Source organism: Pseudomonas sp. HY7a-MNA-CIBAN-0227, assembly GCF_040310325.1.
Taxonomy (GTDB): domain Bacteria; phylum Pseudomonadota; class Gammaproteobacteria; order Pseudomonadales; family Pseudomonadaceae; genus Aquipseudomonas.
The window spans coordinates 510383-565683 of the sequence record NZ_JBEOPT010000001.1 but is presented as its reverse complement, the minus strand read 5'-3'; the positions used below and the strand labels follow the sequence as shown (position 1 = coordinate 565683).

Genomic DNA, 55301 nt, shown 5'->3' with positions numbered 1-55301 from the left:
GCTGCGCTCACGCCGTGCCTGGACCTGACCATCGACGAGCTGGACCCGGTTGAACTGTGCGTACTGCGCCTGTCCACCTGGGAACTGCTCAAGCGCGTCGACGTACCGTACCGCGTGGTGATCAACGAAGGGATCGAACTGGCGAAAGTCTACGGTTCCACCGACGGCCACAAGTTCGTCAACGGCGTGCTCGACAAGCTGGCTCCGCGCCTGCGTGAAGCCGAAGTGAAGGCGTTCAAGCGCTAATCAGCGCTTGCTTGCGCCATGGGCGAGTTCGAACTGATCCGTAAGTTCTTTGCCGCCGCGCCCTGTGCGCAAGGCGGTGAGGGCATTGCCCTGGGGATCGGCGACGACTGCGCCTTGCTGGCGGTTCCCCCAGGGGAACAGCTGGCGATTTCCACCGATACCCTGGTGGCCGGCGTGCATTTTGCCGACCCCTGCGATCCGTTCCTGCTCGGCCAGCGCTCGCTGGCCGTGGCGGTAAGCGATCTGGCGGCCATGGGCGCCAACCCCCTTGCGTTTACCCTTGCCCTGACTACCCCGACGGTGGATGCCGATTGGTTGCAACGCTATGCCCAGGGTTTGAACGTCATGGCTCAACGCTGTGGCGTGGGCCTGGTGGGCGGTGATACCACCCGTGGCCCGTTGAGCCTGACCCTGACCGTCTTTGGTCGGGTGCCGGCAGGCCTGGCCTTGACCCGCAGCGGTGCACAACCCGGTGATTTGTTGTGTGTGGGAGGAGCGCTGGGCAATGCTGCCGGTGCCTTGCCGCTGGTGTTGGGCCAACGCACTGCGCCTGCGGCCATCGCTGAACCGCTGCTGGCCCATTACTGGTCGCCTCAGCCCCAGTTGGTGCTGGGCCTGGCCTTGCGGGGCAAGGCTACGTCCGCCATGGATATTTCCGACGGCCTTTTAGCCGATTGTGGGCATATCGCCAAGGCTTCAGCTGTCAGTTTGTTGATCGAGCGGCAAACGCTGCCGTTGTCGGAGGCCCTGCTGGCGTTTCTCGGCGACGATGAGGCCCGATCCGCCGCTTTGAGCGGTGGCGACGACTATGTATTGGCGTTCACTTTGCCGTCTGTCGAGCTGGCGCCATTGCTGGCCGCCGGCTGGCCGATCCATGTGATTGGTCGGGTGGCGCAGGGGCAGGGCGTGGTTCTGCTGGACGCCACGGGGCAGGACATCACTCCGGTGATCCGGGGCTATCAACACTTTCGGGATGCTCCGTGACAGATCACCCCTGACAGCTCCCGGCTGAGTTTGTGCCGCCATCGGTGGGGTGCAATCCCTGGCGTTTCCTCGCGTTCGGCTTTGGTTTTGGCGCGTTGCCCAAGGCGTCGAGATCCTGGGGCTCGCTGGTTGCGCTACCCTTTACCCCGTTGTGGCAGATTTTGCCAGGCTGAGGCTATCGGCGGGCGTATTTGCCTGGCTGGCGATGCAGGGGGTGGTGTGGTGTTTGACGTGAGCTGATTTTATTAGAGGTCGTCACTATGGATGGTCGCCGCAGGCTCTTGGTACTGCTGTGTGCATTAGTGTTTTCGGTACGGGCGGATGATATTCCGACGGTTCCCGATCAGATTAACCTCGCCAGTGAAGCCTGGAAAAGCTACACCAACGAAGACGGCAGTGGCCTGGCCTGGGACGTGTTGCGACAGGTTTTCGAGCCGGTTGGGGTCAAGGTCAAAACCCGCAGCGTGCCTTACACCCGCTCGGTTGGCCTGGCCCAGCGCGGCGAGGTCGATGCCTATGTCGGCGCCTACCGTGATGAAACCGAGAGCGTGCGGTACGCGCGCTGGCACTACGACTCCGATCATATCTATGCACTGGGGCTGGCAAGCACAGCGGCGCCGACCCTGGCCACGCTGGGCAACTACCGCCTGGCCTGGGTGCGTGGCTACAAGTACGACACCTACTTGCCCAATATCCACACCTTCAATCAGATTGAGCGCCGCGACGGCATCCTGCCTATGCTGCTGCACAAGCGCGCCGACCTCTACATCGACGCCCTGACCGAGGCACGCTACACCCTGGATCAAGCGCCGGACCCTTTGCTATTCAAGCTCACCCATCTTGTCGAACTGCCGCTGTTCCTGGGCTTTACCGACAACGAGCGGGGTCGGGCACTGATGGCGCTGTTTGATCAGCGCATGGACGTTTTGGTGAAAAACGGTGAGCTGAAGCCAATTTTCGAGCGCTGGCACCAGCCGTATCCTTTTTGACCGGCTCCTACAGTAGAGGTGGCCCATAGAACCAAGGCAAAGGCCAATCGAACCGATTGATCTTTATCAGCGATAATTCAGCTTAAGCGTCTGTAGGAACGTGCTGTTACAATGCCGCCTCGTGTAATTTGAAATCAGGAGCACACGGTGCCCGTCGTTTTCGTCGCTGCTTCCAAGCTGCCTACCACTTTTGCCCAATTCACCATGCATGGCTTTCTTGAGCAAGCCAGTGGGCGCGAACATGTCGTGCTTAGCCTGGGTGATGTGGCTGACGGCGCGCCGGTTCTCGGCCGCTTGCACTCCGAATGCCTGACCGGCGACGCCCTGTTCAGCCAGCGTTGCGACTGCGGTTCGCAACTGGAAGCCGCGATGCAGGCCATCGCTCGCGAAGGCCGCGGCGTGTTGTTGTACTTGCGCCAGGAAGGTCGTGGCATTGGCCTGCTGAACAAGATCCGTGCCTACGAACTGCAAGACGGCGGCGCCGATACCGTGGAAGCCAATGAGCGCCTGGGTTTCGCTGCCGACCAGCGTGACTACGCCATGTGCCTGCCGATGCTGGAGCACTTGGGCATCAAGTCCCTGCGTCTGATGACCAACAATCCGCGCAAGGTCAAGGCCTTGGTCGACATGGGCATCACCGTCGCCGAGCGCGTGCCGCTGCACACCGGCCACAACCCGCACAACAAGCTTTATCTGGCCACCAAGGCCAGCAAGCTCGACCACATGATGGGCAACGAGCATCAGAGCGAGGCTGACCGGGCGTGACCCGTGGTCAGGTCAAGCGGCGACTGTCGTTCAACTGGTGGCAATACCTGGCCCTGGCGCTGCTGCCGTTGTTCGTGATCAATCTGGTGTTTGGCAAGGCCGAGCCGCTGTTGCCGGTGTTGGCCATGCCGTTTTTTATCGCTGGCACCGCCTCGATGTTTGCCAGCCTGCGTTACTTCCATGGCTACAAACACGCCCTGATCGCCACCGGCAAAGCCCTCGATACCCCTGAAGAATCCGCTGCCTGGATCACCCTTGCGGCCCGGCGGCGCCTGGCGCTGCTGGCGGCTTCCTTGCCAGCCTGGATCGGCGCACTGGCGGTGTTTGTCGGCCTGGAAGCGGTGCCGCTGTTTCTGCTGGCGTTGTCGACGATGGTGCTGTTCTACCTCTACCGTATTCCGCGTCAACTGGGCTGATGCGCGCCTGGTTGGCGGTTTTGCTGCTGCTCGCCAGTGTCCAGGCGATGGCGATGGCGGTAGAGCGGGTGGTCAGCCTCGCACCCTCCTTATCTGAAATCGTCGTTGAGCTGGGCGCTGTCGATTTGCTGGTGGGCGTGCTCGACGGCGGTGAGCGGCCAGTGCCATTGGCGAACGTGGCGTCGGTGGGGCGTTACGGCCAGTTGGACATGGAGCAATTGCTCAGCCTCAAACCGGATTTGATATTGCTGTGGCCCGGCAGCATCGGCCCGGCCCAGCGCGAACAGCTCAAACGCCTGAATATCCCGACCTACGTGGCCGAACCCCATAGCCTTGAACAACTGACCAGTCAGGTCGAAGCCATTGCCCTGCAATTGGATCGGCCCGAGCGTGGCCGCCAGTTGGCCATGCAGCTGCGTCAGCGCTTGACCGAGTTGCGCCAGCGCTATCACCGGGCCGAGCCGTTGCGGGTGTTTTATCAGGTGTGGAATCAACCGTTGTACACCGTGGGCGGCGGGCAGATCATCAGTGATGCGCTGACTGTGTGCGGGGCGCGTAATGTGTTCGATGACCTGAAACTGCCGGCGCCCCAAGTCAGTGTCGAGTCGGTGCTGCAGCGCAATCCCGAGGTGATTCTGGCGGGTGACCAAACCCAGCTGGATACCTGGAAGGCCTGGCCCCAGGTGGCGGCGGTGGCCCAGGGGCGCTTGCTGGTGGTGCCGGACAAAGGCCTGGAGCGGCCCAGTGGGCAGATGTTGGAGGCGGTGGCGCGGTTATGTCAGGTGGTTGCAGCCAGCACCCACTAGATCTCTGGCGTCCACGTCACTCCAACCATCCAGGTCCGACCTTCTTCCCGATAGTCATGGTTGTTCTCGAAGTGCGGCTCTTCATAGCTGTAGCGCGCCCGGGCGTAAGTCTTGTCCAGCAGATTGTCGAGCTTCACTGACAGCAACACTTCCCGGTTCAGTGCCCAGCTGCTGCGCAGTCCGAGCAGCGCATAACCGCCGAGACGGTTTTTGTTCTTTTCATCGTCATAACTGCCACTGACCGCTTGCCAACTGGCGCCGACGCCCAAGCGGTCGAATTGCCGATCCAGGTCCAGGCTCAAGGTCCGGCGGGCGCGACGGGCCAGGGTGTGGCCGCTGTCGCGATCCCGTGGATCAATAATCGCCAGCCCCAGATTGGCCTGCCAGCCGAACAGCTCTTGCTTCAGGGCGGCTTCGAAGCCGTTGATGCGTGCCGAGGCGACGTTGTATGGCACGTAGTAACTTTCTTGGCGGGCGACAATCGCGTCCTTGAGGTCGGTGCGGTACAGCGAGGTTTCCAGTCGTGTGCTGTCAGTCAGCTGGCTGCGCCATTGCACCTCGTAGCTTTTCGAGTGTTCGGGCTTGAGGTCCGGGTTGCTGCTGCCGGGGTAATACAGGTCGTTGAAGGTCGGCGCTCGGAAGCCTTCGCTATAGGACAGCAGTATCACGTTATCGGGGTTGAGCGGCAGGGTGAAGGTGCCGCTCCAAGTGTTCTGACTGCCGTATTGCTGGTTGTCGTCGTGGCGCAGACCCAGTTCGGTGGAGAAAGCATCCGACTGGAAGCGATGCTGAATAAAGGCTGCGCGATTCCAGCGACTGGTTTCATCCAGGCCGCGACGCTGGGAGAAGTAATCAAAGTCGCTGCGAACCCTGTCTTCGGACCAATCGCCGCCGAGGATCAGGCTGTTCTGGTCGTTGAGAGTCAGGTCGTTCTGCCAGTTGATCGAGTCGCGGTAGGTGTTGAACACAGTGAAGTCATCACTGAGCTTGTCGCGTTTGGTGTCGCGGTTCTCGCTGTGGCCCAGTTCTACGCGGCTTTGCCAGCGGTCGTTGAGCCTGGCGTCGATGTAGCTACTGACGCTGCTCACTGTGTAATCGGTGTAGGGCTGCTGGCCGACGCTTTTCAACAGGCTATCGTCCCAACGTCCGTCCGGGTTGTCGTACTCTGACTTGCCCCGACCATCCAACAGGTTGAAGCCCACCTCAACGTCGTCGGTCAGCGCGTGGCTGAGATTCAGGCTCAAGGATTTGTTGCGGTAGGCATCGTGATCGTTATCGGCGGCAAGTGACTCACGCGTCGAGTTGATCCCTTGAGTCTCATCCAGGCTGGCACCGAGATTAAAGCGGGTGCGCTCATCACCTCCGGACAGCCCAAGGCTGCGCTCCCAGGTCTTGTTGCTGCCAAACCCCATATGCAAGCGTGGATGCACACCGGGTTGCGCATTACGCCGAGTGAATATCTGAATCACCCCGCCAATGGCATCGCTGCCATAAATCACTGAACGCGAACCGCGCAGCACTTCCACCCGCTCTATCTGGTCGATGCTCAGGTATTGCAGACCGCTGTCGCCGGAGGTGGCGTTGGCGATGCGCTGGCCGTCCACCAACACCAGACTTTGCGCAGCCTTGGTACCGCGAATAAAAATTCCCGGCAGGCTGCCACGGCCACCCGTTTGCGCCACTTGCACCCCAGGCACGCGGCTGAGCAGGTCGGTCACGCTGGAGGGCTGCAGGCGGTCGATGTCGTCGCGGGTGAATACGGTGTTGGCCGCGCTGCTGTCGTTGCGGGCCTGGACCTGGCGGTTGGCGCTGATGACCACGTCAGGAAGTTTCAGGGCCTGGTCGCGCTCAAAGCTGTCGGCGAGCAGGTCGGTGGCGGGCAATAACAGCAGGGGCAGAGCGAAACGAAGGCGGTTCATGGGCTGTCCATAGCTCCCAAGGATTACGCAGAGCTAATGTGGGAGCTGGCTTGCCTGCGATAGCGGTGGTTCAGTTGATGATGGGGCAGCTGACTCACTGCTATCGCAGGCAAGCCAGCTTCCACATTTGATCCGGTTTTAACCGGGGAGTTGGGTCAGAGCCCCAGGAGCGTCATGCGCTGACGAACCGAGGCTTCAATCCCCGCCTCATCCAGCCCACACTCGGCCAGCATCTGCGCCGGCTTGGCGTGTTCGACGTACGCATCCGGCAAGCCCAGGTGTAGCACCGACTTGAGGATGTTCTCCCGCGCCAGGAACTCACTGACTGCTGCACCGGCACCGCCCATGATGGCGTTTTCTTCAATGGTCACCAGCAACTCATGGCTGCCGGCCATTTCGCGCACCAGGGCTTCGTCCAGAGGCTTGACGAAACGCATGTCCACCACGGTGGCGTCGATTTTCTCGGCAACCTTCAGGGCTTCGGCCAGTTGCACACCAAATACCAGCAGAGCAACGTTGCTGCCCTGGCGGCGGACGATGCCCTTGCCGATCTCGATAGGCTCAAGGTCTTTCTCGATCACTGCATTGGGGCCATTGCCGCGCGGATAACGCACGGCAGCCGGGCCGTTGTACAGGTGGCCGGTGCTGAGCATTTTGCGCAGTTCGTTCTCGTCGCTCGGGGTCATCACCAGCATGCCGGGGATGCAGCGCAGGTAAGACAAGTCAAAGCTGCCGGCGTGAGTCGGGCCGTCTTCGCCTACCAGGCCAGCACGGTCGATAGCGAACAGCACGTCGAGGTGCTGCACGGCCACATCATGCACAAGCTGGTCGTAACCGCGCTGTAGGAAGGTGGAGTAGATCGCCACCACCGGCTTGGCGCCTTCGCAGGCCATGCCGGCGGCGAAAGTCACCGCGTGTTGCTCAGCGATGGCGACGTCGAAATAGCGCAGCGGGAAGCGTTCGCTGAACGCCACCAGGTCGGAGCCTTCCTTCATTGCGGGAGTAATGCCCACCAGACGCGGGTCGGCGCAGGCCATGTCGCACAGCCACTCACCGAACACACCAGAGTACTTCGGCCCACTGACTTTCTTCGGCGCAGCGGCCGGCGCGTCCACCGGTTCGAGCTTGGTGATGGCGTGATAACCAATCGGGTCGACTTCTGCCGGGGCGAAGCCTTTGCCTTTTTTGGTGACGATATGCAGGAACTGCGGGCCTTTGAGGTCACGCATGTTGCGCAGGGTGGCGATCAGCGTCGGCAGGTCATGGCCGTCGATCGGGCCAATGTAGTTCCATCCCAGCTCTTCGAACAGGGTGCCCGGTACCAGCATGCCCTTGGCGTACTCTTCGGTGCGGCGGGCGATTTCCCACGCACCAGGCAGGCGCGACAGTACTTTCTTGCTGCCTTCACGCATGCTGGCGTAGGTGCGGCTGGAAAGGATTTTCGCCAGGTAGTTGGACAAGCCACCGACATTGCGCGAGATCGACATGTCGTTGTCGTTGAGGATCACCAACATGTTGGCGTTCACTTCCGGCGCATGGTTCAGCGCTTCGAAGGCCATGCCCGCCGTCAGCGCGCCATCACCGATCACGGCAATCGTTTTGCGCTCGCTATTTTGCAGACGGGAGGCAATCGCCATACCCAGCGCAGCGCTGATCGAGGTGCTGGAGTGGCCGACGCCAAAGGTGTCGTACTCGCTCTCGCTGCGGCGCGGGAAGGCGGCAATGCCGTCCTTCTGGCGCAGGGTGCCCATGCGCTCGCGGCGTCCGGTGAGGATTTTGTGCGGATAGGCCTGATGACCCACGTCCCACACCAGACGGTCGTCCGGGGTGTCAAAGACGTAATGCAGCGCGATGGTCAGCTCGATGACGCCCAGGCCGGCACCGAAGTGCCCACCGGTCTGGCCGACCGTGTAGAGCAACTCCTGGCGCAACTCATCGGCCAGGGTTTCCAGCTCGGCTTCACCCAAACGGCGCAGGCCGACCGGCGTGTCAGCACGGTCGAGCAGGGGCGTGGACGGGCGCTTGCGGGGAATCTCTTGGAACGTCGTGGGCATCAGGCGAATCGTTATAGGTATAGAAGAGGCGGCAGTTTACCTCAAGCATCGCAAACTGCCCACGCAGAGCGCCGAACTTGGCCGATATGCGGGGGAAACTGCCGGACTTATCAGTGGCGCCGCTCAACGATATACCGCGCCAGATCACGCAGGGGCTCGGCCGCCGCGTCGAAAGGTCGCAGGGCGTCCAGGGCCTGGTCCCGTAGCTCAAGGGCGTAGGCCTTGGCGGCTTCCAGGCCGAGCAACGACGGATACGTCGGCTTGCCCCGGGCAATATCAGCGCCTTGGCGCTTGCCGAGGGTCGCGGTATCGCTTTCAACGTCGAGAATGTCGTCCTGCACCTGAAACGCCAAGCCGGTGGCCTGCGCATAAGTTTTCAGCGCTGCCAAGTGCGCGGCTTCGGCGCGGCCACTGGCCAGAGCGCCGAGTTGTACGGCCGCTTCAATCAGCGCGCCGGTCTTGTGGCGGTGCATGTATTCGAGGGCTTGCTGATCAAGCTTCAGGCCGACTGAGCCCAGGTCAATCGCCTGGCCGCCGACCATGCCAGCCGGGCCTGCGGCCAATGCCAGGGCGGTGACCATGCGCAAGCGGATCTCGGTGTTCACACTGCTCAGCGTCGGGTCCAGCAAGGCGCTGAACGCCAGGCTTTGCAGGCCATCACCCGCCAGAATCGCACAGGCTTCATCAAAGGCTTTATGGGTGGTGGGCTGGCCGCGACGCAGGTCGTCGTCGTCCATCGCCGGCAAATCGTCGTGGACCAGTGAGTAGGCGTGAATCAACTCCACCGCACAGGCCGCGCCGTTGGCTTGTTCCGCTTGCGCACCCAGAGCCTCACAGGCCGCATAGGCGAGCAACGGGCGCACGCGTTTGCCGCCATTCATCACGCTGTAGCGCATGGCTTCATACAAGCGGTTCAGTTCGGGGCTTGGCGCAACAAACAGGGTGTCCAGCGCAGCATTGACCCGGGCCTGGCTGCTGGCCTGATAGGCGACGATCATTCAGGCTGTTCCGCGTCGAAAGGCTCTTCGGCCAACTCCCCATCACGTTCCAGCAACACCTGGACCTTCTGCTCGGCCTGCGCCAGGGCGCTCTGGCAATCGCGGGTCAGGCCGATGCCTTGCTCAAACGCCGTCAACGAGTCTTCCAGCGACAGCTCGCCGTTCTCCAGACGCTCGACCAGGGTTTGCAGGTCAGCGAGGGATTGTTCGAAATCGAGTGCAACTTTTTTGCGGGCCATGGCGGCTATTCCGGTTGACGGTAAACGGGCGCGACACTAGCAGACATGGGGGGTTGGGGCAAATGAGGGGGGGATTTGTGATGAGGATCAAGGGAGGTGTGCAGGCTTTGTTGGCGCCGCCGCGTTCGCCCCCTCATTGGATTAGTGTTGTCAGGGAGGATGATCCGGACGAACGGGGGGGGCAATTGCGTGAGCCGAATAAAGGGCTTATTCGGCTCAACGTCAGACAGGTCATTCCTCAGTCATAGAGCCAAGGCTTCAACTCTTGCAGGTTCTTCACCACGATCTGCTGGGCCTCTGGTTTGGGGTCGAGGTTCTTTGGATCGATCTGATAACGCTGCAGGACATATTTCACCAGAGCCTGGCGACTGGGGATCACTAACTGGCCGTCGACCATGCCGAAATCCGTCTCGATGATCGCCCGTTGTGCCGCTGTCAGGCGCTGATCCGGGGCAATCACCAGCGCCACTTCGGTTTCCCAGACACTGTCATCGCCTATCACGTTCTCGGATTTGCCCAGCAACTCCGGTTCGCCCCGCAGACGGCTGAGGACAAAGTCACGGTACTTGCGGTTCTTCTCGCAATACGCCCGCACATGCCAACGCATGCCGGTGTACACCAGAGTGTGCGGCGCAATCAGCCGAATTTCCGGCTCGGGGTTGGCCAGGGACACATACTCGGTTTCCAGGCGCAGCCCTTCGCGACAGGCCTTGAGCAGCGGGCGCAAAATCTGTGGTCGAATGGTGCGGTCCGGCACCTCCAGCACCTTGGTATGGGCGTAGGCCAGCGCCAGCCCCTCGATGTGCGGCGCCCGTTCATTGTTCTGATACAGCAGGTGTAAATAGGCGCTGGCGCTGTCGTCGATAAACCTGGGTTTGAACTGCTTGCTCGGGACGTAGCCCTTGAGCTGCTTGTCATATGTCAAGTTTCGGGGCGCATGTTCGGTGATGTAGGTGTTGATGTCCTTCGACGCCTGCTGGCGGCTGATGCCGAAGCTCTGGATCAAGTGGCCCGTGGTCAGGCGCCCCTCCCACCAGGCCACGGTCTCGATCAAACGATAGCGAAGTGCCAGGTCCCAGCGGACGTGCTCAATGGATTGCTTGCGTTTCATGACCCCTCCCATGTGTGCCATTACTTTACCTGTATCTGTCCACAGTATAGACCTGTAATAAAAGACTACATATCGTATGGCTGTCTTCGAGATCACTCGAACTCACCAGAAGGAAGCAGGACATGGGTATGTCGGAGGTTATTTCGACAGGTGCGCTGGTATTGATTGGTGTGATTTTGCTGGTGCTGTTGATGCAGTACCTGCGGTTGCGGGAAATTTGGAAGTTTGTCATCGGCTGCCGCACGGCGACTCGCTGGGCGAAGATTCGTGAGATGGAGAACCGCGAGTTGCGTTCAGCCTTACGCGCCGAGAAAGCACGTATCGCACACCTTCAGCGCACGTTGGTGCAGCTGCAGGAGGCAGGCCCTACGGCCTGACGATGACAATTACCCGAGGCGATGCTTGTTTCGGGTTTCCCCGAATGGAACATAAGGAGGTGGCGTCATGCCGATTAGACCGAAGCCGTATACGTTCGTGTGTGGGGGATGTGGGTGGCATAAAACTGTGGCGCCGCGCAGTGATGCGCTGGGGCGGCAAGATTGGTTTGAGTGTTGCCCCGCATGCGGGAAAGACGGGTTGGAACGCCGGCTTGCCGGCCAGTGGGAGGGCTGGATTGCGCAGCTATTGGCTGGGCGAAGGTGGCACTGACAGGCCCGTGCGCAGAAAGCGAAGTGCGAATGCCAATTGGCTAGGTGCATAAAGGAGCAACTATCCTTTTTCTGCACCCGACACAGACGCCCGATCGCAACATTGTTGAGTGTCCGCTTCCAGACTGGTTTCAAACGCCACCAGCCCGGCATGCACGCTTTGCAAGGCTTCAATTCGGCTCACCAACTCGCGTTTCTTGTCGGCAATGGCCTTGCTCGCTCGCTGCCAGGGCAGCTCATCGCCCTGGTGCCCGTGGAGGATTTTCTGCAACTCCTTGAGCTTGAACCCCAGCTGCTGCGCACACTTGATAAACATCAGCAGCTCAACGCTCTGTGCTGAATAAACCCGGTAGCGACCTTCCCGTTGCGGCGGCGGTAACAGACCGATGTCCTCATAGTGACGAATCGCTTTGATCGTTGTGCCCGACAGTAGCGCGGCTTTGCCGATGTACATGAAACGTCCTTTTTCCGAAGAGGGCACCGGCCTGCTTTAACCACCTGTCCCTTTGCTGCACCGTTGAACCCAGCACCGGCCCGAACATCAACGACTTGATCGGCTTGATGCCGCAAAACTCAAGGGTCGTCCTGCGCATCTGATGCAAACCGGGCATGCGGTAGAACCACCTGTAATACCACGGCGGCGTATCCAGGGTCACCAGTAAGTGTGCGGTTCGCCCCTTCAGCAGCTTGTCCGGGAACGCCTTGCCCTCGCGATATTTAAAGGCAAACCCCGGCAGGAAAACCCGGTCGATAAAACCCTTCATCAACGCCGGGATGCCACCCCACCAGATGGGGAAAACAAACGTCAGATGCTCGGCCCAGAGAATGTCGGATTGAGCCTTCAGCAAATCAGGTTCGAGGGTTTGGATCTGGGTGTAGCCGTTGTGCAGGATGGGGTCGAAGGCCAGCTCGGCCAGGTGCAGGAGGCGTACGTCATGGCCGGCGGATTTGGCGGATGCGATGTAGGTATTGGTGAGGGCAGAGCAGAAACTGGTGCGGGAGGGGTGGCCGAGGATGACCAGGATTCGTTGGTTCATGGAGGTAGATCCTGAAAAATAAGCCTCAGGGTGAGGTGTGACCTTAGGGGGAGAGTCAAGCAGAAGCGCCGGCCCAGAAGCGTCGACCATTGCGTCTCTGGGCGGCAGAGGGTGTCCTGATGCTCATGAATGCGAGCAGATATATCCACTTCTGTTCATTTAAAGGCTTTCCAGGCACCGGGATTCGATGAGGGTAACTCCTCTCATACTCAAAGACTGGTCATGCTGCGACAAGGCCAGGTAGGGTCATGTCGGCTCAGCATCCACCATCAGCTCATCCTTCACGACGATTGGCTCGTTACCCATATCACGATCAGTTGTGAACCAGCCCAAAGCAGTATTTCCGACGTATTTCGTTAGTGCATAGTTGGCTGTGGAGCCAATCACTACGCCAATGCCGAATGGAATTGCCTTTTCCAATGCTTTTCGAGTGAAGGTGATGCCTATGCGTTTGAACATTTCCTTGATTGCCTGCAATGCTGCTCCCTTCAGATACTGGCGTACCATGTTTACGCCAGCCTTAGAGGCGAATGCGGTACCAACTTCCACGCCAAACTTCTCCAGCGACCCTCCTGCTGCAATCATAAATGCCAGTTGCCGCGCATCCTCACTTGTGAGATCCCAGCCAAAGGCATCAGCCAGGCACATGCACATATCGACTTGAAATTTCATACCGATTGTAGCGTCGGTTAGTCCGCCACCGACCATCGCGACGGCAGTGCCCAGGCCCGGTATGACGCCGGCCAAAGCCGTAACTCCACCGCTAGTGGCTGACATTTTTGAGTAACGACTGATGATTTTCTTCGCGACCAGTGCCTGAACTTCATGTTCTGAAGCATTAGGTTTAGATGCCTTCACTTGAATTCTGTATTGCGAGACTAATGCCCGGGCATCCTTTGGACTGATGGCGATCGACTCTACAGCCTTGAGCAGGCGTGACTCGTTTTCTGGCTTCGTTTCGTCGGTCATACAAAAACTTCCTGTTTGATATTGGCAGCCGTGTCGGTGAATCCACGGGCTAATAGAGAGTCGCTCTGACGCAGCCGCGCAGTGCTTGGGAAGGTTTATCGGCATCGAGCTGGATTCATTGAGTGGGCAATGATGCTGTAGTGCCATTATTGCCTGCATAAGCACCGGAAGACCCGGTACTGCATGGTTAGGACGTGTAAAAAATCCATGCAGAGCAGCGTGTGTTGCCGCTGACCGAAAACTGACCCCGGGTCAGTTCTCAATCAGCGCCCACTTAGAGATATCAACCAGCCCGCACCAAGGTGTCGGGGGATGGACTGAAGTATGGGCTGGCTCGATGCTTGACTGAAAAAGTCTTATTTTACAAAAGGATAGGAAATTAAAAAGCCGGCTTGTGGCCGGCTTCTCGGGGACGGGTTCAGCTTATTTTTGGTAAACCTCACCAGCCTTCAAATCGTTCAGCTAGGCTTTCACCTGGCTGATAGGGGCATCAGCGGGAACTCCTCCGCATCGCCAGGCAGGGCGGCGAGCGTTAAGCCAACCCCCTACCAAATGTGCCGCGCATGATACCCATATTCCCCTCAATTTCCCAGCTTCGCGTCCGTTTTAGAGCCTTCGTAGCTCAGTAAATGATCATCCAGCGGCACCGGTGGCCTTCGATTATTGAGGGTGTACCACCAAAGCACTCTCACAAAAAAGCCCCGATTAATCGGGGCTTTCTGGATTGCCTGGGCAATGAGTCGCGGGTATCAGCCTTTGTAAGCGGCTACCGACTTCATGATCTCGGTACGGGCGGCTTCTGCGTTGCCCCAACCTTCGATCTTCACCCATTTGCCTTTTTCGAGGTCTTTGTAGTTCTCGAAGAAGTGCTTGATCTGTTCCAGCAGCAATGGCGGCAGGTCGGTGTACTCCTTCACGTCGACATACAACTGGGACAGTTTGTCGTGTGGCACTGCGATGACTTTGGCATCGCCGCCGCCGTCGTCGGTCATGTGCAGGATGCCGACCGGGCGGGCGCGGATGACCGAGCCTGGGGTGACCGGGTAAGGGGTCACGACCAGCACGTCGAGGGGGTCACCGTCGTCAGCCAGGGTGTTGGGGATGAAGCCGTAGTTGGCCGGGTAGAACATCGGGGTGGCCATGAAACGGTCAACGAACAGGCAATCGCTGTCTTTGTCGATTTCATATTTGATCGGCGCGTGGTTGGCCGGAATCTCGATGGCGACGTAGATGTCGTTCGGCAGGTCTTTGCCAGCCGGAATCTTGCTGTAGCTCATTGGGCGTTGCCCCCGTAGTTGGCCAAGAAACTTGGCCGGATTGGCCTAAAAGTGGCGGCGATTATAGGCATATTCCGAGGCCGATGCCACGCGCCAGACGTCGTACGGTACTTAGCCTTCAGTCTGATAGCGCGGGTCGCTGGCTTGTAGTTGTGTAAGGCGCGTCAGTGGGTCTTGGCGGTAAAAGTGGCTCAGTTGCTCATAGACCCGTGGGTAACTGCTGATCAGCAAATCCGGGGCGCTGAAAAAATACTCGCTGGTGACAGCAAAAAACTCTGCCGGGTTTTCGGCGGCGTAGGGGTCGATGGCGGTTTCGGCATCGGGGTTGTGGTCGAGTTGGCGGTTGAGGTCGTCGAAGGCGCTTTGCATCACATTCGCCCACTCCTGCACGCGCATGTCGCTGTGCAGCGGCGGCAGGCCGTTGGCGTCGCCATTGAGCATGTCGAGTTTGTGGGCCAGTTCGTGGATCACCAGGTTGTAGCCTTCCCAGTTGCCGCTGGCCAGCACACCGGGCCAGGCGAGGATCACCGGGCCTTGCTGCCAGGCTTCGCCGCTGTGTTCGCCGTCCCACTCGTGCTCGACACCGCTGGCGTCGCGATGGCGTTGCGGGCTGACAAAGTCGTCGGGGTACAGGACGATTTCGTGGAAACCCTGATACCACTCCAAATCACCCAGGTGCATCAATGGCAGTTGCGCCTGGGCGGCGAGCAGCAGGCGTTGTTCCTGGTGCAGTTCCACGCCGGGCAGGGCGGTGAGGTGTTTTTGCGCGAGAAACATCACGCAGGCTTCACGCAGCCACTGGTCTTGCTCGGCGCTGATGCCGTCGAGAAAGGTCAGGTAATGGCGCACCCGCTGCCAGGTGTCATCGGCAACGGGATGCTTGGCCAGGATGCGCCGGCGACGCCAGGCGCTGAGGGACCACATCGCCGGTCAGTGTGGTTTGGCTTCGGACGAGGTGCGGCCAAAGCGGCTGCGGAATACACCAATGATCATCGGCACCAGGGACAGAAGGATGATAAACACCACCAGCAGCGACAGGTTTTTCTTGATGAAAGGTACGTTGCCGAAGTAGTAGCCCAAGGTGACGAGGCCGCCAACCCACAGGATGGTGCCTAAAACACTAAAACCGAAGAAGCGTGGGTACGGCATCTTGGCGATGCCAGCGACGAACGGCGCGAAGGTCCGCAGGATCGGCAGGAAGCGCGCCAGGGTCACGGTTTTGCCACCGTGCTTGTCGTAGAAATCGTGGGTTTTCTGCAGGTAGTCGCGGCGGAAGATTTTCGAGTTGGGGTTGCTGAACAAGCGCTCCCCAGCCGTTCGTCCGATCACGTAGTTGGTGCTGTCGCCGAGGATTGCCGCCAGCATCAACAGGCCGCCCAGCAGGACCGGGTCCATGCCGCCGCCCGCGGCTACAGCGCCGGCGATGAACAGCAGCGAGTCACCCGGCAGGAATGGCATGACCACCAGCCCGGTTTCGCAAAAGATCACTAGAAACAGGATGGCGTAGATCCACGGCCCGTAGTTGGTTACCAGCAGGTCGAGATACACGTCGAGATGCAGGATAAGGTCGAGCGGGTTGAAATCCATGGATGGCACCTGTGTGAATGACCCGACTCAGCGGGGCGTGCGAAGGCTTCGGGTAATAAGGCTACAAGGTTGTGGCGACTTTCTTACGACCCTGAAACGTCGGCATTATACGGACTGAGTGGTGAAAAGCGTGTTGGTTTTGTAGCGGGGGATGTCGCAGAGGGTAGCTGTGCAGGTTATGGGGCTGCTGCGCAGCCCAGCGGGAGCAAAGCTCCCTTGCCATAGGTTTGTGCTGCCTTTAGCGGGGCTATTCGTCACTGATCGGCAACACGTAGTTCTTGAACTCCGTATCTTCACGAAACCCGATCGACTCATAGGTCTTTTGAGCCACTTTATTGTCGCTGCTGGTGGACACTCGCAAGCGTACGGCGTGAGTCTCCTTGGCCATTTTCTTCGCCGTTCGCATCAGGTTATCGGCCACCAACTGGCGCCGGGCATCTTCGGCAACGTAGATATCGTTGAGAATCCACACGCGCTTGAGGGACAGCGACGAAAAGCTCGGATACAGCTGGCAAAAGCCCAGCAGTTTGTCGTCGTCATCCGCCAGGGCCAGGTAGATCACCGATTCCTTGCGCCGCAGACGCTTCTCCAGGAAGGCCCGGGATGAATCAGGAAAGGGCAGCGCGCCATAAAATTCGCGGTATTTGACGAATAACGGGGTCAGCAGGTCCAGGTGTTCCAGGGTCGCTTGAGTAATCCGCATGCTAGGCCTCAACTTCCAAATGGGGGACGACGACGCGAGCGGCCGTGGTTTGATGCTGCCTAAAGTCGGAAAAAATCGCAATCGTGCAGAATCAATGCTCCGGCGGGCTGAGCAGGAAGTTACCCTTCATCATCGCAGGATCGTCTGATTCCAGTGTCTGAACCTGGGCTTCATCCTTGAGGTTGACCCCCGACAATTGCCGGCAACAGGCCTCGCGCATCAAGTACAGCAGGCGGTGAGCCGCCATGCCGTAGCTCAAGCCCTCCAGGCGAACATTGGAAATACAGTTTCGGTAGGCATCGGTCAGGCCGACCTTGGGGTTGTAGGTGAAATACAGCCCGAGGCTGTCCGGTGAACTGAGCCCCGGTCGTTCGCCGATCAGGATCACCACCATTTTTGCGCCCAGCAATTGGCCTATTTCGTCGGCCACCGCCACACGGCCCTGTTCCACCAGAATCACCGGCGACAGCGACCAGCCTTCTGCGTGAGTCTGCTCTTCCATTCGTGTCAGAAACGGCAACGTATGTTTATGCACCGCCAGCGCCGACAGGCCGTCGGCCACCACTACTGCCAGGTCGACGCCGCCTGGGTTGGCCTCGGCGTAGTCCCGCAGGATCTGCGCCGATTCATCGCTCAGGCGCCGCCCCTGATCCGGGCGTTGTAGGTAGCTGTGGCGGTCGATAGCAGCGCTGTGCAGCAATAGGCTGTCGCGGCCGCGCTCGGCCATTTGACTGCTCAACCCCGCGTGATCGAACGGCAAGTGCACCGCATCCCTGGCCTGGGCGTGGGCGAACTGAAAGTCCAGTTGTGCGCCCGTGGGAATGCTGGTGCCGGTGCGGCCCAGGGCAATCCTCGCCGGGGTCAGGCGGCGCAGTTCCAGCCAGGGATTATCCACAGGCTCGGTGCTGATCTCAGGGGTATCGATATGCACTGGAGGCTCCTTCATCCCAATTGCGCCAAGGCTTGGCGGAAGGCTGGTGGCAGGCTGTTGCCAAAACGCACTTTGCCATCGGCTTGCGTGAATATGCCCATTTTCGCCAGCCACTGTTCAAACTCGGGCGCTGGTTTTAAACCCAATGTTTGTCGGGCGTACAGCGCGTCGTGGAACGAGGTGGTCTGGTAGTTGAGCATGATGTCGTCGGAGCCGGGGATGCCCATGATGAAGTTGATCCCGGCCACGCCCAGCAGGGTCAGCAGGGTGTCCATGTCATCCTGGTCGGCTTCGGCGTGGTTGGTGTAGCAGATGTCGCAACCCATCGGCACGCCCAGCAGCTTGCCGCAGAAGTGATCTTCCAGGCCGGCGCGGATGATCTGCTTGCCGTTGTACAGGTACTCCGGGCCGATAAAACCGACCACGGTGTTCACCAGGAACGGCTTGAAGTGCCGCGCCACGGCATAGGCGCGGGTTTCGCAGGTTTGCTGGTCAATACCAAAATGCGCATTGGCCGACAGGGCGCTGCCCTGGCCGGTCTCGAAATACATCAGGTTCTGCCCCAGGGTGCCGCGATTCAGGCTCAAGCCCGCGTCGTAACCTTCCTGCAGCACACTTAGATTGATGCCGAAACTAGCGTTGGCCGCTTCGGTGCCAGCAATCGATTGGAACACCAGGTCCAGCGGCACGCCCCGGCTGATCGCCTCGATGGACGTGGTGACGTGGGTTAACACACAGGCTTGGGTGGGAATGTCATAGCGTTGGATGATCGCGTCGAGCATTTCCAGCATGGCGCAGATCGAGGCGATGCTGTCGGTGGCCGGGTTGATGCCAATCATCGCGTCGCCGTTGCCGTAGAGCAGGCCGTCGAGAATGCTCGCGGCGATGCCCGCCGGTTCATCGGTAGGGTGGTTGGGTTGCAGGCGCGTAGACAGGCGCCCACGCAGGCCCATGGTGCCGCGAAATTGGGTAATGACGCGGATCTTCTGCGCCACCAACACCAGATCCTGCACGCGCATGATCTTCGACACGGCGGCGGCCATTTCCGGTGTCAGCCCCGGCGCCAAGGCTCGTAGGCTGTGTTCGTCGGCCGCGTCGCTGAGCAGCCAGTCCCGCAGGCCGCCGACGGTCAGGTGGCTGACCACGGCAAACGCCTGTTTGTCGTGGGTGTCGATGATCAGTCGGGTGACTTCGTCGCTTTCATAAGGGATCAGCACTTCTTCAAGGAAGTGCTTCAGAGGAATATTGGCCAGGGCCATTTGCGCCGCGACTCGTTCGCCGTCGTTCTGCGCCGCAACACCGGCGAGGAAATCCCCGGAGCGCGCCGGGCTGGCCTTGGCCATCACGTCTTTGAGGCTGTCGAAGCGGTAGGTCAGTGCGCCGACCGAATGGGAAAAGCTTGCCATACAGACTCTCCATGACGACGCGGGTGTTGGCCCGCGCCGTAGTTTACGGCGTTAGTGCAAGGCAGCTTCTGCGGCTTGAATGGCCGCAAACTCTTCTTCCGGCGTGCCTGCTACCAAGTGATGCCGACTGTAGAAAGCAAAGTAAGCAATTAATACTCCATAGATGATCGCGGCGCCAATCACCACCCGCGGATCTACCAGAAAACCCGCCACGACAGCGATGCAGGCGAGTACCAGGGCAAGGCCTGAGGTGAAGATGCCGCCCGGTGTGCGGTACGGGCGGTCCATTTTGGGGCGGCGGATACGCAGAGTGATGTGCGCGGCCATCATCAGTACGTAGGAAATGGTCGCGCCAAACACAGCCACCAGAATCAGCAGGTCACCCTGGCCGGTGAGGGACAGGCCGAAACCGATAATGCCGGGGATCACCAGCGCGAGCACTGGCGCCTTGCTTTTATTGGTCTGGGACAGTTTGCGCGGCAGGTAGCCGGCGCGGGATAGGGCGAAGATCTGCCGCGAGTAGGCGTAGATGATCGAGAAGAAGCTGGCGATCAGCCCGGCCAGACCCACCAGATTGACGAAACTGCCCATCCAGGTCGAGCCGCCGTAGGCCAGGGCCAGGGATTCGACCAGCGGGTTGCCGGATTTGACCAGCGCCAGGGTGCCAGCACCGCCCGGTGCAATCACCAGAATCAGCAGGGCGAAACTGGTGAGCACCACAATGGAGCCAATCAGCCCACGGGGCAGGTCGCGTTTCGGGTTCTTGGTTTCTTCGGCGGCCAGTGGCACGCCTTCGACGGCGAGGAAGAACCAGATCGCGTAAGGAATCGCTGCCCACACGCCGACATAACCAAACGGCAGGAAGCTGCTGGCGCCTTTGGCTTCAGTCACCGGAATGTCCAGCAGGTTGGCGACATTGAAGTGCGGCACCATCGCCACCAGGAACACGCCCAACGCAATGGCGGCGACGGCAGTGATGACGAACATCAACTTCAGCGCCTCACCGACACCAAAAATGTGGATGCCGATAAAGATGATGTAGAACGCCAGATAAATCATCCAGCCGCCAATGCCGAACAACGACTCACAATAGGCGCCGATAAACACTGCGATGGCGGCCGGAGCGATGGCGTACTCGATCAGGATCGCCGTGCCGGTGAGGAATCCGCCCCAGGGGCCAAATGCGCTGCGGGCAAAGCCGTAGCCGCCGCCGGCGGTAGGAATCATGGAGGACAGTTCGGCCAGGGAAAAACACATGCACAAGTACATGGTGGCCATCAGTAATGTGGCGAGGAACATCCCGCCCCAGCCGCCCTGGGCCAGGCCGAAGTTCCAGCCGGCATAGTCGCCGGAGATCACGTAGGCAACGCCGAGGCCGACCAAAAGCACCCAGCCGGCGGCGCCTTTTTTCAGTTCGCGTTGCTGGAAGTATTCGGAGCCGACCTTTTCGAAGTCGACGGAGGAGCCGGATGTGCCGGTAGGTTCGCTAGGCATGATGAAGCACCTTCTATTCTTATTGTTTTGTCCCGGCTTTCTTGAGCCGGATGGGGTAGCAGCTACTTGCGAAGATCAAATGTGGGCTTGCCTGCGATAACGGCAGTTCAGCAAACATCATTTGTTAAATGACTCGCCGCCATCGCGGGCAAGCCCGGCTCCCACATTTGATTGCATTTCAAATATGGGAGTGGGTTGCCCGCACAGGAGTGCTTAGAAGAAGCCCAACGGATTAATGTCGTAGCTCACCAACAGGTTTTTGGTCTGCTGATAGTGATCCAACATCATCTTGTGAGTTTCACGGCCCACACCGGACTTCTTGTAACCGCCAAACGCGGCATGCGCCGGGTAGAGGTGATAGCAGTTGGTCCAGACACGACCAGCCTTGATCGCCCGACCCATGCGGTAAGCGCGGTTGATATCGCGGGTCCACAAACCGGCGCCCAGGCCAAACTCGGTGTCGTTGGCAATCGCCAGCGCTTCGGCTTCATCCTTGAAGGTGGTGATGCTCACCACCGGGCCAAAGATCTCTTCCTGGAACACCCGCATCTTGTTGTTGCCCTTGAGCAGGGTCGGCTGGATGTAATAGCCGGTGGCCAAATCGCCGGTCAACTTCTCAACCTTGCCGCCGGTCAGTAGCTCGGCGCCTTCGGCCTTGGCGATTTCCAGGTAGGAAAGAATCTTGTCGAATTGTTGCTCGGAAGCCTGGGCGCCGACCATGGTATCGGTGTCCAGCGGGTCGCCGCGCTTGATCTGCTCGACCTTTTTCATCACCACTTTCATGAAGTCGTCGTAGATCGACTCTTCCACCAATGCACGGGATGGGCAGGTGCAGACTTCACCCTGGTTGAAGAACGCCAGCACCAGGCCTTCGGCGGCCTTCTCGATGAACTGCGGTTCGGCTTTCATGATGTCGGCGAAGAAGATGTTCGGCGATTTGCCGCCCAGCTCAACGGTGGAGGGAATGATGTTCTCGGCGGCCGCATGCATGATGTGCGAGCCCACTGGCGTTGAGCCGGTAAAGGCGATCTTGGCGATGCGCTTGCTGGTGGCCAGGGCTTCGCCGGCTTCTTTGCCGAAGCCATGCACCACGTTCAGCACGCCCGGCGGCAGCAGGTCGCCGATCAATTCCATCAGCACGTTGATGCCCAGCGGGGTTTGCTCGGCGGGCTTGAGCACCACGCAGTTACCGGCGGCCAGGGCCGGGGCGAGTTTCCAGGCAGCCATCAGCAGTGGGAAGTTCCACGGGATGATCTGCCCGACCACGCCCAGCGGTTCGTAGAAGTGATAGGCGGCGGTGTGTTCGTTGATTTCGGCGCTGCTGCCTTCCTGGGCACGGATGCAACCGGCGAAGTAACGGAAGTGATCAGCGGCCAGGGGGATATCGGCGTTGAGGGTTTCGCGAACCGCTTTGCCGTTGTCCCAGGTTTCGGTGATGGCCAGCAGTTCCAGGTTCTGTTCAATGCGGTCGGCGATTTTCAGCAGCACCAGCGAGCGGTCCTGGGCCGAGGTCTTGCCCCAGGCGTCAGCGGCGGCGTGGGCGGCGTCCAGGGCCTTGTCGATGTCTTCGGCAGTAGAGCGCGGGAATTCGGCGATGGGCTTGCCGTTTACTGGCGAAGTGTTGGTGAAGTAGTTGCCTTTGACCGGCGCAACAAACTCGCCACCGATAAAGTTGCCGTACTTGGCCTTGAACGAAACGATAGCGCCTTCAGTACCGGGGTGTGCGTAACGCATGGTGGGTATCTCCTGGCTTTTATGTTTATTTGGAGGGCAGCACATTGCATGTATAGGCAGCTGCGCTTGTATAAGCGTAGAGCAAAGGTCGGGCCAGTGCCTTGCGGGCCAGGTAAATCAAGGGGTTGCGATTTTTAACAGGCATTCGTTGTGACAGGAGTGATACAGCCTTCGTGACAGTTTGTGCCATAAGCGATACGCCCTGTGACCCACGGGTCGAACCGCGATTGCAATGAGCAAGAGCCTGGAGGATGCTGGGCGTCCCGGTCCGCGGTGTGTCTCACGCAGCAGGAGAACAATAAGAATATGCACAACGATCATTTCAGTCGCCATGCCCAGCAAGTGCTGACCGTAACCCGTGGCCAAGACCCACAGCACGGTCCGGGCAGCGACCCATCTATTGCCCGCTCCTGGCTGCGTTGCCTGGAGGATTATCACCTCGACCCCGCGCTGACCATCGCCCCCACGGTGCTGGAACACGGTCGCCTGCTGGAAAGTCGCGAGCGCCTGCAACAGGTGTTGCACATCGCCGGCAATGAAATGACCAGCCTGCACCAGCAGCTTTCCGGCGCGGGCCACGCGGTGCTGCTGACCGATGCACGAGGAGTGATCCTCAACTGCGTCACTGCCCCCAGCGAGCGCAAGATTTTCGAGCGCGCCGGGCTATGGCTTGGCGCCGATTGGAGCGAGGCCTGCGAAGGCACCAACGGCATCGGTACCTGCCTGGTGGAGCGCCAGGCTCTGACCATTCATCGCGATGAACACTTCCGTGGCCGCCATACCGGCCTGACCTGCTCCGCCAGCCCGGTGTTCGATCCCCATGGCGAGCTGCTGGCGGTGCTCGATGTGTCCTCGGCACGGGAAGCGGTCTCGCGCCAGAGCCAGTTCCACACCATGGCGCTGGTCAACCTCTCGGCGAAGATGATCGAGAGCTGCTATTTCCTGCGTCATTTTGAGAACCACTGGCTGCTGCGTTTCCATCTGCAGGCCGAGTCTGTGGGCCTGTTCAGTGAAGGGTTGCTGGCGTTTGATGGCGAAGGGCGGATTTGTGCCCTCAACCAGAGCGCGCTGAACCTGCTGGGCGAAGCCCGTGGGCGTTTGCTGGGGCTGCCGGTGGAGATGTTTTTCGATTGCTCCCTGGATGAGCTACTCGGTCGCGCCAGCGTCAATGCCAGCGCCAGTTGGCCCCTGCGCACCCGCGATGGGCGCAATGTATTCGCGGTATTACGCGGCCAGCCCCGTAGTGTGCCGAGCCCGGTGGTACAAGCGCTGCCGCAGGTGGATCGGCCGCGCCTGCCGAGTATTTGCCTGGGGGACGCGGCGCTGCAAAGCGATTTTCGCAAGGCTCTGCGAGTGTTCGAGCGTGACGTGCCGCTGCTGATCAACGGCGAAACCGGCTCCGGCAAGGAGGCCTTCGCCAAGGCCGTGCACCACGCCAGTCAACGGGCAGAAAAGTCCTTCGTCGCCCTCAACTGTGCGGCGATCCCGGAAAGTCTGATCGAAAGTGAACTGTTCGGCTATCGCGGCGGCAGTTTTACCGGCTCGCGCAAGGAAGGCATGCGCGGCAAGCTGCAACAGGCCGACGGCGGAACCTTGTTCCTCGACGAAATCGGCGACATGCCCCTGGCCTTGCAGACCCGTCTATTAAGGGTGCTGGAGGATCGACTGGTGGTGCCTATCGGTGGCGAACCACAAGCGGTGAACGTGCGAATCATCAGCGCCACCCACCGCAATCTGCTGGAGCGGGTGCAGGACGGCAGCTTTCGCGAGGACCTGTACTACCGGCTCAACGGCCTGGAAATCGCCTTGCCGCCGTTGCGTGAGCGTAGCGACAAGTCGCAATTGCTGGACTTCCTGCTGGCGCAAGAGGCGGGCGATCAGCCGGTGCTGCTTGATAGTGCGGCGCGCCAGGCGCTGCTGGCGTTTGCTTGGCCAGGCAATGTGCGGCAGCTGCGCACCGTGTTGCGCACGTTGGCGGCGCTGTGTGACGAAGGGCGGGTCGGTTTTGAGGACTTGCCGGCGATAATTCGCCAGGCTCGAACGCAGCCGGTCGCAGTGGATGAGCCTACGGACTCACCCCTAGACGATGCCGAGCGCCTGGCGTTGCTCAACGCCCTGGAGCAACAGCGCTGGCACATGACCCATACCGCCGGGCAGTTGGGCGTCAGCCGCAATACGCTCTACAGAAAGCTGCGTAAACATGGCATCGCCCGTTGAGATCCTGCAGCTAAAGAGTGCGATTTCTCCCACCCTGCGCTAACCTGCCTCGATGTTTTACGAGGTCGACTATGCACATTCATATTCTCGGTATTTGCGGCACGTTCATGGGCTCGATGGCGGTTTTGGCCAAAGAGTTGGGCCATCATGTCACCGGCTCCGATGCCAACGTTTATCCGCCCATGAGCACGCAACTGCAGGCCCAGGGTATTGAGTTGACCCAAGGCTACGACCCGGCGCAATTCGACCCGGTCCCGGACCTGGTGGTAATTGGCAACGCCATGTCCCGTGGCAACCCGGCGGTCGAATACGTGCTGAACAAAGGCCTGCCCTATGTCTCCGGTCCGCAATGGCTGTCGGACCATGTGCTGCAAGGCCGCTGGGTGCTGGCCGTCGCCGGCACCCATGGCAAAACCACCACCAGCAGCATGCTGGCCTGGGTCCTGGAACACGCCGGCATGAGCCCGGGCTTCCTGATCGGCGGTGTGCCACAGAACTTCTCGGTGTCGGCGCGTCTGGGTGACACGCCGTTCTTCGTCATCGAAGCCGACGAGTACGACAGCGCCTTCTTCGACAAACGTTCCAAGTTCGTTCACTACCGCCCGCGCACGGCGATCCTGAACAACCTGGAGTTCGATCATGCTGATATCTTCCCTGATCTGCCAGCCATCGAGCGGCAGTTTCACCATTTGGTGCGCACCATCCCCAGCGAAGGCCTGGTGATCCACCCGACCACCGAGCCTGCCTTGCAGCGAGTGATCGAGATGGGCTGCTGGACCCCGGTGCAAACCACCGGTGCCGGCGGGCAGTGGCAGGTCAAGTTGCTGAGCCAGGACGGTTCCAGGTTCGAGGTGTTGTTCGAAGGTGTCGCCCAGGGCGTGGTCGACTGGGATATGACCGGCCAGCACAACGTTGCCAATGCCCTGGTTACCCTGGCCGCCGCCCGTCATGTCGGCGTAGTCCCGTCCATGGGCATCGCCGCGTTGAGCGCGTTCAAGAGCGTCAAGCGGCGCATGGAAAAGGTCGCTGAAGTGAATGGGATTACCATCTACGACGACTTTGCCCACCACCCGACGGCGATTGCCACCACCCTCGACGGTTTACGCAAGCGCGTGGGTGATGCGCCGATAATCGCCATCATTGAGCCACGCTCCAACTCCATGAAACTCGGTGCCCATCGCGATGGCTTGCCGCAAAGCGTGGTCGATGCCGACCAGGTGGTGTGGTATGCGCCGGCCAACCTCGGCTGGGATCTGGCGGCTGTCGCCAACCTGTGCACGGTACCGTCGATTGTCAGCGATTCGCTGGAAGGCATCATCGAACGCGTGAAAAGCCAGGCCAAGCCCGGCACCCATGTGGTGATCATGAGCAATGGCGGCTTCGGCGGCCTGCACGGCAAACTGGCCGAGGCATTGCAATGAGCGGGCCGGAGCGTGTCACCCTGGCGATGACCGGCGCGTCTGGCGCGCCGTATGGCCTACGCCTGCTCGATTGCCTGGTACGTGAAGACCGCGAGGTGCACTTTCTGATCTCCAAGGCTGCGCAGTTGGTGATGGCGACCGAGACCGATGTCACGCTACCACCCAAGGTGCAGATGATGCAGGCCTTCCTCACCGAATACACCGGTGCGGCGGCGGGGCAGATCAAGGTTTATGGCAAGGAAGACTGGATGTCGCCGGTGGCCTCTGGTTCCGGCGCGCCGGCGGCGATGGTGGTGGTGCCGTGTTCCACCGGAACCTTGTCGGCGATTGCCACGGGTGCTTGCAACAACCTGATTGAGCGGGCGGCAGACGTGACCTTGAAGGAACGTCGCCAGTTGATTCTGGTGCCGCGCGAGGCGCCGTATTCGAGTATCCATCTGGAGCACATGCTCAAGCTGTCGAACATGGGTGTGACCATCCTGCCGGCGTCCCCAGGCTTTTACCATCAGCCGCAAACCATCGATGACCTGGTGGACTTTGTAGTGGCGCGGATTCTCAACCTGCTGAACATTCCTCAGGACATGTTGCCGCGTTGGGGCGAGCATCATTTGAGCAGTGATGAATAAAGCGCTGCTGGTATTGCTGGCGCTACAACTGACGGGCTGCGCCACTGCACGCACCCTGGATGCGGCGAAACCGGGTGCGCCGGTGGTATATGCAGGCATGCGCCTGGACCTGTATGCGATGCAGGGTGGCTGTTGTGCCATGGACCGCTTCGGCGCCGAAGCCCCAAGCTACCCTGGCATCGACCTGCCGGCCAGCGCCTTGCTCGATACGCTGCTATTGCCGCTGTCGGTGTTGACGGTGCTGGGAATAGGGTTTAACGCGACGGGCGGGCTCTAGCTTGCTCGCCCCGCAGTTGTCGAGCTCCGGCGAGGCAACGTCGGCCACACCACCGCTCTCAGATCAGCCCCCAGCACCGAGTCGCACCTGACGCAGCCTCGCCGGGGCTCGACAGCTGCTACGGTGAATCACCCCAGCAGCATTATTTGCCGAGCTTACGCAGCTCATCCGACTCCACAATCCGCAACCCATTTTGTTCTTCCAGCGCCAGCCGCCACATCGCCCGGGCCAGTTCGCAGACTTCTATGCCGTGATACTTGCCAGGAACCAGTCGCGATAGTGGCCCCGCCAGTTGTTCCACCAGGCGGGTCTCCAGCCGCTCCCCCAGCAGCAGTGAAGGTCGGACGATGGTCAATTGCGGCCAGTCCTGGGCCTTCAAGGCCTGTTCCATTTCGCCTTTGACTCGGTTGTAGAACACCGAGGATTTCGGATCGGCGCCAATCGCGCTGATCACGATCAGGTGCCGTGCGCCCATTTCCCGCGCGCGCTTGCTGAAGGCCACGACCATGTCCAGGTCGACGGCACGGAAGGCTTGTTCGGAGCCTGCCAGTTTAATGGTGGTGCCCAGGCAGCAGAAAGCGATGTCCACCCGCCCGCTGAGTTGCGGCAGGAACACCGCCGGGTCGCCCACCGGGTTTTCCAGGTGCGGATGCTCGGCCAAAGGCTTTCGGCTGGGCGCGAGTACGCGGGTCACGGTGGGCTCGTTGAGCAGGCGGTCCAGCAGATGTTCCCCGGTCAAACCCGAGGCTCCGGCAAGCAAGACATGCTGAGGCGTCAAGTACATGATGTTTCCCCCTTGATACGGTTTCAGCTTAGTTGCTCTTGGCTTCCTTGCTATTCATAGAGACGCTTTCGAGCGCTTTTCGTGCCTGCTGCTTGCGTAATAATTGCCAATGGGCGATCACCCCTTTGGGTGCCCAGATCTGGGGTTCGGAGGCTTCGAAGTTGTCCTCCATCTCGCGCTCGGTTACATGCAGCTGCGCCAGCTTGAAGGCTTGCTGTAAATCGTCGGACTGGTTGAAGGCCTGGGCGAACAGCGCGTTGCCAAAGTAGGTGAAGTCGGCCTCTTCGGAGCAGCCAAACGATACGCGGTCGGCTCGGGAAGCCGTCATTATCAGGGTGCGTTCGTCTTTTAGCGCTGGGATAAAACCACCGGAGTAGCACGCCGAGATGACAATGATCTTGTCACGGTTTTTCAACGGTGCCAGCACGGCGGCGAGCTCGTCGGCTGGCAGGTCGGCCAGTTCCATGCGAGGTTGGTCCAGCACCAGTTCATGCTCGTGGGTGCCGTGGCTGGTCAAATAGATGAACACCAGATCTTCCGGGCCCGTGCGTTCGGCGAGCGTTTGCACGGCGCGGCGCAAGCTTTCCCGGGTGGCCATGGGGCGATCGGCGATATGGTCGCGGTGGTTGACCAGGCGGATTTGACCTTGGGCGCCGAAGCGGGTGGCCAGCAGGTTGCTGACGTAGTCGGCTTCACGCAGAAACACGCTTTGCTTGCCATCACCCGCCAGCACCAGGGTGTACAGCTCAACCGCTGCAGTTGAGGCGGGAACAGCGGCAAGAGCCTGGTCGAGCAGGCGACCCTGGGCCAGCACGCCGACTTCCAGCGCATCGGGCAGCAGGTGGCCGTCGGCATTGCGCACACGCATGCCGTTGACCCACGTCCCGGCTTGCACGGTGCCATCGGTGAGCACCAGGGTGCCTTTGCCCTGATAGCTGTCGCTGTCGAAACCGCCCACATAGAAGCTGCCGTCGGTGAGGTTCAGGCGACCCTCGCCGGTAAAGCGCCAGTCACTGAACTGACCTACGTAGTGGCTGGCGTCGACGCCAATCAATTCGCCCTTGCCGCTCAGCGCGCCTTCCTTGAACTCACCAATCCACACATCCCCGTCGGCGTTTTCGTAGCGGCCCTTGCCGTTGAGCTGGTTCTGTTTGAAGTGGCCGACGTACATGTCGCCGTCAGCGCTATTGAAGGTGCCGTTGCCTTCCAATTGCCCGTTGACGAAGTGGCCGCTGAACTGGTTGCCGCTGTCGTCGCTGCGCTGGCCTTCACCGTTGGGTTTACCGTGGGTGAACTGGCCCTGGTATTGGCTGCCGTCGGCCAGCTCCAGGCGACCGAGGCCGGAGTACTGGTCGTCCTTGAATTCGCCGCGATAGGTCATCTGGCCCTCTTTGAGGGTGCCTTCGCCGTTGCGCCGGCCTTGCTTGAAACCGCCAACGTAATTGGTGCCCGCAGTAGTCAGGCTGCCTTGGCCGTCGAACAGGCCTTGCTGGAACTGACCTTTATAGACTTCGCCGTTGCTGCCGTGCCATTCGCCTTGGCCGTGCCACTGGCCCTTGTCGAACTGGCCGGCGTACCAACTGCCGTTAGGGTAGTCCACGCGTCCCTGGCCTTGCAGCAGGCCATTGGCCACATCGCCACGGTAACGCCCGCCGTCCGGCAGCCTTGCATCGGGCGGCAACAGTGATTCGCCATCACCGCACGCGGTGAGCAAAAGGGCCAGGACAAGGGCAAGGGGAGCGAGTGGGCGCATAGCGGGATCCGGATAATTGAGCGCCGAGTATGCCGCAGCTGTGAGATCTATACATGAGTTTGTGGCGAGCGGGCTTGCCCGCGTTGGGCTGCGCAGTCGCCCCAATAAAGACACTGCGCACCTTCATACGAAATCAGGTTGCAGGTTTTAGGGCCGCTTCGCGGCCCAACGCGGGCAAGCCCGCTCGCTAAAGGTAAGCTTTTGATTACATGACTGTTTCAGACGAAACAGAGTGATAACGACTCGGCGATGTAGCCTGGTTTTTCCTGGCCTTCAATTTCCAGGGTGCAGGTGGCCTTGAGCAGCCATTGGCCGGGTTTTTTCTCAGTGGCGTCGGTGAGGGTGACGGCCAGGCGCACCTTGGAGTTGACCTTTACTGGCTGGATGAAGCGCACGGTGTCCAGGCCGTAGTTGACGACCATTTTCACGCCTTCGGGCATGATCAGAATATCTTCAATCAATTTTGGCAGCAGCGACAACGACAGGAATCCGTGGGCGATGGTGCTGCCAAACGGGGTCTGGGCGGCCTTCACCGGGTCGACGTGGATGAACTGATGATCGCCAGTGGCTTCAGCGAACAGGTTGATGCGTTCCTGGTCGATGGTCAGCCATGCGGAACGTCCCAGTTCCTTGCCGACATAATCTTTGAGCTGCGCTACGGGTACTGAGGGCATTGTGACTCTCCTTGGGTTCATCGGTTTTTATTGTTCATGTGCGGGGCGAAGCCCTGACAACCACCTTAGATCATCATGGGCAATAGGCTTGGTCAACCCTCCATGTTTTTGGCGAATGCCGGTCCATAGGTCCAGCGTGCTTATAATGGCCGGCGCGCTTTTTGGGGGAGAGAACGGATGCTGTTACGCGGTCTGACATGGCTGGTGCTGTTTCAATTGCTTGGCACGGCAATTAATCACTTGTTCCTGCCGGTGTTGCCGGGGCCGATTGTCGGTCTGCTGCTGATGCTGGCGTATCTGGTGTGGCGCGGCGAGGTAGCCGAGCCCCTGAGCCTGGCGGCCAGCAGTTTGCTGCGTTACTTGCCGTTGCTGTTGGTGCCGCCAGCTGTGGGCGTGATGGTTTACGCCAAGGACATCGCCACCGACTTCTGGGCCATCGTAGGTGCGCTGGTGCTGTCACTGGTGATCGCCATGGGCTTTGTTGGCGTGCTGATGCAAAGACTGGTCAAGCGCCAGGCGCGGCGGGAGGAGGGGCAATGACCTTCGACTGGCAAGGCGCGTGGGCAGCGGTGATCCATCATCCGTTGTTTGGCATTGGCATCACCCTGGGCGCCTATCAATTGGTGTTGGCAGGCTTCGAGAAAACCCGCTGGATCTTCCTGCAGCCGGTGCTGGTGTCGATGCTGCTGGTGATCGGCGTGCTGCTGGGCTGCGGCCTGACCTACGCCGAGTATCGTAAAAGTACCGAGATCATGAGCATCCTGCTGGGCCCGGCGACGGTGGCCCTGGCGGTACCGCTTTACTTGAACCTGCGACGGATTCGCCAGCTGTTCTGGCCGATTTTTACTACGCTGGTGGTGGGTGGTGTGCTGGCGACCGGCCTGTGTGTGCTACTGGGCTGGTGGTTCGGTGCCGAACACATGATGTTGATGACCATGGCGCCCAAGTCCGTGACCTCGCCGATTGCCATGCTGGTGGCCGAGCAGATCGGTGGTGTGGCGGCGCTGGCGGCAGTGTTTGTGCTGATCACCGGGGTGATCGGGGCGATGATCGGGCCGGCATATTTGTCGCGACTGGGGGTTCACAGCCCGGAGGCGCGTGGCATGGCGTTGGGCATGACTGCCCACGCCGTCGGCACCTCGGTGGCCTTGCAGGAAAGTGAAGAGTGCGGCGCCTTTGCGGCGCTGGCGATGAGTTTGATGGGTGTTGCGACGGCAGTGTTCCTGCCGTTGGCGGTATCACTGGTGATTTAAGTCGGGTTTAAGGAAACCTCTATGAGTCTGGCGCTTTTCCCGCTCAATACTGTGCTGTTTCCCGGTTGCACCCTCGATCTGCAACTGTTCGAGGCGCGCTACCTGGACATGATCAGCCGCTGCATGAAAAAGGGCGAAAGCTTTGGCGTGGTGTGCATCCTTGATGGCAAGGAAGTCGGGATGGCTCCCGATGGCTACGCGCTGGTTGGTTGCGAAGCACTGATCCGCGACTTCAAGCAGCAGGATAATGGCCTGCTGGGGATTCGGGTTGAAGGTGGCCGGCGGTTCCGCGTGCTGGAGGCGGATGTGCAGCGCGATCAGTTACTGCTCGCTGAAGTCGAATGGTTGGAAGAGCAACCCGAGCGGCCCCTGGACGAAGAGGATTGCGACCTGCTGGCGCTACTCCAGGCACTTGCTGAGCACCCAATGGTCGCGTCTCTGGATATGGGCGCCGACGCTGAAGGTCAGCAGGTGCTGGGTCATCGACTGGCGTATTTGCTGCCCTTTACCGAGGCCGACAAGGTTGACCTGTTGCAACTGGACGACCCGCAACGGCGCCTGGATGCGATCCAGTTGTTGCTTGATGAGCTGCAGGGTGATCTGTTCACCTGAACCGCCTTGTGTGCAGGGAATCGTCCGTCTCTGCTTTCAGAATATTCGTCGGTCCACTTAGTAGGCGTACCTGAGCAGAGCGTGGGCGCTGCCGCTAAATGCAAAAAAACCCAACACTGCCACACAGGCCGGCAAGATCAGCCACCAGACCTTCGGTGACATCGGCGGCAGAAGCGTCTGGCGCTGACTCAGGGTCAGGCTGAAGGCGCAGACCGTTATCGCCAACAGGGTGCCGGCCAGAATGTCGGACGGCCAGTGGGCGCCCAGGTACACCCGCGACAGGGCGATGGTCGCGGCGGGGATGCAGCCCAGCAACAGCCATGTCAGGCGCATGCGCGTGGGTTGGCCACGGCCTGCGAGCACTGCCAGGGCCAGGAAAAACGCAAACGAGCCGGAGGCGTGGCCGCTGGGCATGCTGAAGCTGGTTAGAGGGTCGGTCAGTATTTCCGGGCGTCCACGGGCAAAAAACAGCTTGGTGCCGGTATTGATCAGCGCCGCACCGAGCAGGGTGGCGCCGACGAAAATCGCGTGGCGCCATTGCCGCGCGAGCAGCAGCAGCCCGGTCAGCACCGCGCTGGCGACGAACATCTTCTTGAACTCACCCAACTGAGTAATCATCACCATGGCCTGGTCCATCGCCGGGCCGCGGTGTTCCTGGATCAGGGCCATCAAGCCTTGGTCCAAGTGGTTCAGGTACGGATAGCCGATAAACAGGGCGATCAACAACGTCAGGCTGGCGCAACCCATCCACAACGTGGCCCGTCGATGACCGCGCAGGCTGCTGTTGAGGCTTACTCCCAGCAAGACCGCCAGGCACGCAGCGACGACTCCGGCCTCGGGCCAGAAACCTTCGGGCAGCGGCAGGCGAAACGCTGCACCCGTGGCCCAGCCCGGTAGCAGGTACGCCACCGACCAGCCGGCGGCCGCCAGCACGCTGACGGCGGCGAAGCGCGGGAAAGGCATGTCGCACATGCCGGCAACCATCGGCAGCATCGGCCGCAGCGGGCCGATGAAGCGTCCTACCAGCAGGCTAGCAATGCCGTACTTGTGGAAGTAGGCCTCGGCACCACTCATCCATTCCGGATGATGGCGCAGGCCGGGCAGGCGGCGGATATTCTGGTGGAAATGGCGGCCGAGGTAGTAGGAGACTGAATCGCCCAACAGCCCGCCGAGCAAACCCAGCAATAGTGTTTCCCCCAGTGATAGCGCACCACTACCTGCCAATGCGGCAATGGCGAATAGCAAAACAGTTCCCGGCACGATCAAGCCGGCGATTGCCAGGCATTCCACGCAGGCCACGATAAACACCGCCGCCGCCAGCCATTGGGGGTTGAGGGTCAGCCAGCCGGTAATGCCATCGAGCCATGGGCCCATAAAATCAACTCCATTGCTATTCACAGTCCACTGTAGGAGCAAGCTTGCTCCTACAGTGGGTGGACTTATATCTTTCAAACCAAAAAGTAGTCGCGGCCTTCGACTTGGCCCCGGCGCAGCGGGTTCCGTGTGCAGTAGGGCGAATAGCCGCCGTCGACAAAGCGATACATCAAGTGTTCATCCCGTCCGTTGGGAATCCCCAGACGGGTGGTCTGGATAATCTGCGCCGGAACCAGTCCCACGTCTTCGACGTAGAGCTGCTCCTGGTCAAAGCGTTTGGCGTCCCACATCGGCACTTTTAGGCCCAGGGCCTTACATAGCAGGGTCTGCCCGGCGCACAGCTTCTGGGATGGGCGCGGCCTGCCGCTGGCATCCGGGTTGTTCAACAGCATTTGTGCCAGGCTCGCCGGCCCCGATAATTCATCGACCCACGGATAGCCAGATTTGATCAACACTGCGTTGCCCGGCCCCTGGGCGCTAAAGTTCAGGGAGTCGCCGCCACGGGCGTAGTACATATAGATATGGCCGCCATCCAGAAACAAAGCCTTACGCTTTTCTGTGTAGCCGAGGGATGCGTGGCTGCCCTTTTCGGCCTCGTAATAGGCTTCGGTCTCGATGATTCGCGCCGACAGCCACAAATCGCCGACCCGATGGCGAATGACTTTGCCCAGCAAATCTTTCGCGAGCTGTTGCGCATCGCGATCGAAGAAGCCGTCGGGTAGGGCGTTGGCGGGGATCAAGGGTGAAAAGTTGGACATGGCATAAAGGGTTAAGGCGACTAAATGTGACAGGATGATAACAACTTCAGCCTTAATCACGGCTGAACGTCGGTTTTTTACAGTTCATTTCAACCATACGCCCCTCACCGCTGTCCGTGGACGGGCGCGACAGCTATAATCTGCCGCTTTCCTCTTTGCCAAGACCCCACCAGACTATGACTGAGTCCGTTCTTGACTACATGACCCGCCTGGGTCGCGCTGCCCGTCAGGCCTCGCGGTTGATCGCCCGTGCGAGCACCGCGCAGAAGAACCGTGCGCTGCTGGCCGCTGCTGATGCCCTGGATGCTTCGCGCTCCGAGCTCAGTGCCGCCAACGAGCTGGACCTGGCCAACGGTCGGGCCATTGGTCTGGAACCGGCATTGCTGGATCGCCTGGCGCTTACGCCGGTGCGCATCGACGAAATGATCGAAGGTTTGCGTCAGGTGGCCAAGCTGCCTGACCCCATCGGTGAAATCCGCGACATGCGCTACATGCCGTCGGGAATCCAGGTTGGCAAGATGCGCGTGCCCCTGGGCGTGATTGGCATCATCTATGAGTCCCGTCCGAACGTGACCATCGACGCCGCCAGCCTGTGCCTCAAGTCTGGCAACGCCACCATCCTGCGGGGAGGTTCCGAGGCGATCAATTCCAATCGTGCCATTGCCGCCTGTATCCAGCAGGGCCTGGCGGTGGCCGAGTTGCCGGCCGAAGTGGTGCAAGTGGTGGAAACCACTGACCGCGCCGCCGTCGGTGCCTTGATCACCATGCCCGAGTTCGTCGACGTGATCGTCCCGCGCGGTGGCAAGAGCCTGATCGAGCGGGTCAGCCGCGATGCCAAGGTGCCGGTCATCAAGCACCTGGACGGCGTCTGCCACGTCTATATAGATGTCGCTGCCGATCTCGACAAGGCCATTCGCATTGCCGACAACGCCAAGACGCACCGTTACGCTCCGTGCAACACTATGGAAACCCTGCTGGTACACGTGGCGATTGCCGAGCGCGTGTTGCCGCCGCTGGCCGCCATCTACCGTGACAAGGGCGTGGAGTTGCGCGGTTGCGAACGCACCCGCGCCTTGCTTGGCGCCGACATCATCGAAGCCACCGAGCAGGACTGGTACACCGAGTACACGGCGCCGATCCTGTCGATCCGCATCGTCGACGACCTGGACCAGGCCATCGAACACATCAACACCTACGGTTCCAAGCACACCGACGCCATCGTCACCGAGCATTTCAGCGATGCCCGGCGTTTCCTCAACGAAGTGGATTCCGCTTCGGTGATGGTTAACGCCTCGACGCGCTTTGCCGACGGTTTCGAATATGGCCTGGGGGCGGAGATCGGCATTTCCACCGACAAGCTCCACGCCCGCGGCCCAGTTGGCCTCGAAGGCCTGACCAGCGAGAAGTACGTGGTCTTCGGCGACGGTCATGTGCGCGCTTGATGGGTAAACGCATCGGGCTGCTCGGCGGCACCTTCGACCCCGTGCACATCGGCCATTTGCGCAGTGCCCTGGAAGTCGCAGACGCCCTCGGGCTGGATGAGCTGCGCCTGACACCGAATGCCAGGCCGCCCCATCGGGACACGCCTCAGGTTTCACCGCTTGACCGGTTGGCGATGGTCCAGTGTGCCGTTGCCGGTATTTCACCGCTGGTGGTGGACAACCGCGAACTCAAACGCGACAAACCGTCCTACACTATCGACACCCTGGAACTGACGCGGGCCGAACTGGCCGCTGATGACCAGTTGTTTCTACTTTTGGGCTGGGACGCATTTTGCGGCCTACCCACTTGGCACCGCTGGGAAGAGTTGCTCCAGCATTGCCACATCCTGGTGCTGCAACGCCCGGATGCCGACAGCGAACCGCCGGATGCCTTGCGCAACCTGCTGGCAGCGCGGTCGGTAAGTGACCCGCAGGCCCTGACCGGGCCGAGCGGGAATATTGCATTCGTCTGGCAGACACCGCTTGCGGTGTCTGCCACCCAGATCCGTCAACTGCTGGCCAGCGGGAAGTCGGTACGTTTCCTGGTGCCTGACGCGGTCTTGGCCTACATCGATGCGCACGGACTTTACCGTGCGTCGAACTGAAAAGGCGCGCTTGAAGGCACGAATAGTCGTGTATTGAAGCGCCCGAACATACGAGCAAAACGAGTTTTATATGACGAACAAAGACGTAAGCAAAGTTAAGCGCAAAGGCACATTCAAGAGCGCCCCGCTGCCGGAAGTGGTGTTTCGTAACGAGCCCCTCAAGGGTGACGAACTGGTCAAGGTCGCTGTAGCGGCCCTGGAAGACGTCAAGGCCCAGGACGTGCTGGTGATTGATGTCCGTGACAAGCAGAGCATCACTGACTACATGATCATCGCTACCGGTACCTCCAACCGCCAGATCGGCGCGATGCTCGATAAGGTCCGCGAGATGGTCAAGCTGCAGGGCGTCAAGCCACTGGGCGAAGAAGGCAAGGGCGACAGCGATTGGGTACTGCTGGACATGGACGACGTGATCGTCCACATGATGACCTCCAACGCTCGCCAGTTCTACGACCTGGAGCGCCTGTGGAAAGGTGCCGAGCAGAGCCGTGCCGCCGATGGCAAGCACCACAGCCCTGAAGTCGGTCACGAGCATTTCACCAAGCTCAACAAAGACCAGGAATAAGGACCGGCTGTGCGCCTGCGTCTGATCGCTGTCGGTTCACGCATGCCCAAGTGGGTGGAAGAAGGCTGGCATGAATATGCCAAGCGTCTGCCATCCGAGCTGGCGTTGGAACTGGTGGAAATACCGCTCAATACCCGGGGCAAGAATGCCGACGTGGCGCGTTTTATCCGTCAGGAAGGCGAAGCCATGCTGGCCAAGGTCGGCCCCAATGAGCGGATTGTCACCCTCGAAGTGCATGGCAAGCCCTGGAGCACCGAGCAGTTGGCGGTGGAACTGGATCGCTGGCGCCTGGATTCTCGCACGGTGAACTTCATGGTCGGCGGCCCTGAGGGGCTGGCGCCGGAAGTCTGCGCGCGTGCCGATCAGCGCTGGTCACTGTCGCCGCTGACGCTGCCACACCCGTTGGTAAGGATTCTGATCGGTGAACAGCTGTATCGCGCCTGGACAGTTCTGTCCGGGCACCCTTATCACAAATAATCTGCGCCCTGCCTGATGACCCAGCCGATCCGCATCAAGGACCACGAGAAAGACGCACGTCTGGTACGCGCTCGGGTCGTGTTCGGCGCCATTATGGTGGTCGTTCTGATGTGCGTGCTGATCGCCCGCCTGTATTTCCTGCAGGTGATCCAGTACGACTATCACTCCACGTTGTCGGAAAATAACCGGGTGCATGTGCAGCCGATTCCGCCGACCCGTGGCCTGATCTTCGACCGCAACGGCGTGGTGGTGGCGGATAACCGGCCCAGTTTCAGCCTGAGCATGACCCGCGAGCGCTCCGGGGACTGGCAGCAGATTCTCGATGTCATCGTCGAAGTGTTGCAACTGACGCCGGAAGACCGGGTGATCTTCGAGAAGCGCATGAAACAGGGACGACGGCCGTTTGAGCCGGTGCCGATCCTGTTTGAGCTGACCGAAGAGCAGATTGCCCGTATCGCGGTGAACCAGTTCCGCCTGCCGGGTGTGGAAGTGGTGGCGCAGTTGGTGCGCCATTACCCGCAAGGTGCGCACTTTGCCCACTCGGTCGGCTATATGGGGCGGATCAACGAGAAAGAGCTCAAGAGCCTCGATCCGGTCAACTACAGCGGCACCCACCATATCGGCAAGACCGGCATCGAGCGTTTCTACGAGCCGGAACTGCACGGCCAGGTGGGTTACGAAGAAGTCGAGACCAACGCCCGTGGTCGAGTGTTGCGAGTGCTCAAGCGCACCGACCCGATTCCCGGCAAGGACATCGTCCTGAGCCTGGACATCAAACTGCAGGAAGCCGCAGAGATGGCCCTGGGCGGACGTCGTGGTGCGGTGGTGGCGCTGGACCCGAGCACTGGCGAAGTACTGGCAATGGTCAGTCAGCCGAGCTTCGATCCGAACCTGTTCGTGACCGGGATCAGCTTCAAGGCCTACGCCGAGCTGCGCGATTCCATCGACCGACCGCTGTTCAATCGGGTGCTGCGCGGCCTGTATCCGCCGGGCTCGACCATCAAGCCGGCAGTGGCGATTGCCGGCCTGGATTCCGGTGTTGTCACCGCGTCCAGCCGGGTATTCGACCCTGGTTATTACATGCTGCCCAACTACGATCACAAATACCGTAACTGGAACCGTACCGGCGACGGCTATGTGGACCTGGACACGGCGATCATGCGCTCCAATGACACCTACTTCTATGATCTGGCCCACAAGCTGGGGATCGATCGTTTGTCGACCTACATGGGCAAGTTCGGCCTCGGTCAAAAAGTGTCCCTGGACATGTTCGAGGAATCCCCAGGCTTGATGCCGTCCAGGGAATGGAAGCGCGCTACCCGTCGTCAGGCCTGGTTCCCCGGTGAAACGCTGATTCTCGGGATCGGCCAGGGCTATATGCAGGCCACCCCGCTGCAATTGGCCCAGGCCACAGCGTTGGTGGCCAGCAAGGGCAAGTGGATCCGCCCGCACCTGGCCAGGACCATAGAGGGTGAAAAGCCTGTCGATGAAAACCCGATTCCGGACATCATCCTGCGCGACCCGTCCGACTGGGCCAAGGTCAACCACGGCATGCAGCAAGTGATGCACGGCGCCCGTGGCACTGCGCGCAAGGCTGCGGCCGGCGCGCAGTACCGGATTGCCGGCAAGAGCGGTACCGCCCAGGTGGTAGCGATCAAGCAGGGTGAGAAGTACGACCGCTCCAAGGTTCAGGAGCGCCACCGCGACCACGCCTTGTTTGTTGGTTTTGCTCCGGCCGACAACCCGAAGATCACCGTGGCGGTAATGGTCGAGAACGGCGAGTCCGGCTCCGGCGTGGCTGCGCCGGTGGTGCGCCAGATCATGGACGCCTGGTTGCTGGATCAGGACGGCAAGCTCAAGCCCGAGTACGCCAACCCTTCAAGCGCGGAGGCTACGGCCCGTGAAGAGTAATTTTGACCGCATTCTCTCCAGCGAGGATGTGATGCGTCGCCGCGCCACCTTGCTGCAGCGCATGCATATTGATGGCCCGTTGCTGATCCTGCTGCTGACCCTGGCCGCCGGGAGCCTGTTCGTGCTGTATTCGGCCAGTGGCAAAAATTGGGATTTATTGATCAAGCAGGCGTCGTCGTTCGGGCTTGGGCTGTTGTCGATGGTGGTGATTGCCCAGTTGGAACCGCGTTTCATGGCCCGCTGGGTGCCGCTGGGCTACGTCGCCGGGGTCTTGCTGCTGGTGGTGGTGGACGTGATGGGCCACAACGCCATGGGCGCCACCCGCTGGATCAATATTCCAGGGGTGATCCGCTTCCAACCCTCGGAATTCATGAAAATCCTGATGCCGGCGACCATCGCCTGGTACCTGTCCAAGCGCACTTTGCCGCCGCAGCTCAAACATGTGGGGATCAGCCTGATGCTGATCGGCATCCCCTTTGTTCTCATCGTGCGTCAGCCGGACCTCGGTACTTCGTTGCTGATCCTCGCCGGCGGTGCGTTCGTGCTGTTCATGGGTGGCCTGCGCTGGCGCTGGATTCTCAGCGTGCTGGCGGCGGCGATACCGGTGGCCGTGGCCATGTGGTTCTTTTTCATGCACGAGTATCAGAAACAGCGAATCCTGACCTTCCTTGACCCGGAAAGCGATCCGTTGGGCACTGGCTGGAACATCATCCAGTCCAAGGCCGCCATCGGTTCCGGCGGTGTATTTGGTAAGGGCTGGTTACTGGGCACCCAGTCGCACCTGGACTTTTTGCCGGAAAGCCACACCGACTTTATTATCGCGGTGATGGGCGAAGAGTTCGGCCTGGTGGGCATTTGCGCGCTGTTGCTGATCTATCTGCTGTTGATCGGTCGCGGCCTGGTGATCACCGCGCAAGCGCAGACGCTGTTCGGCAAATTGCTTGCCGGCAGCCTGACAATGACTTTTTTTGTTTACGTTTTCGTCAACATCGGTATGGTCAGTGGCCTGTTGCCGGTGGTTGGGGTGCCGTTGCCGTTTATTAGCTACGGCGGAACTTCGCTGGTGACATTGCTGTCAGCGTTTGGGGTTTTGATGTCGATCCATACCCATCGTAAGTGGATCGCACAGGTTTGAATAAGGTGAAGATGTCAATGCAAGTAATGCGCGGCTGGGCTGCCCGGTACGCGCCCTGTGTAGGCCTGGTGGGCCTTCTGGGCGCCACGCAGCAAGTGCTGGCCGGCGACTACGACGGCTCGCCCCAGGTCGCCGAATTTGTCGGCGAGATGACCCGTGACTATGGTTTCGCCGGTGAACAGCTGATGGGCGTGTTTCGTGAAGCCCAGCGTAAACAGTCGATTCTCGATGCCATCTCCCGTCCCGCCGAGCGCGTGAAGCAGTGGAAGGAATACCGGCCGATGTTCCTCACCGATGCCCGCGTGGCACGGGGCGTGGACTTCTGGCGCGAGCACGAAGCGGTGCTGGCCCGCGCCGAGCAGGAGTACGGCGTGCCGGCGCAGGTCATTGTGTCGATCATTGGGATTGAAACCTTTTATGGCCGCAACACTGGCAGCTACCGGGTGATCGACGCCTTGTCGACCCTGGGTTTCGATTACCCGCCGCGCGCGGACTTCTTCCGCAAGGAACTGCGTGAGTTCCTGCTACTGGCCCGTGAAGAACAGATCGATCCGCTGACCCTCAAGGGTTCCTATGCCGGGGCCATGGGCCTGCCGCAGTTTATGCCGAGCAGCTTTCGCGCCTACGCCGTGGATTTTGACGGTGACAACCATATCAATATCTGGAGCAACCCCGATGATGCCATCGGCAGCGTGGCCAGCTATTTCAAACGTCACGGCTGGGTCGGTGGTGAGCCGGTGGTGATTCGCGCCGATGTCAGGGGAGATCGCGCCGACGAAGGCCTGACCCAAGGCATCGAGCCGGTCAAGACCGTCGCAGAGTTGCGGGCGCTGGGCTGGTCAAGTCATGATGCGCTGCGCGATGATATGCCGGTTACTGCATTTCGCCTCGAAGGCGAAAATGGCCCTGAATACTGGATGGGCCTGAAGAATTTCTACGCAATCACGCGTTATAACCGCAGTGTGATGTACGCCATGGCCGTGCATCAGCTGTCAGACATGCTGGTCCAAGCACGGGGCGTCAAGTAATGCGGGTATTGCCGATCAATAAACCCCTGAAGCTGGTGGCGCTTGCCGCATTGTCGTTGATGGTGGCCAGTTGCTCCACCAGCACCAGTCGCGCGCCTGCCCAGAAATCCGGGGCTGCCGTGCGCTCGGCGCCGGGCCTGGACATCAACCGCGCCCACAAAGACGGCGCGCCTTGGTGGGACGTTGATGTCTCGCGCATCCCGGATGCCACTCCAACCCTGCACACCGGCCCCTACAAGGCCAACCCTTACACGGTGCTGGGCAAGTCGTACTTCCCGTTGCAAGAGTCCAAGACTTACGTGCAGTCGGGTACCGCTTCCTGGTACGGCACCAAGTTCCACGGCCAGAACACCGCCAATGGCGAGGTCTATGACCTTTACGGCATGAGCGCGGCCCACAAGACCTTGCCGCTGCCCAGCTACGTCAAGGTGACCAACCTGGACAACAACCGCACGGTGATCCTGCGGGTCAACGATCGCGGGCCGTTCTATTCGGACCGGATCATCGACTTGTCCTACGCTGCCGCGAAGAAACTTGGCTACGCCGAAACCGGCACCGCACGGGTCAAGGTCGAAGGTATCGATCCACAACAGTACTGGGCCCAGCGTGGTAAGCCGGCACCGTTGATGCTCAACGAACCGCAAACCCCGCAGCCACAAATCACCGCATCGGCCGGCAAGGTCGAACAATGGACGCCACCGCCGCAGCAACACGCCGCGCCCGTGGTGGCCGTGCCGCAAGCGGCGCCTGGTGGCCAGACGGCGGGCGGGCAGTACCTGCAAGTCGGCGCTTTCGCCAACCCAGACGCGGCAGAGCTGTTAAGGTCCAAGCTCAGCGGGATGGTCAGTGCGCCAGTCTTTATCAGCTCTATTGTGCGTAATCAGCAGACCCTGCACCGGGTTCGCCTAGGGCCAATTGGTACGCCGGGTGAGATCACGCAAGTGCAGAACAGCGTGCGGCTGGCCAACCTGGGGCAGCCCAGTGTGGTCAGCGCGGAATAAGTGATATCGGATTGATGGTTCAGGCTCGCTTGCGGGCCAGGACCCTGGTTGTTGGCTCTTGGAATAATAAAAACCCGAAGGCAAGGGTTGAGCAGGCAACTGAACACGCGACAGTCTGGTAACGGGCTGTCTGAATAGTTTTGCCCGCTAGGGCAAGTTTCCATAAGTAATTTCGAGAGACGGATGAACATCACCACCTTAGCCAAACGCCTGTGCCTGCTTGTCCCGCTGATCATCACACCTGCCGCCTGGGCGGTCGAAATGGTGCCGGCTTCACCGCAACTTGCCGCCAAATCCTGGGTGCTCATGGATGCCGCCAGCGGCAACGTGCTGGTCGAGAGCAACGGTGACCAGCGCCTGCCACCGGCCAGCTTGACCAAGCTGATGACTGCTTATATCGCCACCCTGGAAATCCGTCGCGGCCAGATCGGTGAAAGCGATCCGGTGACCGTCAGCGAAAACGCCTGGCGCACCGGCGGTTCGCGGATGTTCATCAAGGTCGGTACCCAGGTGACTGTCAGCGACCTGCTGCACGGCATCATCATCCAGTCGGGTAACGACGCCAGCGTCGCCCTGGCCGAGCACATCGCCGGCAGCGAAGACGCATTCGCCGACATGATGAACAAAACCGTGACTGACTTGGGCATGACCAACAGCCACTTCATGAACCCGACTGGCCTGCCGAACCCTGAGCACTACTCGTCGGCTCACGACATGGCGATCCTGGCCCGCGCGATCATTCGTGTCGACCCGGTGCACTACGCGATCTACTCACAGAAAGAGTTCTTCTGGAACAACATCAAGCAGCCTAACCGCAACCTGCTGCTGTGGCGCGACAAGACTGTCGACGGTCTGAAAACCGGTCATACCGACGAAGCCGGTTACTGCATGGTGTCCTCGGCCGTGCGTGACGGCCAGCGGCTGATCGCCGTGGTGTTCGGTACCAACAGCGAGCAGGCCCGTGCGGCCGAGACGCAAAAGCTGCTGACCTACGGTTTCCGCTTCTTCGAAACCCAGACCTTCTACCAGAAGGGCGCCGAACTCGCCCAGGCCCAGGTATGGAAAGGCACTGAGCATCAAATCAAGGCAGGCCTGGCTGAAGACCTGACCCTGACCATGCCTAAAGGCCAATTGAAGAAGCTGGCTGCCAGCATGACCATGAACCCTCAATTGGTCGCGCCAATCGCCAAGGGCGATGTGATTGGTAAAGTCGAAGTGAAACTGGACGACAAAGTGGTGCACAGCGCCGACCTGATCGCTCTTGACGCTGTCGACGAAGGTGGTATTTTCCGCCGCGTGTGGGATAGCATCCGTCTATTCTTCTACGGCTTGTTCAACTGATAGTGTGCACCTGCATGACCTCGCGCCGATCCGGCGCGCAGGTCATGCCCGTCGCCACGGCTTACGCTTACGAGGCCGTTACGCCATGACCGATACCGAAGTAAAGGCGCCAAAGATCGAATTCCCCTGCGCGGATTACCCTATTAAGGTAATCGGCGACACCGGCGTGGGTTTCAAGGACAAGATCATCGAGATCCTTGAGAAGCACGCCACCGTCGACCACAAGACCCTGGCCGAACGTCAAAGCACCAATGGCAAGTACACCACTATCCAGTTGCACATCATTGCCACCGGGCAAGACCAGCTGTACGACATCAACAGTGATCTGCGGGCCACCGGCTTCGTGCACATGGTGTTGTGATGTCACAGACTCTGGGCTTTCGCGAGCTCGGCCAAATGGCATACGAGCCGGTGTGGCACGCCATGCAACGGTTCACCAACGAGCGCGGCACCGAAGCCCCGGATGAAATCTGGCTGGTGGAGCACCCGCCGGTTTTCACCCAGGGCCAGGCCGGCAAGGCCGAGCATCTGCTGCTGCCGGGAGAAATCCCGGTGGTGCAGGTCGACCGCGGCGGGCAGGTGACTTACCATGGCCCTGGCCAATTGGTGGCGTACCTGTTGCTGGATGTGCGCCGGCTGGGTTTTGGCGTGCGTGAGCTGGTCAGTCGCATGGAGACATGCCTGATCGAGCTGTTGGCCAGTTACGGTGTGACTGCCGTAGCCAAGCCTGATGCGCCGGGGGTGTATGTTGACGGCGCGAAAATCGCCTCCCTGGGCCTGCGGATTCGCCACGGCTGTTCCTTTCATGGCCTGGCCCTGAACGTGGACATGGACCTGGCACCGTTTCGACGGATTAATCCCTGTGGTTACGCTGGGCTGGCCATGACGCAGCTGAGCGAGCACGCAGGACCGATAGAATTTGCCGAGGTAAGTGCCCGGCTGCGCGCGCAGCTCGTCAAACACCTCGACTATGCTGAGCAGACGACCCTAACGGGCGGAATCGACTGATTATGACTACTGATGTTGTGCAAACCATGATCCCGACGCTGAACATTACCGAGCGTCCGGCCCCGCGTGCCAAGGTGGAAGCCGGCGTCAAGCTGCGCGGCGCCGAGAAGGTTGCACGCATCCCGGTGAAGATCATCCCGACCACCGAACTGCCGAAAAAGCCCGACTGGATTCGTGTACGCATCCCGATCTCGCCGGAAGTCGATCGGATCAAAGCCCTGCTGCGCAAACACAAGCTGCACAGCGTCTGCGAAGAAGCCTCCTGCCCGAACCTGGGTGAGTGCTTCTCCGGCGGTACCGCGACCTTCATGATCATGGGTGACATTTGCACCCGTCGTTGCCCGTTCTGCGACGTCGGCCACGGCCGTCCGAAGCCATTGGACGTCAACGAACCGCAAAGCCTGGCCATCGCCATCGCCGACCTGAAACTCAAGTACGTGGTGATCACCTCCGTGGACCGCGATGACCTGCGTGACGGCGGTGCCCAGCACTTTGCCGACTGCATTCGCGAAATCCGCAAGTTGTCGCCGGGCGTGATGCTGGAGACCCTGGTCCCGGATTACCGTGGCCGCATGGACGTCGCCCTGGAAATCACCGCCGCCGAGCCGCCAGATGTGTTCAACCACAACCTAGAAACTGTGCCGCGCTTGTATAAGGCTGCGCGTCCGGGTTCAGACTACCAGTGGTCGCTGACCCTGCTGCAAAAATTCAAGCAGATGATGCCGCACATTCCTACCAAGTCCGGCCTGATGCTCGGCCTGGGCGAGACCGACGAAGAAGTCATCGAGGTCATGAAGCGTATGCGCGAACACGACATCGACATGCTGACCATCGGCCAATACCTGCAACCTTCCCGCAGCCACTTGCCGGTCCAGCGCTTCGTGCACCCTGACGTGTTTGCCTGGTTTGCCGAAGAAGGCTACAAGATGGGCTTCAAGAACGTTGCGTCGGGCCCGCTGGTGCGTTCTTCGTACCATGCCGACGAACAGGCAAAACTGGTCAAGGCCAGCCTGGTTTCCTGAGAATGAGCAAGGCGGTGCCGGCCTTGCGTGCCGAGGGGGTGATCGGACTGATCGCTCCTGCAGGGCCTGCAGCACTGGATGTCGATAAGGCTCGTCGGTGGATGGACTCCAGGGGTTATACCTTGCGTGTTTTCCCCGGTGTGGGGCAGCGTGATGGCTACCTGGCAGGTAGCGATGACGTTCGGATCAACGATCTGCATGAAGCCTTTGCCGACACTTCTATTGATGCCATTTTTTGCCTGCGGGGTGGCTACGGCACCCCGCGCCTACTGGATCGCCTGGATTTTGACCTGCTGAAGGCCAACCCTAAACCGTTTGTAGGCTATAGCGATATCACTGCGCTGCACGTGGCGATCAACCGCTACGCTGGCTTTGTGACTTTTCACGGGCCGATGCTCAATGCCGACCTGCTCGGTGAAAAGCAGCAGCCTACCGAGTCGTCGCTGTTCAGCCTGCTGCGTGGGCAGTTGAAGGCCGGTAGTGCGTTGAGCCACCCGGTGGCCTTCCCGTTGACGACAATCGAGCCAGGCATCGCTCGCGGGCGTCTGCTGGGTGGCAATCTGTCGATGATCGCTGCGACCATGGGCACGGCCTACGAACTTGATGCCAAGGGCATCATCCTGTTTATCGAAGACATCAATGAGCCGCTGTACCGCATTGATCGCTTGCTTACCCATTTGCGGTTGGCAGGCAAGCTGGCTCAGGTTGCCGGGGTGTTGGTGGGGGATGTGGCGGGTGTCGAAAGCGCTGCGCTCGAATGCTTGCTCAAGCAAACCTTTGAACCGTTGCGCATTCCAGTACTGTCGGGTTGGCGCAGCGGGCATTGCGATCCGAACCTGACGTTGCCGATGGGCGCGTGGGTGCGGCTGGATGCGGGGGAGAGGACGTTGGTGTTGGAGCAGGATGTGGTCTTTAAGGCCTGAAGTTCTTATCGCCAGTGAAGACCTCATCGCGGGTAAGCCCGGTTTGCCCGCGATAGCGATAGTCGCCGCACAACGGTCTATTTGTTACGCAAGGTCTCCAGCAGTTTCACCGTCGGATACCCATCCGCAGGCCAGCCCAGCGCCTGCTGTGCGGCCCGAATCGCCTTGCGCGTATTGGCGCCAATGATCCCGTCCGGGTTGCCCGCAGCGTAGTTATTGGCGCTGAGTACTGTCTGTAACTCAATGCGCTGGGAGCGGGTCAACGGCAGCTCGTCTTTTGGCCACTCCCCACGAATCACCCCGCCCCCCGCAAACCGCTCGGACAGCAGGCCGATTGCCAAGGCGTAGGACGACGAGTTGTTGTACTTGAGGATCGCGCGGAAGTTATCCAGCAGCAGGAACGCCGGGCCACGATGACCTGCCGGCAGCAACAGAGCGGCGGAAAGCTGGTCCACGTTGGGCGGGACGCTGGCGCCTGCAGGCACCTGAATTCCCAGTTTCAACCATTCGCCAACCGGTTTGCGCACTACGCCATCAGCCAGTGCGTAGTCAAAGGTTGCGGGCAACTGCTGCACCTCAAAACCCCACGGCTGGCCTTTCTGCCAGCCGGAGCTTTGCAGGTAGTGCGCGGTGGAAGCGAGGGCGTCGGCCGGGCTGTTCCAGATGTCGCGGCGACCGTCGCCGTCGAAATCCACGGCATGGGTGTTGTAGGTGGTCGGGATGAACTGGGTCTGGCCCATGGCCCCGGCCCAGGAACCGAGCATCTGGTCGGCCTGGATATCGCCGTGCTGGATGATTTGCAGCGCCGCCAGCAATTGCGCGTGTGCGAACGCAGGCCGGCGGCCTTCATAGGCCAGGGTCGCCAGGGAGCGGATCACCGAGTTATTGCCTTGGAACTGGCCAAAGTTGCTTTCCATGCCCCATACCGAGACTAATACCTGACGGTCGACGCCATAGCGCTGCTCGATGCTTTGCAGGATATCGGCGTGCTTGATCAGCAAGGCCTGGCCGTTACGCACCCGCAGCGGCGACAGCGCGCCGTTGAGGTATTCCCACACGGGTCGGGAAAATTCCGGCTGGCTGCGATCAGCGCGGATTACCGCCATGTCGGGGCTGACGTTGGCAAACGCAGTATCAAACACCGCAGGGGTAATACCCGCTTTCAAGGCTTCAGCGCGAAAACCCGCCTGCCATTCGGCGAAGGTCTGGGTCGGCTGGATATCGAGATTGTCCACCGCCAGCGGCGCAACCACGGCAGGGGCGGTCACCGGTGCGGTCTGGAGCGGGGGCAGGGGTTGAGCGTCGGCGGCGGTAGGTTTTTCCGCGCAGGCGACTAACAGAATGAGGCTGGAGGCAGCGATCAGTTGGCGAAGGTGCCAACGACGGGAAAGACTAGAGGGCATGCACAGGTCCAGAAAATACGAATCAGGTGCAGACCTTATCATGCCAGAGGGGCACTTGCCTTCAGGCAGCCAGAAAGTAAGAAGCCTCCCAGCTATTAGACTGGAAGGCTTCGCGGCGGTAGCTGCCCTTGCCCTTGCCGGCGGGTTCCTGACGACTGCGGAACAGGGGCTGGGCGATGATGGATTTGGCTTTGTTGGGGCCATGCTTGGATGGCTTTTTGCTCATGATGGGTACTCTCGTTTTGGGTGGGATGATGCGGTGCGAATCATCGGCCGAAGTTTGGATTCTGTCCAGCCCGGCGATTTGTCAGTAAATACGGCGTGCCCTGTAGGAACGAGGAGGATGCCTAGTTCTTGCTCGCGAAGGGCGTCAACGATAACGCGGGATTTCTGGTTTAACGCGGCGCTCTCGGGTTTTTCGCGAGCAAGCTCGCGCCTACAAAGAGCGGTGTTATTCGGCGGGTAACGTCAGGCGTTGTCCTGACATAAGCAGAGACAAGCGACTCAGGCTCATCCACGGCGAGCCTGCTGCCTGCCCCTTGATCTGCGCATCAATGCGCTGCGCTTCCAGCAACAACTGCGCCCAGCGTTGCGCCGAGTGTCGTTGCAGGGCTTTGCTAATCAAGGGTTTGCGCTTGTCCCACACCGGCGGTCGGGCCTGGCTGAAGGCCTTGTCCAGCGGTATACCCTGGCTGTATTGCAGGGCAATATTGGCCAGCAACCGCAACTCACGGGCCAGAGCCCAGAGAATCACCGGAGGCTCGACGCCTTCGCCGCGCAGGCCTTCGAGCATGCGCAGAGTGTGGGCGGCTTCGCCATTGAGGATTGCGTCCACCAGGCCGAACACGTCAAAGCGCGCACTGTCAGCCACCGCACCTTGCACGGTTTCGACGGTAATCTGCCCACCTTCGGCCATCAGCTTGAGCTTTTCAATTTCTTGCGCAGCAGCCAGCAGGTTGCCTTCGACCCGAGCGGCGATCAGCTCTACCGCGTCCTGGCTGGCGGACAGCCCGGATTGCGACAGGCGCTGGCGAATCCATTGCGGCAGCTGATTGCTGTCCACTGGCCAGATCTGGATGAACTGGGTCTGCTGACCCTCCACCAATGCCTTGCCCCACTTGGTTTTCTGCGCACTGCCATCGAGCTTGGGCAAGCTGATCAGCAACAGCGTGTCTTCGGCTGGCCGCCCGCAGTATTCCATCAACGCCGCCGCGCCTTTGTCGCCGGGCTTGCCCGAAGGCAGGCGCAGCTCTAGCAGGCGTTTTTCGGCAAACAGCGACATGCTCGCACCGGCTTGCAGCAGTGTGCCCCAGTCGAAACTGGCGTCGGCGCTGAACACCTGGCGCTCGTCGAAGCCCTGCTGGCGTGCGGCTGCGCGAATGGCGTCCGCAGCCTCCTGACACAGCAGCGGATCATCACCGCTGACAATGTAGACGGGCGCAAGGCTGCCTTGCAGGTGTTTGGCGAGTTGGGCGGGGGCGAGTTTCATAGGCGGGGCAAACGGGGCGCGTGACGCGCCCCGTGTGGCTTACTCGGCAGGGATTTCGATTGGCGACTGCTTCGGTGTGCTGTTTTCGTACTCTTGCGCAGCTTTCAGCGCATCGGCGTCAGCCTTGGCCTTGGCATCAGCGGTCTGCTGCAGGGCATCCAGTTGTGCCGGGCTCAGCAGTTGCAGGCGCAGGACCATGCGCTGGACCAAGTCACGACGCATTTCCTTGCGAACCTGGATGGTTTCCGAATCTGAACCCACCAGGTTGTTGCCGTCGTGGCTTACGACTTTCTGCACTTGCAGTTTGTCACCCATCAACGGCAGGTTGTCGTGGCCCTGGATCTCGAAGTTGAGCACGGTGCTCAGTTCGATGTCCGACGCACGGCCAGCGCTGGCGTAGCTGAGGTTGCGCTGGGTTTCCTGCTCGTTGACCAGGACCAGCTTGTAAGGCGCACCGGTATAGACTTTGACGCCGCTGTTTTCCAGCACCTGGCGCAGTTGCGTCACGGTATCACCGTAGGCGTTGCGGGCGCTGAGGTCCAGTTCCTTGATCGCCAGTTCAGTGGTGCCGGTGCCGCGCAGCTGGAAGCCGCAAGCGCTCAGCAGCACGGCAAGACCCATAACCAGCAGATTGCGTTTGATCATTTTGTTGCTCCCCTTGAAACCATGTGGGCCTTATCGAGGCCCTGGAGGTTTTGTTCGGCGCCAGGTGCATGCCCTGGCGCCCGATCCGATTAGCTAGCGACGATGTTGACCAGTTTGCCGGGCACGACGATCACTTTGCGGATGGTCAGGCCTTCGGTAAAGCGCAGCACGTTTTCATTGCTGCGAGCGGCGGCTTCAACGTCTTCACGGCTGGCGCTGGCAGGCATGTCGATCTGGCCGCGCAGTTTGCCGTTGACCTGAATCACTAACTGCAGTGTGTCCTGCACCAGCGCGCTGTCATCCAGCACCGGCCAGCCGGCGTCGATGACTACGTCGTTGTGGCCCAATTGGCTCCACAACTCATGGCTGATGTGCGGAGTGATCGGTGCCAGCAGCAGGGTGACCGTTTCCAGGCCTTCCTGTACCAGTGCGCGATCTTGTGCAGTGACCTGAGGTGCTTTTTCCAGCACGTTCATCAGCGTCATCACCTGGGCGATGGCGGTGTTGAATTTGTGGTGCTGGCCAACGTCCTGGCTGGCTTGCTTGATGGCCAGGTGGGTACTGCGACGAATGGCTTTCTGTTCATCGTTGAGCTTGTTCAGGTCCAGCTTGCCCGGCAAGCCCTGGCTGACGTGGGCATGGGCCAGACGCCAGACGCGCTTGAGGAAACGATGGGAACCTTCGACGCCGGAGTCGGACCATTCAGCGCTCATGTCAGGCGGTGAGGCGAACATCATGAACAGGCGGCAGGTGTCTGCGCCGAACTGGTCGATCATCGACTGCGGGTCGACGCCATTGTTCTTCGACTTGGCCATCTTCTCGGTGCCGCCGATTTCCACCGGCAGGCCGTCGCAGATCAACTTGGCGCTGATAACCTTGGCCTTGCTGTCACGCACCAACTCGACGTCCGCCGGGTTGAACCACGTGTAGGCGCCATTGGCTTCGCGACGGTAGTAAGTCTCGGCAATCACCATGCCTTGGGTCAGCAGGTTCTTGAACGGCTCGTCGGAGCTGACCAGGCCTTCGTCACGCATCAGCTTGTGAAAGAAGCGCGCATACAGCAGGTGCAGAATCGCGTGTTCGATGCCGCCGATGTATTGATCCACTGGCAACCAGTGGTCGGCCGCGGATTTTTCTACCAGGCCGCCTTCATAATGTGGCGAGGCGTAGCGGGCGTAGTACCACGAGGACTCGACGAAGGTGTCCATGGTGTCGGTTTCACGCTTGGCAGGCGCGCCGCATTTCGGGCAAGCACATTCGTAGAACTCGGGCATGCGCGCCAGCGGTGAACCGGCGCCATCCGGTACCACGTCTTCCGGCAATATTACCGGCAACTGGTCTTCCGGCACCGGCACGTCACCGCAGGTTTCGCAGTGGACGATCGGGATCGGGCAGCCCCAGTAGCGCTGGCGGCTGATGCCCCAGTCGCGCAGGCGGAACTGAGTGCGCGAGGCACCGAGGTTTTTCTTGATCAGTGCGACTTCCATGGCGTCAAAGGCGCCTTCGAAGTCCAGGCCGTTGAATTCATCGGAGTTGATCAGTTCGCCGTGTTCACCGTAGGCGTCCTGCCACGGGGCCGGGTTGGTGTCACCGGAGCTGGTACGCACTACCGACTTGATTGGCAGGCTGTACTTGGTGGCGAATTCGAAATCACGCTCGTCGTGAGCCGGCACTGCCATTACGGCGCCATCGCCGTAGTGCATCAGTACGTAGTTGGCGACCCACACCGGCAGCTTCTCGCCGGTCAGCGGGTGCTCGACGAACAGCGAGGTCGGCAGGCCTTTTTTCTCTTGGGTGGCGACGTCGGCTTCGGCGACGCTGCCGCCTTTGCATTCAGCGATGAACGCCTGCAGCTCAGGGTTGTTTTGTGCGGCGAGGGTGGCCAGCGGGTGTTCGGCGGCCACGGCGACGTAGGTCGCGCCCATCAGGGTGTCCGGACGGGTAGTGAAGACTTTCAGTACGCCCGCTTCGCCAATGGAATCGACGTTGTAAGGGAACTGCACTTCCATGCCACGGGATTTGCCAATCCAGTTACGTTGCATGGTTTTGACTTGCTCGGGCCAACCCGGCAGGTCATCGAGGCTCGACAAGAGTTCATCCGCGTAGGCGGTGATCTTGAAGTAGTACATCGGGATTTCGCGCTTTTCGATCAGCGCGCCGGAACGCCAGCCGCGACCGTCGATTACCTGTTCGTTGGCCAGTACGGTCTGGTCCACTGGGTCCCAGTTGACGGTGCCGTTCTTGCGGTAGATCACGCCTTTTTCGAACAGGCGAGTGAACAGCCATTGTTCCCAACGGTAGTAATCGGGCTTGCAGGTGGTCACTTCGCGGGACCAGTCCACCGCTAGGCCCAGGCTGCGCAGCTGGGTCTTCATGTAGGCGATGTTTTCGTAGGTCCACTTGGCGGGGGCCACGTTATTTTTCATCGCGGCGTTTTCCGCCGGCATGCCGAAGGCGTCCCAACCCATGGGTTGCAGGACATTCTTGCCTTGCATGCGCTGGTAGCGGGAGATCACGTCGCCGATGGTGTAGTTACGCACGTGCCCCATGTGTAGCTTTCCGCTGGGGTAAGGGAACATCGACAGGCAATAGAAAGTCTCCTTGCCTGGCTGTTCACTGACTTCAAAGGACTTTTGCTCGTCCCAGAACGACTGGGCGGCATTTTCTATTTCACGGGGCTGGTAATGTTCGTGCATGGCTACTTTTGAACTGAATAGGGGTGGCCTAATCCTCTTCAATGCACTGCTCGGGTTGATCGACACCAAAAACGGCGCGTCCATGCCCAAACCCTGCTGGAAGTGGAGTTACAGGAAGCGCCGTAGCATACATGACCCCACTCTATCGAGGGAAACCCTGATTGCGCCCCGCTGGCCGTTGGTCGCGGCGCCAGATTGGTTTCGCCAGCGCAGCTACGCTGTTTAGTGGGGAGTGAGTCTTATCTTCAATGAGGTGAGGGGATGGTTGATTCGCAGCGAATGTTAACGAAACCGGAAGTTTATGAAGGACTGATCGACCGTTTGGGTCGTGCACTGGATGTAGCAAGGACAGCAGCTCGGTTGCGTGATGAACGGCCCGAGGAGTTGGAACTGCGGGGTTTGAGCCCTGCGGAGTTTGAAGTGATCAAGGCCTATCTGGACTTGAGCGAGCGTACGGCACCGCAATGGGTGGCTCCCCCGCCAGCCAGCGAGCCCGCGCGATCGGCCAAGGTGGTGTGGCTCAAGGACTTGTCGGCTGGCCGCGGGCCGGAAAAACTCCGGTCCGTGCGGTTCAAGTAACGTGCGTCGTCATGTGTCGTTTGATCAGCGTTACCTCGCAATTGTCGCTGTTTTGTTCTTGTAAAGATTGTCGTTAAACCCCGTTACACCTTAGGCTTCGGGCATCTTTGGAGATGCTCGATGCCTATTCGTTATTTCATTAAGCAGTTGCTGTTGCCGCCCGGCATTCTCTTGCTGTTGTTGGCGCTTGCCTGGTGGTTTCGACGCAGCCGCCCGCGACTGGCCGGGGCGTGTTTTGCCTTGGGGCTGGGCGGGATGTGGCTGATGAGTTTGCCGGTAGTCGTGGAGTGGAGCGCGAGAGCCCTGGAAACCGAGCCGCCGTTGGCCCTGGATAGCTGGGCAGCCCTGGCGCAGCGAGCCGATGCCATTGTGGTGTTGGGTTCGGGGCGTGAACGGGGTGATCCGGCCTGGGGCTCAGATCAGCCGACCGGTATTGGCCTTGAGCGGGAACGCTATGCCGCGAGATTGGCCAAGGCTTCGGGCTTGCCGGTGCTGACCAGCGGTGGCCTGCATTACGGCATGCCGCCCAGCGAGGCGGCGTTGATGGCCGAGTCGATGTTGAATGACTTTGGCGTGACCGTGCACTGGAAGGAAGAGCGCAGCCGCACCACGTGGGAAAATGCCCGGATGAGCGCCGAAGTGTTGTTGCCGTTGGGGATCAAACGGGTAGTGGTCGTGACCCAGGCCTGGCACATGCCCCGTTCGCGCTGGAGCTTTGAAAAGGCGGGCTTCACCGTGGTGCCCGCGCCAGTGGGCTTTCTCGGTGTGGACAATGCCAGGCCGCTGGGCGGCTGGATGCCGGAGTTCAAGTCGGTGTGGCAGAGCGGGCAACTGATGAATGAGGCAGTGGGGCAAGTGGGCTATCGGTTGTTTTACCGGTAGGAGCAAGCTAGCCCCTACACGGTCTTCGACATCCGACCGGCCAATAACGCCCAGCCAAACAACCCCAGACACACAATGATCAACGGCCACGACCGCCATTGCAGGTACGGCGTCAGATTGTGCATCGGCACCACTTCGCCATAGAGAATGCCGCGCTCGAACTGCGGGATCTGCTCGGTGATCTGGCCAAACGGGTTGATCAGGCCAGTGACGCCGTTGTTGGTGGCGCGAATCATCCAGCGACCGGCTTCAAGGGCGCGCATCTGGGCCATTTGCAGGTGCTGCAACGGCCCGATAGAGGTGCCGAACCAGGTGTCATTGCTGATGGTCAGCAACAGATCGCTGCGGGCCGCTAGGCTGGCGGCGAACTCCGGGTAGACCACTTCGTAGCAAATGTACGGCGCAATCTGATAGCCCTTGGCTTGCAGCAGCGCCTGGTCAGCAGGGCCGCGGGCGAAGTCTGACATCGGCAAGTCGAAGAAGGCAATCAGGCCTCGCAGCAGGTCTTGCAGCGGCACGTATTCGCCAAAGGGCACCAGTTTTTGCTTCAAGTAAGTGCCATCACCTTCGCCGACCACGGTGATGCCATTGAAGTAGCGCTTTTCACCGTGCAGTTCCTGGCGAATAGGTACGCCAGTGATTAGCGCAGTGTTCCGATCAGCGGCGAACTTGCCCATCATGCCCAGGTAGCCTTCGACGGATTCCTTGAGCACCGGGACTGCGGTTTCCGGCCAGACCAGTAGATCGACACGCTTGGAGGCGAAACTCATATCGCGGTAAAGCGCCAGCTGTGCATTGAGCTGATCCGGGTCCCACTTCATGCTTTGTTCGATATTGCCCTGAAGCGCCGCCACTGTCAGCGCCGGGCCTGCCGGGCTGGTCCAGGCATAGTGCTTGAGTGCCAGGCCAATCGCCCACGGAGCCACCAGCAGCACCAGGCCCGCGCCGATAAACGCATTACGTTTGGCGACCAGCAAGCGCGGCAGGTTGCAGATCAGCGCCGCAGTCAGCGCCAGGGCAAAGGAAATCAGCCAAATCCCACCCATCGG

At 60.3% G+C, this 55301-nt stretch carries 56 protein-coding genes and 2 pseudogenes (2 of these 58 running past the window's edge); 30 read left to right on the top strand and 28 right to left on the bottom strand.

The features are described from left to right. The 7 genes and pseudogenes from nusB to AAEZ06_RS02620 form a co-directional block, all read left to right on the top strand. Positions 1-246, top strand: the end of a protein-coding gene (gene nusB / locus AAEZ06_RS02650; RefSeq protein ID WP_149413604.1) for a transcription antitermination factor NusB. Its footprint begins 255 nt before the window's first position; only the last 246 of its 501 coding nucleotides appear in the window; its start codon lies beyond the left edge, outside the window; its stop codon occupies positions 244-246. 18 nt (positions 247-264) lie between these two features. Further along, the gene (gene thiL / locus AAEZ06_RS02645; RefSeq protein WP_350612725.1) at positions 265-1230 is read left to right on the top strand and encodes a thiamine-phosphate kinase; all 966 of its coding nucleotides are present in this window, start codon (positions 265-267) and stop codon (positions 1228-1230) included. 32 nt (positions 1231-1262) lie between these two features. Continuing rightward, a pseudogene (locus AAEZ06_RS02640) lies at positions 1263-1397 on the top strand (phosphatidylglycerophosphatase A); the annotation flags it as partial. A gap of 93 nt (positions 1398-1490) precedes the next feature. Continuing rightward, positions 1491-2219 (top strand): substrate-binding periplasmic protein, encoded by a 729-nt coding sequence (locus AAEZ06_RS02635; RefSeq protein ID WP_149413602.1) that lies wholly within the window; start codon positions 1491-1493, stop codon positions 2217-2219. Positions 2220-2366: 147 nt separating this feature from the next. Continuing rightward, positions 2367-2984, top strand: a complete 618-nt coding sequence (gene ribA / locus AAEZ06_RS02630) for a GTP cyclohydrolase II (RefSeq protein ID WP_149413601.1) — start codon at positions 2367-2369, stop codon at positions 2982-2984. After that, entirely contained in the window at positions 2981-3400 is a 420-nt protein-coding gene (locus AAEZ06_RS02625) for an MFS transporter (RefSeq protein ID WP_149413600.1), read from the top strand. The genes ribA and AAEZ06_RS02625 overlap by 4 nt, the downstream gene beginning before the upstream one ends. Next, the gene (locus AAEZ06_RS02620) at positions 3400-4206 is read left to right on the top strand and encodes a cobalamin-binding protein (RefSeq protein ID WP_350612722.1); all 807 of its coding nucleotides are present in this window, start codon (positions 3400-3402) and stop codon (positions 4204-4206) included. The genes AAEZ06_RS02625 and AAEZ06_RS02620 overlap by 1 nt, the downstream gene beginning before the upstream one ends. On the opposite strand, the gene AAEZ06_RS02615 is transcribed toward AAEZ06_RS02620, so the two are convergent. From AAEZ06_RS02615 to AAEZ06_RS02595, 5 genes are all read right to left on the bottom strand, one after another. Continuing rightward, the gene (locus AAEZ06_RS02615; RefSeq protein WP_350612720.1) at positions 4203-6125 is read right to left on the bottom strand and encodes a TonB-dependent receptor plug domain-containing protein; all 1923 of its coding nucleotides are present in this window, start codon (positions 6123-6125) and stop codon (positions 4203-4205) included. The two genes, AAEZ06_RS02620 and AAEZ06_RS02615, sit on opposite strands and share 4 nt — an antisense overlap. A gap of 155 nt (positions 6126-6280) precedes the next feature. Then, positions 6281-8179: a 1-deoxy-D-xylulose-5-phosphate synthase gene (gene dxs / locus AAEZ06_RS02610; RefSeq protein WP_149413597.1), complete on the bottom strand. Its 1899-nt coding sequence runs from the start codon at positions 8177-8179 to the stop codon at positions 6281-6283. Between the two features lie 110 nt (positions 8180-8289). Then, on the bottom strand, positions 8290-9177 hold the full coding sequence (gene ispA / locus AAEZ06_RS02605) for a (2E,6E)-farnesyl diphosphate synthase (protein ID WP_149413596.1): 888 nt from the start codon (positions 9175-9177) through the stop codon (positions 8290-8292). Next, the gene (locus AAEZ06_RS02600; protein ID WP_003176346.1) at positions 9174-9416 is read right to left on the bottom strand and encodes an exodeoxyribonuclease VII small subunit; all 243 of its coding nucleotides are present in this window, start codon (positions 9414-9416) and stop codon (positions 9174-9176) included. Before AAEZ06_RS02600 ends, ispA begins: the two co-directional genes overlap by 4 nt. Before the next feature lie 238 nt (positions 9417-9654). Continuing rightward, positions 9655-10527, bottom strand: a complete 873-nt coding sequence (locus tag AAEZ06_RS02595) for a BrxR family helix-turn-helix transcriptional regulator (protein ID WP_149413595.1) — start codon at positions 10525-10527, stop codon at positions 9655-9657. Between the two features lie 122 nt (positions 10528-10649). Between AAEZ06_RS02595 and AAEZ06_RS02590 the strand changes: the two genes are divergently transcribed. Beyond that, positions 10650-10904: a hypothetical protein gene (locus tag AAEZ06_RS02590; RefSeq protein ID WP_149413594.1), complete on the top strand. Its 255-nt coding sequence runs from the start codon at positions 10650-10652 to the stop codon at positions 10902-10904. Between the two features lie 331 nt (positions 10905-11235). On the opposite strand, the gene AAEZ06_RS02585 is transcribed toward AAEZ06_RS02590, so the two are convergent. The 12 genes and pseudogenes from AAEZ06_RS02585 to exaC form a co-directional block, all read right to left on the bottom strand. Then, positions 11236-11628, bottom strand: coding sequence for a MerR family transcriptional regulator (locus AAEZ06_RS02585; RefSeq protein ID WP_149413592.1), 393 nt, complete (start codon positions 11626-11628; stop codon positions 11236-11238). Next, the gene (locus AAEZ06_RS02580; protein WP_149413591.1) at positions 11567-12211 is read right to left on the bottom strand and encodes an NAD(P)H-dependent oxidoreductase; all 645 of its coding nucleotides are present in this window, start codon (positions 12209-12211) and stop codon (positions 11567-11569) included. The genes AAEZ06_RS02585 and AAEZ06_RS02580 overlap by 62 nt, the downstream gene beginning before the upstream one ends. A 246-nt stretch (positions 12212-12457) precedes the next feature. After that, positions 12458-13180, bottom strand: a complete 723-nt coding sequence (locus AAEZ06_RS02575) for a hypothetical protein (protein ID WP_149413590.1) — start codon at positions 13178-13180, stop codon at positions 12458-12460. Positions 13181-13761: 581 nt separating this feature from the next. Next, positions 13762-13866 (bottom strand): annotated as a pseudogene (locus tag AAEZ06_RS02570) (transcriptional regulator); the annotation flags it as partial. A 63-nt stretch (positions 13867-13929) separates the two neighbouring features. After that, on the bottom strand, positions 13930-14457 hold the full coding sequence (gene ppa / locus AAEZ06_RS02565) for an inorganic diphosphatase (protein WP_149413589.1): 528 nt from the start codon (positions 14455-14457) through the stop codon (positions 13930-13932). Positions 14458-14568: 111 nt separating this feature from the next. Then, the gene (locus AAEZ06_RS02560) at positions 14569-15381 is read right to left on the bottom strand and encodes a M90 family metallopeptidase (protein ID WP_350612715.1); all 813 of its coding nucleotides are present in this window, start codon (positions 15379-15381) and stop codon (positions 14569-14571) included. A 6-nt stretch (positions 15382-15387) separates the two neighbouring features. Then, complete coding sequence (locus tag AAEZ06_RS02555) at positions 15388-16044, bottom strand: DedA family protein (RefSeq protein WP_149413587.1); 657 nt, start codon at positions 16042-16044, stop codon at positions 15388-15390. A 247-nt stretch (positions 16045-16291) separates the two neighbouring features. Continuing rightward, positions 16292-16747: a GNAT family N-acetyltransferase gene (locus AAEZ06_RS02550; protein WP_149413586.1), complete on the bottom strand. Its 456-nt coding sequence runs from the start codon at positions 16745-16747 to the stop codon at positions 16292-16294. A 91-nt stretch (positions 16748-16838) separates the two neighbouring features. Then, a complete protein-coding gene (gene eutC / locus AAEZ06_RS02545; protein WP_350612713.1) occupies positions 16839-17693 on the bottom strand; it encodes an ethanolamine ammonia-lyase subunit EutC in 855 nt (284 codons plus the stop codon). Further along, a complete protein-coding gene (locus AAEZ06_RS02540) occupies positions 17690-19084 on the bottom strand; it encodes an ethanolamine ammonia-lyase subunit EutB (protein ID WP_149413584.1) in 1395 nt (464 codons plus the stop codon). The genes eutC and AAEZ06_RS02540 overlap by 4 nt, the downstream gene beginning before the upstream one ends. A gap of 51 nt (positions 19085-19135) precedes the next feature. Further along, positions 19136-20578 carry an ethanolamine permease gene (gene eat, locus AAEZ06_RS02535; RefSeq protein ID WP_149413583.1) on the bottom strand — a complete coding sequence of 481 codons (1443 nt, stop codon included), beginning with the start codon at positions 20576-20578 and terminating at the stop codon, positions 19136-19138. Positions 20579-20791: 213 nt separating this feature from the next. After that, positions 20792-22312: an acetaldehyde dehydrogenase ExaC gene (exaC, locus tag AAEZ06_RS02530; RefSeq protein WP_149413582.1), complete on the bottom strand. Its 1521-nt coding sequence runs from the start codon at positions 22310-22312 to the stop codon at positions 20792-20794. Positions 22313-22618: 306 nt separating this feature from the next. Here exaC and AAEZ06_RS02525 point away from each other — a divergent pair, with 306 nt between their 5' ends. The 4 genes from AAEZ06_RS02525 (at position 22619) to AAEZ06_RS02510 (ending at position 26853) form a co-directional block, all read left to right on the top strand. After that, positions 22619-24529: a sigma-54-dependent Fis family transcriptional regulator gene (locus tag AAEZ06_RS02525; protein WP_350612710.1), complete on the top strand. Its 1911-nt coding sequence runs from the start codon at positions 22619-22621 to the stop codon at positions 24527-24529. Between the two features lie 71 nt (positions 24530-24600). After that, positions 24601-25950, top strand: a complete 1350-nt coding sequence (gene mpl, locus AAEZ06_RS02520) for a UDP-N-acetylmuramate:L-alanyl-gamma-D-glutamyl-meso-diaminopimelate ligase (RefSeq protein ID WP_149413580.1) — start codon at positions 24601-24603, stop codon at positions 25948-25950. Further along, complete coding sequence (gene ubiX, locus AAEZ06_RS02515; RefSeq protein WP_149413579.1) at positions 25947-26576, top strand: flavin prenyltransferase UbiX; 630 nt, start codon at positions 25947-25949, stop codon at positions 26574-26576. Before mpl ends, ubiX begins: the two co-directional genes overlap by 4 nt. Then, positions 26569-26853 (top strand): YceK/YidQ family lipoprotein, encoded by a 285-nt coding sequence (locus tag AAEZ06_RS02510; protein ID WP_149413578.1) that lies wholly within the window; start codon positions 26569-26571, stop codon positions 26851-26853. Before ubiX ends, AAEZ06_RS02510 begins: the two co-directional genes overlap by 8 nt. Before the next feature lie 142 nt (positions 26854-26995). On the opposite strand, the gene AAEZ06_RS02505 is transcribed toward AAEZ06_RS02510, so the two are convergent. The 3 genes from AAEZ06_RS02505 to AAEZ06_RS02495 all read right to left on the bottom strand — a co-directional run bounded on the left by AAEZ06_RS02505 (position 26996) and on the right by AAEZ06_RS02495 (position 30064). Next, on the bottom strand, positions 26996-27637 hold the full coding sequence (locus tag AAEZ06_RS02505; protein ID WP_149413577.1) for an oxidoreductase: 642 nt from the start codon (positions 27635-27637) through the stop codon (positions 26996-26998). A gap of 28 nt (positions 27638-27665) precedes the next feature. Continuing rightward, a complete protein-coding gene (locus AAEZ06_RS02500; RefSeq protein WP_350612706.1) occupies positions 27666-29390 on the bottom strand; it encodes a C13 family peptidase in 1725 nt (574 codons plus the stop codon). Positions 29391-29608: 218 nt separating this feature from the next. Continuing rightward, entirely contained in the window at positions 29609-30064 is a 456-nt protein-coding gene (locus tag AAEZ06_RS02495) for a MaoC family dehydratase (RefSeq protein WP_149413575.1), read from the bottom strand. 177 nt (positions 30065-30241) lie between these two features. Here AAEZ06_RS02495 and AAEZ06_RS02490 point away from each other — a divergent pair, with 177 nt between their 5' ends. From AAEZ06_RS02490 to AAEZ06_RS02480, 3 genes are read left to right on the top strand one after another with little or no spacing between them, the layout of a single operon-like run. After that, positions 30242-30604, top strand: a complete 363-nt coding sequence (locus AAEZ06_RS02490; RefSeq protein WP_149413574.1) for a CidA/LrgA family protein — start codon at positions 30242-30244, stop codon at positions 30602-30604. After that, positions 30601-31317, top strand: coding sequence for an LrgB family protein (locus tag AAEZ06_RS02485; protein WP_149413573.1), 717 nt, complete (start codon positions 30601-30603; stop codon positions 31315-31317). Before AAEZ06_RS02490 ends, AAEZ06_RS02485 begins: the two co-directional genes overlap by 4 nt. 21 nt (positions 31318-31338) lie before the next feature. After that, a complete protein-coding gene (locus tag AAEZ06_RS02480; RefSeq protein ID WP_350612703.1) occupies positions 31339-31929 on the top strand; it encodes an LON peptidase substrate-binding domain-containing protein in 591 nt (196 codons plus the stop codon). Between the two features lie 57 nt (positions 31930-31986). Here AAEZ06_RS02480 and AAEZ06_RS02475 read toward each other — a convergent pair whose 3' ends face one another. Both AAEZ06_RS02475 and AAEZ06_RS02470 read right to left on the bottom strand, forming a co-directional pair. Then, a complete protein-coding gene (locus AAEZ06_RS02475) occupies positions 31987-33303 on the bottom strand; it encodes a bifunctional DedA family/phosphatase PAP2 family protein (RefSeq protein WP_149413571.1) in 1317 nt (438 codons plus the stop codon). A 74-nt stretch (positions 33304-33377) separates the two neighbouring features. Continuing rightward, positions 33378-34061, bottom strand: a complete 684-nt coding sequence (locus AAEZ06_RS02470; RefSeq protein WP_350612701.1) for a DNA-3-methyladenine glycosylase — start codon at positions 34059-34061, stop codon at positions 33378-33380. 176 nt (positions 34062-34237) lie between these two features. On the opposite strand from AAEZ06_RS02470, the gene AAEZ06_RS02465 reads away from it, so the two are divergent. The 13 genes from AAEZ06_RS02465 to AAEZ06_RS02405 all read left to right on the top strand — a co-directional run bounded on the left by AAEZ06_RS02465 (position 34238) and on the right by AAEZ06_RS02405 (position 46558). After that, positions 34238-35503 carry a glutamate-5-semialdehyde dehydrogenase gene (locus tag AAEZ06_RS02465; RefSeq protein WP_149414754.1) on the top strand — a complete coding sequence of 422 codons (1266 nt, stop codon included), beginning with the start codon at positions 34238-34240 and terminating at the stop codon, positions 35501-35503. Further along, positions 35503-36147, top strand: a complete 645-nt coding sequence (gene nadD, locus AAEZ06_RS02460) for a nicotinate-nucleotide adenylyltransferase (RefSeq protein ID WP_350612698.1) — start codon at positions 35503-35505, stop codon at positions 36145-36147. Before AAEZ06_RS02465 ends, nadD begins: the two co-directional genes overlap by 1 nt. A 70-nt stretch (positions 36148-36217) precedes the next feature. Next, complete coding sequence (rsfS, locus tag AAEZ06_RS02455; RefSeq protein WP_149414752.1) at positions 36218-36712, top strand: ribosome silencing factor; 495 nt, start codon at positions 36218-36220, stop codon at positions 36710-36712. A 9-nt stretch (positions 36713-36721) separates the two neighbouring features. After that, complete coding sequence (gene rlmH / locus AAEZ06_RS02450; RefSeq protein WP_003185785.1) at positions 36722-37189, top strand: 23S rRNA (pseudouridine(1915)-N(3))-methyltransferase RlmH; 468 nt, start codon at positions 36722-36724, stop codon at positions 37187-37189. A gap of 15 nt (positions 37190-37204) precedes the next feature. Beyond that, on the top strand, positions 37205-39100 hold the full coding sequence (gene mrdA, locus AAEZ06_RS02445; protein ID WP_149414751.1) for a penicillin-binding protein 2: 1896 nt from the start codon (positions 37205-37207) through the stop codon (positions 39098-39100). A 31-nt stretch (positions 39101-39131) separates the two neighbouring features. Further along, complete coding sequence (gene rodA / locus AAEZ06_RS02440; protein WP_178114544.1) at positions 39132-40235, top strand: rod shape-determining protein RodA; 1104 nt, start codon at positions 39132-39134, stop codon at positions 40233-40235. Positions 40236-40252: 17 nt separating this feature from the next. Then, the gene (gene mltB / locus AAEZ06_RS02435; protein WP_149414750.1) at positions 40253-41263 is read left to right on the top strand and encodes a lytic murein transglycosylase B; all 1011 of its coding nucleotides are present in this window, start codon (positions 40253-40255) and stop codon (positions 41261-41263) included. After that, on the top strand, positions 41263-42264 hold the full coding sequence (locus tag AAEZ06_RS02430) for a septal ring lytic transglycosylase RlpA family protein (RefSeq protein ID WP_149414749.1): 1002 nt from the start codon (positions 41263-41265) through the stop codon (positions 42262-42264). Before mltB ends, AAEZ06_RS02430 begins: the two co-directional genes overlap by 1 nt. 183 nt (positions 42265-42447) lie before the next feature. Then, complete coding sequence (locus AAEZ06_RS02425) at positions 42448-43605, top strand: D-alanyl-D-alanine carboxypeptidase family protein (protein ID WP_133100064.1); 1158 nt, start codon at positions 42448-42450, stop codon at positions 43603-43605. Between the two features lie 85 nt (positions 43606-43690). Next, positions 43691-43966 carry a DUF493 domain-containing protein gene (locus AAEZ06_RS02420; RefSeq protein ID WP_133100063.1) on the top strand — a complete coding sequence of 92 codons (276 nt, stop codon included), beginning with the start codon at positions 43691-43693 and terminating at the stop codon, positions 43964-43966. Then, positions 43966-44613 carry a lipoyl(octanoyl) transferase LipB gene (gene lipB / locus AAEZ06_RS02415; protein ID WP_149414748.1) on the top strand — a complete coding sequence of 216 codons (648 nt, stop codon included), beginning with the start codon at positions 43966-43968 and terminating at the stop codon, positions 44611-44613. Before AAEZ06_RS02420 ends, lipB begins: the two co-directional genes overlap by 1 nt. 2 nt (positions 44614-44615) lie before the next feature. Then, entirely contained in the window at positions 44616-45635 is a 1020-nt protein-coding gene (lipA, locus tag AAEZ06_RS02410) for a lipoyl synthase (RefSeq protein WP_149414747.1), read from the top strand. 2 nt (positions 45636-45637) lie between these two features. Beyond that, positions 45638-46558 carry a S66 peptidase family protein gene (locus AAEZ06_RS02405; protein WP_149414746.1) on the top strand — a complete coding sequence of 307 codons (921 nt, stop codon included), beginning with the start codon at positions 45638-45640 and terminating at the stop codon, positions 46556-46558. Between the two features lie 77 nt (positions 46559-46635). On the opposite strand, the gene AAEZ06_RS02400 is transcribed toward AAEZ06_RS02405, so the two are convergent. From AAEZ06_RS02400 to leuS, 5 genes are all read right to left on the bottom strand, one after another. Then, on the bottom strand, positions 46636-47961 hold the full coding sequence (locus AAEZ06_RS02400; RefSeq protein ID WP_149414745.1) for a lytic murein transglycosylase: 1326 nt from the start codon (positions 47959-47961) through the stop codon (positions 46636-46638). A 61-nt stretch (positions 47962-48022) separates the two neighbouring features. Continuing rightward, entirely contained in the window at positions 48023-48187 is a 165-nt protein-coding gene (gene arfA / locus AAEZ06_RS02395) for an alternative ribosome rescue factor ArfA (protein ID WP_056744572.1), read from the bottom strand. Positions 48188-48412: 225 nt separating this feature from the next. Then, entirely contained in the window at positions 48413-49450 is a 1038-nt protein-coding gene (gene holA / locus AAEZ06_RS02390) for a DNA polymerase III subunit delta (protein ID WP_149414744.1), read from the bottom strand. Positions 49451-49489: 39 nt separating this feature from the next. Continuing rightward, positions 49490-50095 (bottom strand): LPS-assembly lipoprotein LptE, encoded by a 606-nt coding sequence (locus AAEZ06_RS02385; RefSeq protein WP_133100057.1) that lies wholly within the window; start codon positions 50093-50095, stop codon positions 49490-49492. An 89-nt stretch (positions 50096-50184) separates the two neighbouring features. Further along, positions 50185-52791 (bottom strand): leucine--tRNA ligase, encoded by a 2607-nt coding sequence (gene leuS / locus AAEZ06_RS02380; protein ID WP_149414743.1) that lies wholly within the window; start codon positions 52789-52791, stop codon positions 50185-50187. A 261-nt stretch (positions 52792-53052) separates the two neighbouring features. Between leuS and AAEZ06_RS02375 the strand changes: the two genes are divergently transcribed. Together AAEZ06_RS02375 and AAEZ06_RS02370 are read left to right on the top strand one after the other, a co-directional pair. Further along, on the top strand, positions 53053-53370 hold the full coding sequence (locus AAEZ06_RS02375) for a hypothetical protein (protein WP_149414742.1): 318 nt from the start codon (positions 53053-53055) through the stop codon (positions 53368-53370). 120 nt (positions 53371-53490) lie between these two features. Continuing rightward, positions 53491-54252 carry a YdcF family protein gene (locus AAEZ06_RS02370; RefSeq protein WP_149414741.1) on the top strand — a complete coding sequence of 254 codons (762 nt, stop codon included), beginning with the start codon at positions 53491-53493 and terminating at the stop codon, positions 54250-54252. A gap of 14 nt (positions 54253-54266) precedes the next feature. Here AAEZ06_RS02370 and lnt read toward each other — a convergent pair whose 3' ends face one another. Beyond that, positions 54267-55301, bottom strand: the 3' portion of a protein-coding gene (gene lnt, locus AAEZ06_RS02365; RefSeq protein ID WP_149414740.1) for an apolipoprotein N-acyltransferase. Its footprint extends 489 nt past the window's final position; 1035 of the gene's 1524 nt are visible here — the last part of the coding sequence; its start codon lies beyond the right edge, outside the window — the gene reads right to left on this strand; its stop codon occupies positions 54267-54269.

Coding starts and splice junctions, on each gene's coding strand:
- thiL (WP_350612725.1), top strand. CDS start 265: ATGGGCGAGTTCGAACTGATCCGTAAGTTCTTTGCCGCCGCGCCCTGT.
- AAEZ06_RS02635 (WP_149413602.1), top strand. CDS start 1,491: ATGGATGGTCGCCGCAGGCTCTTGGTACTGCTGTGTGCATTAGTGTTT.
- AAEZ06_RS02620 (WP_350612722.1), top strand. CDS start 3,400: ATGCGCGCCTGGTTGGCGGTTTTGCTGCTGCTCGCCAGTGTCCAGGCG.
- AAEZ06_RS02615 (WP_350612720.1), bottom strand. CDS start 6,125: ATGAACCGCCTTCGTTTCGCTCTGCCCCTGCTGTTATTGCCCGCCACC.
- dxs (WP_149413597.1), bottom strand. CDS start 8,179: ATGCCCACGACGTTCCAAGAGATTCCCCGCAAGCGCCCGTCCACGCCC.
- ispA (WP_149413596.1), bottom strand. CDS start 9,177: ATGATCGTCGCCTATCAGGCCAGCAGCCAGGCCCGGGTCAATGCTGCG.
- AAEZ06_RS02600 (WP_003176346.1), bottom strand. CDS start 9,416: ATGGCCCGCAAAAAAGTTGCACTCGATTTCGAACAATCCCTCGCTGAC.
- AAEZ06_RS02595 (WP_149413595.1), bottom strand. CDS start 10,527: ATGAAACGCAAGCAATCCATTGAGCACGTCCGCTGGGACCTGGCACTT.
- AAEZ06_RS02590 (WP_149413594.1), top strand. CDS start 10,650: ATGGGTATGTCGGAGGTTATTTCGACAGGTGCGCTGGTATTGATTGGT.
- AAEZ06_RS02585 (WP_149413592.1), bottom strand. CDS start 11,628: ATGTACATCGGCAAAGCCGCGCTACTGTCGGGCACAACGATCAAAGCG.
- AAEZ06_RS02580 (WP_149413591.1), bottom strand. CDS start 12,211: ATGAACCAACGAATCCTGGTCATCCTCGGCCACCCCTCCCGCACCAGT.
- AAEZ06_RS02575 (WP_149413590.1), bottom strand. CDS start 13,180: ATGACCGACGAAACGAAGCCAGAAAACGAGTCACGCCTGCTCAAGGCT.
- ppa (WP_149413589.1), bottom strand. CDS start 14,457: ATGAGCTACAGCAAGATTCCGGCTGGCAAAGACCTGCCGAACGACATC.
- AAEZ06_RS02560 (WP_350612715.1), bottom strand. CDS start 15,381: ATGTGGTCCCTCAGCGCCTGGCGTCGCCGGCGCATCCTGGCCAAGCAT.
- AAEZ06_RS02555 (WP_149413587.1), bottom strand. CDS start 16,044: ATGGATTTCAACCCGCTCGACCTTATCCTGCATCTCGACGTGTATCTC.
- AAEZ06_RS02550 (WP_149413586.1), bottom strand. CDS start 16,747: ATGCGGATTACTCAAGCGACCCTGGAACACCTGGACCTGCTGACCCCG.
- eutC (WP_350612713.1), bottom strand. CDS start 17,693: ATGAAGGAGCCTCCAGTGCATATCGATACCCCTGAGATCAGCACCGAG.
- AAEZ06_RS02540 (WP_149413584.1), bottom strand. CDS start 19,084: ATGGCAAGCTTTTCCCATTCGGTCGGCGCACTGACCTACCGCTTCGAC.
- eat (WP_149413583.1), bottom strand. CDS start 20,578: ATGCCTAGCGAACCTACCGGCACATCCGGCTCCTCCGTCGACTTCGAA.
- exaC (WP_149413582.1), bottom strand. CDS start 22,312: ATGCGTTACGCACACCCCGGTACTGAAGGCGCTATCGTTTCGTTCAAG.
- AAEZ06_RS02525 (WP_350612710.1), top strand. CDS start 22,619: ATGCACAACGATCATTTCAGTCGCCATGCCCAGCAAGTGCTGACCGTA.
- mpl (WP_149413580.1), top strand. CDS start 24,601: ATGCACATTCATATTCTCGGTATTTGCGGCACGTTCATGGGCTCGATG.
- ubiX (WP_149413579.1), top strand. CDS start 25,947: ATGAGCGGGCCGGAGCGTGTCACCCTGGCGATGACCGGCGCGTCTGGC.
- AAEZ06_RS02510 (WP_149413578.1), top strand. CDS start 26,569: ATGAATAAAGCGCTGCTGGTATTGCTGGCGCTACAACTGACGGGCTGC.
- AAEZ06_RS02505 (WP_149413577.1), bottom strand. CDS start 27,637: ATGTACTTGACGCCTCAGCATGTCTTGCTTGCCGGAGCCTCGGGTTTG.
- AAEZ06_RS02500 (WP_350612706.1), bottom strand. CDS start 29,390: ATGCGCCCACTCGCTCCCCTTGCCCTTGTCCTGGCCCTTTTGCTCACC.
- AAEZ06_RS02495 (WP_149413575.1), bottom strand. CDS start 30,064: ATGCCCTCAGTACCCGTAGCGCAGCTCAAAGATTATGTCGGCAAGGAA.
- AAEZ06_RS02490 (WP_149413574.1), top strand. CDS start 30,242: ATGCTGTTACGCGGTCTGACATGGCTGGTGCTGTTTCAATTGCTTGGC.
- AAEZ06_RS02485 (WP_149413573.1), top strand. CDS start 30,601: ATGACCTTCGACTGGCAAGGCGCGTGGGCAGCGGTGATCCATCATCCG.
- AAEZ06_RS02480 (WP_350612703.1), top strand. CDS start 31,339: ATGAGTCTGGCGCTTTTCCCGCTCAATACTGTGCTGTTTCCCGGTTGC.
- AAEZ06_RS02475 (WP_149413571.1), bottom strand. CDS start 33,303: ATGGGCCCATGGCTCGATGGCATTACCGGCTGGCTGACCCTCAACCCC.
- AAEZ06_RS02470 (WP_350612701.1), bottom strand. CDS start 34,061: ATGTCCAACTTTTCACCCTTGATCCCCGCCAACGCCCTACCCGACGGC.
- AAEZ06_RS02465 (WP_149414754.1), top strand. CDS start 34,238: ATGACTGAGTCCGTTCTTGACTACATGACCCGCCTGGGTCGCGCTGCC.
- nadD (WP_350612698.1), top strand. CDS start 35,503: ATGGGTAAACGCATCGGGCTGCTCGGCGGCACCTTCGACCCCGTGCAC.
- rsfS (WP_149414752.1), top strand. CDS start 36,218: ATGACGAACAAAGACGTAAGCAAAGTTAAGCGCAAAGGCACATTCAAG.
- mrdA (WP_149414751.1), top strand. CDS start 37,205: ATGACCCAGCCGATCCGCATCAAGGACCACGAGAAAGACGCACGTCTG.
- rodA (WP_178114544.1), top strand. CDS start 39,132: ATGCGTCGCCGCGCCACCTTGCTGCAGCGCATGCATATTGATGGCCCG.
- mltB (WP_149414750.1), top strand. CDS start 40,253: ATGCAAGTAATGCGCGGCTGGGCTGCCCGGTACGCGCCCTGTGTAGGC.
- AAEZ06_RS02430 (WP_149414749.1), top strand. CDS start 41,263: ATGCGGGTATTGCCGATCAATAAACCCCTGAAGCTGGTGGCGCTTGCC.
- AAEZ06_RS02425 (WP_133100064.1), top strand. CDS start 42,448: ATGAACATCACCACCTTAGCCAAACGCCTGTGCCTGCTTGTCCCGCTG.
- AAEZ06_RS02420 (WP_133100063.1), top strand. CDS start 43,691: ATGACCGATACCGAAGTAAAGGCGCCAAAGATCGAATTCCCCTGCGCG.
- lipB (WP_149414748.1), top strand. CDS start 43,966: ATGTCACAGACTCTGGGCTTTCGCGAGCTCGGCCAAATGGCATACGAG.
- lipA (WP_149414747.1), top strand. CDS start 44,616: ATGACTACTGATGTTGTGCAAACCATGATCCCGACGCTGAACATTACC.
- AAEZ06_RS02405 (WP_149414746.1), top strand. CDS start 45,638: ATGAGCAAGGCGGTGCCGGCCTTGCGTGCCGAGGGGGTGATCGGACTG.
- AAEZ06_RS02400 (WP_149414745.1), bottom strand. CDS start 47,961: ATGCCCTCTAGTCTTTCCCGTCGTTGGCACCTTCGCCAACTGATCGCT.
- arfA (WP_056744572.1), bottom strand. CDS start 48,187: ATGAGCAAAAAGCCATCCAAGCATGGCCCCAACAAAGCCAAATCCATC.
- holA (WP_149414744.1), bottom strand. CDS start 49,450: ATGAAACTCGCCCCCGCCCAACTCGCCAAACACCTGCAAGGCAGCCTT.
- AAEZ06_RS02385 (WP_133100057.1), bottom strand. CDS start 50,095: ATGATCAAACGCAATCTGCTGGTTATGGGTCTTGCCGTGCTGCTGAGC.
- leuS (WP_149414743.1), bottom strand. CDS start 52,791: ATGCACGAACATTACCAGCCCCGTGAAATAGAAAATGCCGCCCAGTCG.
- AAEZ06_RS02375 (WP_149414742.1), top strand. CDS start 53,053: ATGGTTGATTCGCAGCGAATGTTAACGAAACCGGAAGTTTATGAAGGA.
- AAEZ06_RS02370 (WP_149414741.1), top strand. CDS start 53,491: ATGCCTATTCGTTATTTCATTAAGCAGTTGCTGTTGCCGCCCGGCATT.